The organism is Eubacterium sp. (assembly GCF_057858645.1).
In genome coordinates, this window is sequence record NZ_DBLZZO010000006.1 from 1 (window position 1) to 57,671 (window position 57,671).

Sequence of the window (57,671 nt, forward strand, 5' to 3'; positions counted from 1 at the left end):
TACATAGTGTTACAAGGGTAGTGGAAAAATATAATGGTACAATAGAATTTTTGGATCTAGGTGACTCCTTTGAAGTAAGTGCTGTTCTTTATGGTATTTTAAGTGAAGTTGAATTATAACCGTTTTAAATGAATATATCAACTTAGTAATATGAAGACATAAATAGGAGAATTTATAGATGCAAAATATTTTTCCAGAACATAAATCTGAAATTGTATTAGGAAATGGTAAATTTCAACTTGATCCCATGTCATATACTGTTATTTATGAAGAAAAAGAAATCAGCTTAGCTCCCAGGGAATTTGAAGTTCTGTATCTTTTAGCACAAAGACCAAATTGGGTTATTCCAAAGAAGAATATCTATTGTTCGGTCTGGGAGAGTAATTATTATGATGATCAGATTCCGTACAAAACAGTGGAACACGTAGTATGGAAGATACGAAAAAAGATGGGGCATGATATTATAGAAACATTGATCAATGTAGGGTATAGACTAAAAAAGATGTAAAGGCAGGATAGTGTGAGTAAAAGTTTGTATATTCTGATTGAATTTTTGGGAGATACGCCATATAATATTGGCAACTATAAGAAGGCGCGTACATACGTCATTTGACTAAATATCACGTTGTAACTAGAAATTGAGATAAACTCTTACAGAGCTTTTGTGGACTATCCAAAGAAAAAGGAGGCTGACTATGAACGTATATGAAGAAATAGATCAGGAAACAATGATGTTGCTTTTAGATTTCTTGTGTAAACGGACAGTGGAAGGAAAACAGATATGGGAAAATATGGAGTATAATCCTATTTCCTTTTTACAAAAAGATATTTATGAAAAAGAAGGTACCTGTATATCACAAATGTTTGAAGCAACGACAGTATTCAATGGTATTGAATATGAATTAGAGCTTTCAGAGTCAATCGAACTTCCGTCTGGCAAGGGAGATATTTTTGGAACCATTTCTTATGAAACAGAAGACGGAAAAGAGAATACGTATGATTTCTCTTTATTTTTTGATGTAGAGAAATATGATGATGCGAATGCGGAAGAATTGCAGGGTATTTTTGGAAACTCAATCATTGTACAGTTTACAGATGCAATGGTGGGAGTATTTGAAAATTCAGATGCGGTAGCGGAGGGATTTGCTTATGCAAGATACTTTCATCAAACAGGAATTAATCCGGAATGGGAAACCAATCCTCTTGTGAAATTGGGTGAGAAACTGATGCAAGAGCACGCAATGTTGGATTTTCATAAAATAGTATTGGATACAGATTATAGAAAAAGTTTATGGAAACGACCATGAACCTTCTATAACAGGATACAAATTTTGGGGAAACCATTGATATTTCTTAGGATATCACATATAATATAGTTAAGCCAAAAGGTTTCGTGTAGCGGCACGTAAAAGCTGTACTGCGTCTAGGCAGGGTAAATATTGGGACTATTTTATACTCGAAAGAGTATTACGCCCACACCAGGGAGATACGGTGAGTCCGCACCGGGGACTGAATGATACCGGCGACATTTCAGACATTCGGAAGGGTGTCGCGGCTGACAGCCAGCATAAAACCGCTTTTTAGAACAAAGAGAATGATAAGAGAAGAGGAGGTGCTTTTATATGGCTACATCAAGTATTCTTACCAATGTTGTAATTGAAGATCCGAAAAAAGCAGAAGCATTTGTAGATGCACTTGAAAAGTCCAGTCAAGATCCAGTATGGAAACCTTCTGCACCGTCTATTCCAATATTAGATAGTGTAGAAGAATTACGCAGATTCCTGGGTAGGAAAAGGAACTAAGAGAGATGTATTATGCAGTTGTAAATATTTTAGATTATATAGAACTTATAGGAGAGGAGTCAGTAGTTGATGTCCTCTCCGGTTTTTCGTGTCCGAAGAATAAAGAAATAGAAAATTTTGTCCGGAATAATGCGGTAGAGTTCGCAAAACGGAAGATGTCCATTACTTATCTTTTGTTAGATGAGTATAGCAGGGTTTTGGCAATTTTTGCAATCACACATAAAGCAGTGCAAATCTGGGGAAAAAATCTTTCTTCTACGTTGCAAAAAAAGATACAGCGGTATGCACAAAAAAATGAGAAGACAGATGAATATGCTCTTTCTGCTTTTCTGATCGGTCAGTTTGGAAAAAATTATCAGCATAAAGACGCACCCGTTCCAGATGGCGGAAAGATGATGGAAGCGGTATTGACCATTCTTAAACATGTACAGCGTGAAATTGGCGGTGGCGTTGTGTACTTAGAGTGTGAGGAAAAGCCGGAGCTATTGAATTTCTATCAGAACGAGAAAAACAGATTCCGGAAATTCGGAGAACGTTTATCAGAAAAAGAAAATGTGAATTATATTCAGATGCTACGAATTTTATAAAAAAAGAATAAGGATACATAAGGTGCAGGTGATTCTAAAATAGAGGAGTCACCTGTATTTTTTATGCCTAAATGAAGAGATAATGCAGTGCTTTTTCGTAAATAGTGCAAAAATCGTTTTCAAGGCGTTCAGATATAATAAATCTCTAAAACAAAAAAAGGAAAGAAATGGTAATGAAACAGGGAAATCTTGCCTCCATAGTCCATTACCAGGGAAAGGATTTGTAATTATAATAGAGCCTGTAATCAACGAGGAGATAAAAGAATGCAGAATGAACTTTATATTGTAGCAGATGCCATAAAAGCCTTGCGGGAAGCCAGAGGACTGACTCAGGAGCAGCTTGCAGAGAAAGCGGATATTTCTGTATCACATCTGGCAAAGATTGAAACACATGCCAGACTTATGGGGATGAAAACCTATATCCGTCTGCTGGAAGCTATGGACATTCCCATAAAAGAACACTTCATACACATGGGGACAGCAAAAAAAGATATGATGTTGAAGGAGAAGATCTGGTATCTGGTACAGGATTGTAATGAATGGGAAACCAGCCTTTTGATTTATTCCATAGAGGGAATTAAGAAGGGGCTAAAGGAATATCAGCAAGACAGCAGGAAGTGAGAATACAAACGGGGAGGAAAAGGGAAATGTTATCAAGAGAAAAGGTGGAAGCAGTATTATTTAAAATGGGAATGCCAGCCAATGTAAAAGGATTTGGTTATATCGTAGACTGTGTTCTGATCCTGGAGAAAGACAGCAAGATCAAAACGACATATCTGTACTTTAAGGTAGCTCAGCAAAATGGTACGACAGGGCAGCGGGTAGAACGGGCAATCCGTCATGCGTTTGATATTGTCCGAAGCTGCAGAGGTGATTATGATGTGGTGAACCATTATATCGGTTTTATTAACTGTGCCAATTCCCCTTCCTTATCCATGCTTACGATGAAAATACGGGAAGAAGCACTGGAAGTACAGGAACCAAAACCGGAAAAGAAAGAAGAAAATGTAATTACAGGAATTACCGAAGCCCGGCTTCTGGAGTTAATGCGGCAGGCATACACAGAATTCTGGGCAGATATGATTATCCGGTTAAAGAAATAAAGAGAAATGCAGACAGAAAACAGTCTGCCAAAACACATCAGGGTTATGGTGTCTTTTGGCAGGCTGATGTTTTCAGCCGGAGAGAACCTTGAAAACTGAATATCGGTATGGTGATATTTTTTTGAAACAAACGTGTCATTTCTGACGCTAAAATATAGAAATATCTTAAAGGACACAAAACATTTCGGCACATTCTATTTTGTGTGATGCAGGGTCATGAGCTGTGCGAAGATACATTTGTCCGCAGTGGCAGCAGGTAAGGCAGAAAAGAAGCGGATCAAACAAGGAATCGTAGAAGATGAAGGAAAAGTGTGAGCAGCGCCCAGACATAGGCTGTTGGTGGCAGGCAGCCTGAAAGCCGGATGATAATGATACCTTTGCATAAAAACACTGCAACCAGGGTAGCGTCTGGGACATGCTGCAGCGGGAAAGGGGGCTGCAGGGTGTCAGGCGGCCAGCCGGGCCGGTTCTACATGCTCCCGTTCACACCGGGGTGAGAAAATAAAAAAATCATGCTGGCAGGGAAAGCCCTGCCGGTATGGTGTGTGAAACAGGTTCATTTTAGGGCTATGGGGAAACAACAGGTTTCCTCATAGTCCTGGAATGAAAACAGGAGCAAAAGAAAGAGGAGGCAGAGCAATGAAGAGAGAGAGGTTACAGAAACTGTTTTCAGAAGATAAAGAGATCTTTCATGGAGGAATGCTGTTTCCTACATGGATCTGCAAAGGAAAAGAAGAGATAGAAAATAGGAATATTCCCCAGCGTGCAGCAGTGTATCTGGATATTCCCATTCCCTGTGCCGGGCTTTTGTATTATGAAAAAGAAAAAAGCCTGCATTACTGTGAACAGCAGACATACCATGTAGTTACGATCCTGGAAGGTGTAGGGTGTGGTAATTCCATAGAAAAAGAAAACTGGCAGAGGCTGGCAGTGCTTGCAGGAAAAGGCATGATTGACGTGATTGTGGTATCCGGGCTTAGCAGGTTATCCTATTGTCCGGAGGAAATTTTACAGACTATGGAACTGCTCCAGGCTTTCCAGGTGCAGATAGACTGTATCGGTTATGGGATTTTAGATTATGCCAGACTGAAACAATATTTAATGCACACCTGGGAGAAACAGGAACAATTTGAGCAGGACTTAGATGCGTATCTGTGCAGTTGCTGTACCAGGGAAGGGATATAATGTTCTCGCGGGAAGAACTGCTGAAGATGCGGGAAATGACGTTTGAGGACATTGACCCGAAAGAGATACAAGATGTAGAGAAACTGAAGATTGATGTAAAAAAAAGCAAACCGGAGAAGGTCCGGGAAATCCTGGAGTCCGGAAAGAACCCTTATTTTCTGAAATATAAAGGGATCACCATAAAGATTGGGTTTGCTTCTACCAACCGTACCATAGAGGAAGCCATGCAAAGCCTTGTGCAGATGAAATGGTAAAGCTACGACAGGGATAGGGAAGAAAGCGGATTGTTGGCAGATTACAGGGTGGACAAACCTTCTGGACTATGGTAGGATGATGGCAAGGACCCAGTAGCCTCTATCATTTAGGGAATCGGCTGACGAATCTAAATGATAGGAGCGAATACAATGAAGAATCAAATACTTAAAAAAATCTATCGTGCGGTTGTTTACCTACGCCTTTCTGACGAAGATGGTGATAACAGGGAAAGCGACAGCATATCAAACCAGAGGATACTAATCCATAGCTTCTTAAAGAGCCACCCTGAAATTCAGGTGGTAAAAGAATGTGTAGATGATGGATATACCGGCACAAACTTTAACCGCCCCGGTTTTCAGGAAATGCTGCGTATGCTGGAAGAGGGGGAAGCAGACTGTATTATTGTCAAAGACCTTTCCCGTTATGGAAGGGACTTTTCCGGTGTTTTACAGTATGTGGAACGTATCCTGCCGAAAATGGGTGTGCGCCTGATCCTTGTCAATGACAATTATGACAGCCTCACGCCAAATCGTGATTTCCTTACCCTGAGATTTAAAAGTTTAATCAATGACCTTTATCCTGCGGATACTTCCAAAAGTGTGCGTTCTCATTTGTATGTCAAAATGACAGCCGGGCAGTGTGTAGCGCCTTTTGCTTTTTATGGTTATCTGAAATCCGAAGAGGATAAACATAAGCTAGTTATGGACGAAGTGGCAGCTTCGGTTGTACGGGATATTTACCACATGAAAATGCAGGGCTGCAGCCTAACGGATATATCCGAAGAATTAAACCGGCGTGGGATCTTGACGCCCCTTCGGTATAAGCAGGTATATTTAAAACAGAAATTAAAGACAGGGTTCCGTCTGACGGAAAAACCGATCTGGATGCCAACTATGGTGCGCCGTATCCTTCTTGATGAACGCTACACCGGAGTGTTGATACAGGGAAAAACCACAACGCCAAACCATAAAGTAAAGGTTGTGATCCACAAAGAGGAAGCTGAGTGGATACGGTATGAAAATGCCTTTGAGCCGGTTATCAACAGACACCAATATGAAGTGGTAGGTAACCTGATGAAAATGGATACCATGAGGGGTGCAAAGGGGCTGGCGCTTCTTTCAGGCCTGGTAAAATGTGGGGACTGTAAAGAAAGCATGGTACTGAAAAGCCCAGATAAAGTCCACCACTATTATGTATGTTCGACGTCCCTTTATGAAAAGCAGTGCAGTTCCCATAGTATCAGTGAGAAAAAACTGGTAGGGGCTGTGACAGAAGCAATCCTGCATTATATTTCTGTTCTGGTGGAGTTGAAGGAGATACTGGCGTATGTAAAAACTGCCTCAATCCCAAGACAGCGGCTTTTGGAAGAAGACAAAAAACTGGAGATGCTGGAAAAGGAGAGCCAGAGAATTTTAAACATTAAAGTAAAACTGTATGACAGTTTTGCAGAAGAAATCCTGGACCGGACAGAATTTGAAACCTTCAAAGCAAAGTATGACCAGTCTTTAGAGGAAATCCGGCAGGCAATGGAGTGCCAGCAAAGGGAAATCCGAAACTTGCAGGAAACCCTTGAAAAACAGCAGGAGTGGCTGGAATATTTTCTGGAATACCGGGACCGGACGGAAGTGGACCGCTTAATGCTGGTAAATCTGGTCAAACGGATTGAGGTATATGAGCAGAAGCGCATTATCATTCATTTTTGGTTTGAAGATGAATTTGAAAAGGTATTGGGACTGCTGGAAACAGTAAACAGGACAAAGCCGGATCAGCGTGTGGAAGCCTTCCTGAAAGGAAAGGGGGCGGAAGCAAGTGCCTAAGGTAAGCAAAAGAGGACAGAAAAGACAAAACAGTAAGCCGGAAGTTAAGTATCTGAGAACCTATATTTATGTAAGGCTTTCCGAAAAGGACGGAGGGCATGGCAGAAGAGATTCCATTTATATCCAAAAACAGATCTGTGAAGACTACGCAAAGAAACACCCGGAAATGCTGGTGGTAAAAGTCTATGCGGATAATGGTGTGACAGGTACAACGTTCCAAAGGGACGCATTTGAAGAGTTGATGGAAGATGTGGCAAATAAAAAGGTTGACTGCATCATTGTAAAGGATTTTGCCCGGTTTGGAAGGGACGCCTTAGATGCTGTAGATTTGATTGATGTGATTTTCCCAACCTTAAATATCCGGTTTATTTCCGTTATGGACGAATATGACAGCGCAAACCCAGCTTGTGTAGAAAACAGGACCACCAATATTTTGAAACACTTTATGAATGATTATTATGCCAGGGAAGTTTCAGAGAAACTGGTACAGGCGCACCGGCTGTCCAGGGAACGGGGAGAGTTTTGGGGTTCCAGACCTCCTTATGGATACCAAAGAGCAGAGGAAAACAGTAAGAAGCTGGTGCCGGAACCAGAGGAAGCAGAAATAATCCGGCAGATTTTTTACTGGTATGTGTTTGAAGAAATGTCAAGCTATGATATAGCAAGGGAACTGAATGGTAAAAAGGTATTAGGACCGGAGGACAGCTACCAGAAAAGGAAACAGGGAAAGGAGCCGGAAAAAAGGCGGTTATGGAGATCAGACGGTATCAGGAAGATTTTACAGAACCCCGTTTATATAGGTGCTGCTGTTTATGGGAAAACAAAACAGATGCTTGCGCAGAATATTCCCCTTCAGATGATACCAAAAGAGCAGTGGGAAGTGTGTGAAAATGCCTGGGAAGCAGTTGTGGAACGGGCGATTTATGAGAAAGCACAGGAAATTGCAAAGGAACGCTGGAAAGATACGTTGGATAACTGGGCTGCAAACCCAAAAGAAAAACAGGGGGCAGATGGCCCTTTTAAGGGAAGGATTTTCTGCGGGCATTGCGGAAGACGTCTTGGAAGAAGCAGGAGCGGAGGTAATGAGAAACACAAATATATGGTTTATAAATGCCCTTCCTTTTCCCTTACAGATCATACGGAATGTTTCCGGACGGTGAATGAAATTTACATCAATCAGGCAGTCAAGGCAGCACTCCGCTACCAGATCCAGCTTGCTGTAGAAAGTAAGAAAACCTATGGTGCAGAGTTTTATCAAAAGCTGGAGCAGGAGGTAGCAGAAAAAATAAAAAATGCCAGACAGAAGTATGAGAAATATGGAAGAAAACTGGAAACCTTGTTTGAGCATTATGCTACCGGGCTGTTGGACTGCAAGGAATATCAGGAGATTAAATCAATCTATCAGGAAGAACAGCAAGCAGCCAGGCAGAATATGAAGCAGATACAGCTTCGTGGACAGCACCTGTTAGATCAGGTGAAGGCAAGAATGGATTGGACAGAGGAACTTCTAAAGTACCAAAGATTTCAGAAGATAGAGAAAGGAATTGCGGACCGCTTTATTGAAAAGATTACGGTATATTCCAAAGACTATGTGGAAATCGTGTTCTGGTTTGGGGATTTATTTGAAAAGGAGCTGGAAAAAGAACTAGACAATATGGAAGGAGGTCTTCCGTATGCAGTGTGATTTTGTTTTTGCTTATCTGCGTCTTTCCAGAGATGATAAAGAAAAAATGGAGGAAAGCAACAGCATTAAAAATCAAAGGCTTTTAATTCAGCACTTTGTAGAAAACCAGCCGGAGTTTGCAGGGGCAAAGTTTTTCTTCTTTGTAGATGACGGTTACAGCGGTACAACGTTTGACCGCCCGGAATTTAAGCGCATGATGGGGCTGATTACCAGGAGAAAACGAATCTGTATCATTGTCAAAGATTTGAGCCGCCTGGGAAGGGATACCATAGAAACACAAAACTATATCGAAAAAATATTTCCGTTCCTTGGGGTGCGTTTCATTTCAATCAATGATTTTTATGACAGCAGCCAGAAACCTTCCGAAAGAAAGGATACGGAGATTAAATTTAAGAACCTGATCAATGGGATTTATCCCCAGATTTGTTCCAACAATATCAAAAAAGTTATGAGGAAACAGGCTGAAATGGGACAATATCATGGTTCAATCCCAACATACGGATATTGCTTCCATGACGGTGTTCATACAAAACTTCATCTGGATATGGAGGCAGCTTCCGTTGTAAGGGGGATTTTCGACCAAAGGTTGGAAGGAAAGACCTATGCAGACATTGCCAGGGACCTGAATAAAAAAGAAGTTGAAACACCTACCGTATACCTTCAAAGGAAAGGCTGGGCGCCGGAAGCAAAGAAATCTGTGAAATTCTGGGACGGAAATTTAGTAAAGCTGATTTTGTTTAATCCGGTTTATGCAGGACTGACGGTAAGAGGGAAAACAGAAACCAGGGTTCCGTCAAAAAGAGAGTACCGATATATTTCAAGAGAGGATTGGATTTGCGTAAAAGGAGGACACGAAGCGATTGTAACGGAGCAGGAGCTTCAGAAGATCCAGGACATGGTACAGAAGGACAGAAAATATTATGGGCGGACACCGTCTTCTGAGAATATTTTTTCAGGTTTGATCCGTTGCGGACATTGTGGTCGGAAAATGCGGATACGGACAGAATACAAAGAAAAGCCGATTTATTGTAAAAGTGTTACGACAGCCCCCAATGCTTCCTGTTATCCAAAGAAATATAAGCAGAAAGAGTTGGAAGAACTGGTGCTAATTATGATAAGACAGCAGGTAACCCTTGCAGAGGATACCATAAAGCAGTTAAAGAAAGCCAATCAGACTTTGAATATTCCGAAACTCCGATATCGAAAAAAGCAATATGAAAAGAAGCTGGCGCTTCGTAAACAGGAGAAAATGGAACTGTATGAACAATATGCAGAAGAACAGATTTCTTTGAAAGATTACCTGGCACGAAAACAAACCTGTATGGAGAAGACAGCAGTTTATCAGCAAAAGATACAGGAGATAGAAGCAAGAATTTTAAAAGGGGAGGAGAAAAAACAAAAGGAGAAATCAGAGGGACTGCAACTTTTTGTAAAATATAAGGGATTGGAAGAGCTGTCTTATGAAGTTCTGCATGAGCTGATTGAAGTCATAAATTTTTATGATCCGGAACATATTGAAATTGTATGGAAATACAGGGACGAATTTCTGGAAGCAATAGGATAAGAAAGAACCGGGAGAGCTTATTGTCTTGGATTCCAGTAGAGAAGAAGATTTCATAAAAGAGGAGGAAAACGCTACGGTGTCTTCCTCTTCTTTGTATTAGGAGAAAATTTGGCAAAGAAGATGGGGGAAGAGCCATGTATCTTGAAACATATTCTATGGAAGAACTGATGGAACTGATAGAAGAGAAAGGATATTGTTCTGTGGAAGCAGTAGAAATTCTGAAAGAAATGGAACAGGCAAAAAAAGAGTATGATTTTTTACTCCGGGATTGTAAGGAAAAAGCGTGGAAAACAGACCAGGTGGTAGTTGATTATTACAGGTATCTCTTGGAAGAATTGCGGAAAGCGTTGCCCTATGATGCTATGGGAGGTCAGCACACGATTCCGATTCTGGTATTGCAAGAGTTCCGGAAACAGGATATTGTAGAAAAAATCAGGAATTTTATAGGCTGTCAGGCTGGGTTTTCTGATCATGATCTGTTACAGGAAATACAGAAATTTATTACCGTACATCTGGACCCGCAGGGAATTATCCTCTATATGGATGTACTGGGGAATCAGCCAGTGGCAAGGAATGCTTACAAACAGGGAGGACAAATGTGGTAAAAGAAAGAGTATTGGCGGTTCCGGATACAAGCATTTTTATTGCAGAACTGCCGGAAGCGACCAGAAACATCATAAGAAAAGACTTAGAAGAACACGCAAGAGAACATCATTACCGGCTGGAGTGGGATTTGAAAAATAAAGACTATGTAGCAATGAGCCGGAGATTTTGCGATATGGAAGACATTTATATGGATACCCATCTGCATTTTTGTGAGGCAGGGGAGGATATAGAGCCCTATGAAAAAAGCCTGCAGCGGACCATTTCTATCAGGTTATATCAAGACGAAGTAGAAGAACTCTGTAGGAAGTCTGGAAAAGTTGGGCTGTCAATCGGTGAACTGTTTGAAAACTTTGTTGCAGATTTGATTTGTGGTACACATACCAATGGTTCTGATGAACGCATGTATATTGAGCAATGGTTTGACCGGTGCTATTTCAGTATTATGCCAGAGGAAACATTTTTATCTTATCTGCTTGAAATGCGGGAGATAGACAGTGTTTTGGAATGCTGGGAAATCTTGCAGGAGTTGAAGGATCTGGAAGAGCCGGATTGTTATGATAAAGAGGAACTGGAGATACAGCAGAACACCTTGGAAGAATATTTTCAGGAATATAGAACCTATACAAGAGAACCGACAGAAGACCAATTGGAAGCTGCTATGGAAAAGGTGCTGGAATGGAATAAAGAAAGAGAGTATTTGTTGGAGGGAAATGTTCCAGAGAAGTCTTTGGGACGGTAGCCGGATTGGAGAAAGGAAGAAAACAGTGATAAGTAATGCGGAAAGAATTGTGTTAAGAAATATGTACCCACCGGGGTGTCGGGTAGAGTTGGAAGATATGGAAGCTGATCCGTATGTAAAACTGAGCCCCGGTGATTTAGGAACTGTACAGTTTGTAGATGATGGCGGACAGATACATGTATCCTGGGATTGTGGATACAGCCTTGCTATGGTGTTTGGTGTAGATCATTGCAAATGTGTTATGAGAGAGGAACGTTTGCAGGAGATATTACAAAGGATACAGGCTATGCCATTTGAGAGCTTGGAAAAAATGGAACGGTATGTTATGGAAAAATTATCAGGGGTTTTTCCTAAAATCAGTTTTCAGAAGAAAGAAGGGCAGGAGGTTTTTGTAGATATGGGAGTTGCCGCATTTATGAAGAAGGGTCTTGGTGTGGCAATTCAATATGAAACTGACAGCCAGCAGCACATCTTTATAAAAAAGATGGAAATGCAGGGACAGGATATTAAAGGAAAATTTGTCTTTCAAATGCAACAGAAACAGCGGTAGATTGAGAACAAGGATAGTAGAAATAAATAAGATTGTGATGATTAGTAATATTTGATAAGATATAAATAAAATTTATAAGAATATCGGGGGAACGATATGAGGTATTGCTGTGAAAAATGTTTTTCTAATAAGTATTTAAAAGAATATATCTTATCGGAGAGGAATGTAGGAAAATGTGATTATTGTAATTCCAATGGAGTAAATATTATTTCTACAGGAGAAATAGGAGCCTATATCCGAGAGTGTTTAAAAAAAGCGTATGAAGATATAGAAAATGGTACAGGGGCGTATTGGGACTCAGAAGAGAAACAATATTGCAATCGGACAGGAAGGAGTGTAGCTCCTTATTCAATCAGAGATATTTTAGTAGAAGAAGAAAATGTTTTAAACGAGGCTGTTATAGATACGACTATATTGGAAGATATATTTTCAGATTCAGGGTTAAGTTTTGAAGAAAAAAAGCAAGGGGAATCAGATGTATTTGAAGATATAGATAATTGTAATTTGGTACTTAAAGATGATTTATATGGCCTTGAGGCAACAAAAATGTATTATACATGGGAATTTTTCAAGTATATTACAAAATACTATAATAGATTCTTTGATATAGATAAGGATTGCCAGAGAAGAGATTATTTAAAAGAATTAGTACCATATATTTTAGAATATGATACTGTTATAAAAGCAGGAACGATTTATTATCGAGCAAGGAAATTGAACGATGAGAAATTACATGATCTGGATTATGCAGGGGTTTACAAAGAAATGGCTCCTGCACCCCCTAAATATGCAACAACAAATAGAATGAGTCCAGCAGGTATTTCATATCTATATGTTGCATCAGATAGAGAAACGGCATATAAAGAATGTCGATATAAAGATGCAACAGTAATGGTTGCTGAATATGTATTAAAAGAAGAATTGACAATTATTGATTTTTCTCAAGTTGCTTTTGTTACTACCAAAAGTATATTCAGCGAAGAATATGATCATGATTTACGTTGGATAAATAATTTTCTTGATGCATTTATTAAAGAGATAACCTCTCCAGTGGATGATAAAAAAGAGGATCATTCCTATGAATATGTAGCAACTCAGGTTATAGCAGAATATATAAGAAGCCTAGGATATGACGGAATATGTTTTAATAGCAGTGTAGGGAGAGGAAAAAGTTATGTATTTTTTTGTGGGCCAAACATGGAGTACAGTTCTGATGGATATGATTATATAGATGAATATTTATGGGATACTTATCCTAAATTGACATATTTTACGGACTGGTTTGATATTCAGAAGCTGGAATACAATTATGTTTTTCAAGATGGAGTTAAATATCGAGTGGAGAAGAAAATTGTTTTAAAAGACGAGTAATTCTGATTAACTCAAACTATTATGAAAGATTGCTGAAATAGGCAGTCTTTCTTTTTGTGTAAATTCAATATTTTTTTTGGATATTACTTGACAGGATAGGGAAAAACAACTTTGCTTAATTGTATCTCAACAATTGATAAAGTAACAGCAGGTCATATTTATGTTGCAGGTCAGGACATAACAGCCTTAAAGTCAAAGGAGTTAAATAAGTTTAGAAGAGAGGAACTTGGTTTTATTTTTCAGGACTTTAATTTGCTTGATACTTTAACAGCTTATGAGAACATTGCATTAGCATTGTCCATTCAAAATGAAAAGTATAAGGAAATCAATTTAAAAGTAAAAAAAGTAGCTTACGACTTAGGAATTGAAGATATTTTAAATAAATATCCTTATGAAATGTCAGGAGGACAGAAACAGAGAGTAGCCAGTGCAAGGGCAATTATTAATGATCCAAAACTTATTTTGGCAGATGAACCAACAGGGGCTCTAGATTCTAAATCTTCAAGAATGTTATTAGAAAGATTTGAGTATTTGAATAATTTATTGCAGGCAACAATATTAATGGTTACGCATGATGCTTTTTCAGCAAGCTACAGTTCAAGAGTTATTTTCATTAAGGATGGCAAAATTTTTAACGAAATTGTAAAAGGAGATAGAAGTAGAAAAGAATTTTTTAATGAAATAATCAATGTAGTTACAATGTTAGGGGGAGATTTAAATGATGCTCTTTAAACTCTCGGCGAAAAACATAGCAAAGAGTATAAAAGATTATGCCATCTATTTTTTTACTCTTATATTAGGTGTGGCTATATTTTACGTGTTTAATGCCATTGATTCACAAACAGTAATGCTGGATGTTTCTAAAAACACATCTGATATTATAAAATTAATGACAGGCATGCTTTCAGGTGTAAGTGTTTTTGTGTCAATTATATTAGGCTGTTTAATAATATACGCTTCTATTTTTTTAATAAAAAGAAGAAATAAGGAGTTTGGAGTTTATTTGACTTTAGGTATGGGAAAAAGAAAAATATCTCTTGTACTTTTCTTTGAAACACTGATAATTGGTATAATATCCCTTATAGTTGGGTTGGTTATTGGCACAGCATTTTCTCAATTAATGAGCATAGTTGTGGCAAATATGTTTGAGGCAGACATGCGCAAGTTTGAATTTGTATTTTCAAGAAGTGCTTGTATAAAAACACTAATATATTTTGGCATAATGTATGTTTTTGTAATGGTATTTAATACATGGACAATTGGTAAATGCAAACTTATAGATTTGCTAAATGGAAGAAAAAGAAATGAAAAAATAAAAAACAAAAATTCTATTGTATGTATAATGGTTTTCATTATTTCATGCGTAGTTTTAGGTAGAGCATATTATTTAGTAACCGTTGGCGTTAATGAATTAGAAAGTTCAATGGATATTTTAATTCCAATAATGCTTGGAATTGTTGGCACATTGCTGTTTTTCTGGTCAGTATCGGGACTAATACTTAAAATTGTAATGGCGAAAAAAAGCACATATTACAAAGGTTTAAATAGTTTTGTTTTACGACAGATAAGTAGCAAAATAAATACAACAGTTGTTCAGATGACTATTATATGCATTATGCTTTTTGTAACAATTTGCGTTTTATCAAGTGCATTTTCAATTAAAAATTCTTTATCAGAAAATATTCAGAAAATGTGCCCGGCGGATGTTCAAATTACTGTTGGAAAAGAAGTAAAAAATGATGTTATAAATAATAAGCAGGTGAAGGTAAAGAGCATATTGGAAAGCGCTGGCTGTAAGATAGAAGATGAGTTTAGGGAATATGTGGAATATGATACTTATAAGACACAGAAGCTTACTTTAAGAGATGTTGTTGGAAACAGCTATAATGAAATAGCAAAAACATATAAGGGAATAACTTTAAATAGTCAGGAAGATATAATGAAAATAAGTGACTATAACAAGGTGGCAAAACTTTATGGACAAAAGACTTTTAAACTAAAAGAAAATCAATATCTTGTTGTAGCAAACTTTCAGGGAATGGTTCAATTAAGAAACATTGCGTTGAAAAATGGTGAGAAAATTAAATTAGGTGGAAAGGAATATTCTCCCCTATATAGAGAGTGCAAATATGGATTTGTTAATTTATCAGGTAATGAAGAAAATTCGGGTATCATTGTATTGCCTGACATTGCACTTAAAAATGCAGAAGTATATGACAGTACTTTAGTAGGAAAGTACAATACAGCACCAAAGGATGAAATAATAAAAAACAATGACCGGATAACCAAAATAATGGGTAAGAAAACTTACAATATGATTTCGATAAATACAAAAATGGATGTAGCAGAAGCATGTATCGGGATTGGAGCCATAGTTACATTTATTGGCATGTATTTAGGAAGTATTTTTCTGATTTCATCAGCAGCAATACTTGCATTAAAGGAATTATCTGAGTCAACAGACAATAAAGAGCGTTATTTAATGCTAAGAAAATTAGGTACAGATGACAAAATGATTAACAGGGCATTATTTAAACAGATTGGAATATATTTTATGTTTCCACTAATTATTGCCATTATTCATTCTGTTGTAGGCTTGAAATTTGCTACAACAATTTTAGCAACCTTTGGAAAAGTTGGTTTGCTTGGTTCAATTATATTAACTGCAGTTGTTTTAGTTTTAATTTACGGCGGGTATTTCTTAATAACATATTTCTGTAGCAGAAATATTATTAAGGAAAGATAAAGTAGGCAATACAAAGTTCAGTTAAAAAACAGGATAATAATGAAAAGAAGACAGAAAATAATAGTAAAAGAAATATCAGACAATAAAATTTATAAATGATAAACCAATGGTAAAAAATAAGTAGTAAATAAAATGGCTGATAAATGCATATTATATTAAAAGATTTAGTGTAATATACATTTAATCAGCTATTATTATGTCTAGTAAATCATCAAAAGGAATTTTGGTGTTTACAATTTGTATGATTCTGCTGTCGTAATTGATTTTAGCAATCATACCTGTAAGTTTGATATATTCCTCTTTGCAGTAGTAGACAACTGTTATAATAGAACCTGCTTTTAAACTTTTAAGTTTAAGATTAAGTTCTTCGGCATAGTCCTGTGTAAGTTCTTTTTTTGGAACGATGATTTTCTCTTTGGAAGCTAAGGCTTCCTCAAGACCTTTTAAAGCTGAAAAAGGCATAAACTGTTTGGCACGTTCCTCTATTGGCATTTTTTGTTTGGGTTTAGATGGCATGACTCTCTCCTTAATTTTCACCGCTTTTATGACCGCCAATTTGTCGGTTTCTCTCAATAGCAGTGGCATTTTTTTGTAAATCCATTCCCTTAAGAACGGCATTCTTTCCAAATTTTGACTTGATTTCAATCATTGCTTTTTGAATTTTCTTATTCCGTTCCAAAGCTTCAATGTCCATAAAGAAAGTATACTGAGTGTAACCTTCAGGCATAACATTATTAAATGTAATGTTAATTCTTCTTATGCCAATGTTAGGTCTTACGATTTCCCTGTATAGGTTGGTAACGGCTGGAATAATAATTAAGTCTGAATTAGTGTTGATATCAAGTCTTGCTGTACCATGAGCAGGTTTCATGTTAAGGGCATTAGAGTAACCTACATGCAAAGTTACCGAGCCTGTAACAAGTTCCTGATCAACCAAATCAAGACAAAGAGCATCAACCATTTCCTTAACTACAAGAAGACCATCATCAAAATTGTAATCACACATAAGAACCTGACCACTTGTTAAACAGTTACTTTGTGGCTTGTAATGCTTGATTTGGTACATGGTAGTTGACTCAATGCCAAAAGCATGGTCTATTAAAAGCTCCGCGTCAACACCAAAAGCATTGTAAAGTACGTCCTCGTTAGCTTCTGCAATATCTTTCATGGTATAAATACCCATTGTGGCAAGACGTCTTACAGTCCCCGGACCTACACGCCAAAAGTCAGTTAGTGGAGTGTAATCCCAAAGAGTTTCTTTGTATAAATCTTCATCCAAAAAGCCGATGAAATCAGGCGAATGTTTTGCTGTGATATCCAAAGCAATTTTGGCTAAGTACAGATTAGTGCCAACTCCACAGGTTGCCCGTAAGCCAAAAGTGTTGTAAATATCTTCCATTATTGTACGCCCAAGTGTAATTGCATCCATTTGATAAAGGGCAAGATAATTGGTAACGTCCATAAACGCCTCATCAATTGAGTAAACGTGGATATCATCTTTTGAAATATATTTAAGATAAATACTGTAAATATCTGCGGAGTAATCAATGTATCTTTTCATACGGGGAACAGCAGTAATATATTCAACATTCTTAGGAATTTCAAACAATCGGCAACGGTTTTTTATGCCGAGAGCTTTCATTGCAGGTGTAATTGCCAGACAAATGGTTTTATCTGTTCGCTCTTTATCTGCAACAACTAAATTAGTTGTCATGGGATCAAGCCCTAATTCAATGCACTCAACTGATGCATAGAATGATTTCAAATCAATACATAAATAATATTTCTCTGACAAAACAATATCTCCTAAAATTAATAATTCTCTAAAATTAATATCTTCTAAAAGTAATAATCGTCTAAAGCTAATAGCTTCTAAAGTTGATAGCTTCTAAAGCTTTTGAAGTTCGTGGTACAACTTACTAATTGGAAGCCCCACAACATTATTATAATCTCCACTGATTTCCTTAACATATACTGCAAAATTACTCTGTATACCATATCCTCCGGCTTTGTCATAACAGTCACCTGTGTTGATATAGTCGTTAATTTCCTGAGATGACATTGGATACAAATGCACCTGAGTACAATCGTTGAAAGTTATATGTCTCCTTGCCTGTGTGTCAAAATCGTACACAATAGCAGTAACACCTGTATATACCTGATGGGTATTTCCCTGAATGGAATCAATCATATTATATGCTTCATTATGATTCTTAGGCTTGCCGAGAATATTGCCGTTACTGCAAACAATTGTATCGGCTCCAATAACCATAAGGGATAAACCACCAAAAGCCATAAGAGACAAATCTACAGATTTCAAAATCATGTTAAGAACATTGTCAGCTTTTTGAAATGACAGTTCTTCCACAACTGCCTCCGGTTCAGTTTTTGTTATAACTTCTTCCATGTTAGACGCAATTATTTCAAATTCATAACCTGCCTGCTTCATAAGCTCGCTGCGTCTTGGCGACTGAGAAGCAAGTATAATCTTGGTTTTTTCTAAATTAATCATAAAAAGAGTATAACATAAATCGAATGAATGTTCACCCTTAAAAATAAAAAATAAAAATTTTATGAAAACTGTTGAATATATTAGAAAACGTTATTATATTAGTAGATAGTGATTAATAGTATGGATAAAATAACGGATTTTTATAATAAATCTAAAAAAGATGATGGCAATAGAGTTAATTAACATAGGTCGTTTTCACCCATTTAAAAATAGAGGTGAAAATTGATCTTTTTGTGCTGAAATTATATAAAAAATGGGAAGTAGAAATAAAGAGAATGAATTTTATAAAAGAAAAAATAAATAAATTAAGTTTTGATAAGAAAACTGTAATAAAAGCAGTTGGTATTTTGGTGGTGTTTGCAGTTGCGATTGGAACAATTACATTAATTGGGCATAATGGAAAAACAACGTCAAGTAAGGAAGTTCAAACAACAACTGTGCAGGAAACAACAACACAGGCAGAAGTAGCTAAAACAAAAAAAGTGACTAAGACTAAGAAAACTAAAACAAAAAAGAAACAACCGCTATATGGCAAAAAATATAAAAAATTAAAAATTGTTAAAGTTTACGATGATAAATCTTTCGAAGAGATAGATGATATTGATGACGATATAGCAGAAGTTTACAAGGACAAATCCATGGCAAGCGATGAGGCAGGAGTTGCTCTTGAAGGATGCGTTGTAAAGGTCGTAGAATCAGGTAAAGAGTGGACTAAAATCAGGTCAGGTAAAGTAGAAGGCTACATTGAGAGCAAGTATGTTGTAAAGGGAAAAGAAGCTAAAAAAGTGCTACTTAGAACAGAGCATGTAATTGCAAAAATAAAGTCAGAAAACGTAGCTATAAGAAAAGACGGCAACAAGAAGGCAGCATCAATAGGTGTGGCATACAAAAAGACAGAATATCCTATTGTTGAAATTAGCAAAAATGAAAAATGGGTAAAAATAAAAAGGTCTGAAGCAGTAACAGGGTGGATTCCGGCAAAACAAATGACTTTGAAGGTACAAAAAGAAAAAGTATATACTTCTGAGGAGTATGATGAGATGGTAGACACCCAGTGGACTGGTGGTATTGTTGGTTATAGTCTGGCCGAAAAAGATTTGCCTAAAAAAGGTGAAGCAAGGGACTTGATAAAGTATGCTTCAAAATTCCTTGGAAACAGATACGTTTGGGGTGGTACAAGCTTAACAAGAGGCGCTGACTGTTCAGGATTTGTACAGTCTGTTTTTAGAAAGTTCGGTCATTATCTTAACAGAACAGCAGCAGAACAGGCAAAAAACGGAAGCGCAGTCTCATTAAACAAATTAAAGCCTGGAGATTTGGTTTTTTATCACACAGACAAAAGAGATAAAAACAGAATCAGTCATGTGGCAATTTATATTGGAAATGGAAAAGTAATACATTCCGCCAATAGAAAAGTCGGTATGGTAATTAGTACGGTAGGAAGTCCATGTGCAGCAAGAAGAATTTTAACAGCGGAGAATATAAAGTTAAAATCAAAAAAAGAAGTGGAGACAAAAAAAGCTAAAAAGAAAAAAGAAACTAAACATAAAAGTAAGGATAAGACAAAGGAAGAGCAAACCACAAAAGTTCAACCTGAAACAAAAAATCCTGAAACGGAAACAAAGAATACAGAGTCTGAAACAACAAAAGAAACTGAGACAACAATAGAAGAAGACAGTAGTGAAATTTAACTCACTACTGTCTTTTTAAACGCTCTTTTAATCTGTCTAAAAATTCTTTTGAGGCACCGCTAAACATTTGATATCTTTTCCATATAATTGAAAGATTAAGTGTGGTTTCCGGTTCCAGTGGGACAAAACAAAGATTATTATCTCCTGTTACATTAATAAGTTTATCTATTGTAAGAGCATATCCCATTCCCTGTTCAACTAAGAGAGCAGCATTATATATAAGATTGAACGTAGCTCGAATATCCAGTTGTTCAGGTGAAATGCCAAAAATTTCAGAAAAATAATTGTTATCAATGATTCTTTTGGCAACTAAAATAGGTATGTCTTTTAACATTGAAATTGGAATTGTATCCATAGATGCCAAAGGATCATCTTTTTTCATGATAAGCCCATAATGGTCTGTGTATGGCAGACGCATGGCTTCATATTTTCTAATATCAGCAGGCTCAATAACCACACCAAATTCCAAAAGCCCTTTGTCAATTCTGTCCATAACATTGTCAGCATTACCACTGTAAAGATGAAAACGCACATCCGGATATTCTTCACTCATATCAGTCATTACTTCAGCTAAAATTTTCATGGCAAGGGTTTCGCCACCACCAATGTAAACATCCCCGCTTATTAAATTATCTAAATTGCTAAATTCAGCTTCAGTTTTATCCATAAGGGAAGTAATTTCTTCAGCTCTTTTTCTAAGAAGCATTCCCTCATCTGTTAATGTTATGTTTCTTTTGCCTCTGGTAAATAAAGAAACATTTAATTCATCTTCTAACTCTTTTAACTGTCGTGAAAGAGTCGGCTGGGTTATATGTAAATATTCCGCTGCCTTGGAAATATTTTCTTCCCTGGCAACAGCTAAAAAATATCGCAAAACTCTAATGTCCATATTTCTCTCCTTTAACAACAATACGGTTAAATTATAACATGCCTGTAAAGCATAGTGCGACATTTAGCATAGGTATTATACAAAAAAAGAAAAGGATTTATAATATAAAGTATAGTGAAAACGGAGGTAATGCATGGATAATAATAACCAGTGTACAATCTGGTGCTTAAAGGAACTTGGTTGTAGGGAAGATGAACAGGATTTGCACAGTATTTTGTTGGGGATTCTTTTTTGAATCCATTAACAAATCCGGAAGAGACAGCAGTATTTTTAGCAAATGTTACATTTGAACCGGGCTGTCGAAACAACTGGCATATTCATCATGCAGACAAAGGTGGTGGCCAGTTATTAATTTGTACTGCCGGTGAAGGCTGGTATCAGGAAGAAGGAAAAGAAGCTGTAAGTCTGGTTCCCGGAACAGTAATTACAATTCCACCTGAAGTTAAACATTGGCATGGAGCAAAGAAAGACAGTTGGTTCTCACATATTGCAGTGGAAGTACCGGGCGAAAACACAAGTAATGAATGGTGCGAAGCTGTAAGTGACGAAGATTATAGTAAACTAGATTAGCGAAAGTATTAGGTTGTTCAGTGGAAGATTTAATCGCGTAGTCTCATAATATTAATCTTTATTTTTTACTTGATATATGGTATTCTAATTCTAGGTTTTGACTAAAATCGGTTATAAATAAAGAAAGGAATGTAAATGCAAAATTTATTTTGTGTTTACGTCTTTTATTTGTGTAAATACTAATAAAGGACTAGGTGAGAAGAATGAATAGAGTTTTACTTAAATTAAGTGGTGAAGCTTTGGCAGGAGATAAGAAGACAGGTTTTGATGAAGAAACCTGTGTGGCTGTTGCAAAGCAGGTAAAGGCTATAGTAGATAAAGGGGTTCAGGTTGCAATTGTTATCGGTGGTGGTAACTTTTGGAGAGGACGCACAAGCAATAAGATTGACAGACCAAAGGCAGACGGGATTGGTATGTTGGCAACAATTATGAATTGCATGTATGTTTCTGAAATATTTAGAACAGAAGGTATGGATACTAATGTATATACACCCTTCTTATGTGGAACTTGGACAAAACTTTTCTCAAAAGATGAAGCTGTTGCAGATTTAAATGCAGGTAAGGTTGTATTTTTTGCAGGTGGTACAGGACATCCATATTTTTCAACAGATATGACTATGGTTCTTCGTGCAATTGAAATTGAAGCAGATTGTATTTTAGGAGCTAAGGCAATTGACGGGGTTTATGACAGTGATCCTGCAGTTAATCCTAATGCAAAGAAATATGATGAATTACCTATTTCAAAGATTGTTGACGACAGACTTGGTGTAATTGATTTAGCTGCAAGTGTTCTTGCAATGGAAAACAAAATGCCAATGTTATTGTTTGGTCTCAACGAAGAAGACAGTATTAATAAAGCAGTTTCAGGCGAAAAGATTGGTACAAAAATTACAGTAGAATAAGAATATTGCAGATTAAGATATTTAAGAAAAAACTTTTAAGGAGATTATTTATTATGGAAGAATTATTAATGACTTACGAAGAAAAAATGGAGAAGTCTTTAAAAAATTTGGATGACGAATTTGGAGCAATTAGAGCAGGTAGAGCTAATCCAAGAGTGTTAGACAGAATTACAGTTGATTACTACGGAGCACCTACACCACTTCAGCAGGTAGGTAACATATCCGTACCGGAAGCAAGAGTAATTGCCATTAAGCCATTTGATCCTTCAATTTTAGGTGATATTGAACACGCACTTATGGCATCAGACATTGGTATTACACCAACTAATGATGGAACAGTTATCAGACTTGTATATCCTGAATTAACAGAAGAGAGAAGAAAAGAACTTGCAAAGGATATTAAGAAAAAAGGCGAAAATGCAAAAGTTGCAATCAGAAATATAAGAAGAGATGCAATTGATGCAATTAAGAAAAAAGGAAAAGAAGATTCAATTTCAGAAGATGAAATTAAGGGATATGAAGATGATGTTCAAAAGAGCACAGATGCATATGTAAAGAAGATTGATGATGCAATTGATGCTAAGTCAAAAGAAATCATGACAGTTTAATTTTGAATTAATGACAAAGAGGAAACGGTGGGTTTCCTCTATTTTCAGTTATTGAAAGAACTTATAAATGAGTAAGGAGACCGGGATGGCAGAGGAAATTGATTTAACAGGAATGAACATTCCAAATCATGTTGCCATTATTCTTGATGGAAATGGCAGATGGGCAAAAAAGAGATTTTTACCTAGAAAAGCAGGACATGCCGCAGGTGCAAGAACAGTAGAAAAAATACTCGAAGATGCACATGATATTGGTATTAAATATATAACAATGTATGCTTTTTCAACAGAGAATTGGAACAGACCACAGGATGAAGTGGATGCACTTATGAAACTTCTTAGAAAGTATTTATCGGACTGTATAGAAAGAGCAAATAAGAATAATATGCGTTGTATGGTTATCGGCGATAAAACAAGATTAGATGATGATATTGTTGCCAAAATCAATGAATTAGAAGAGTGTTCAAAAGATAATGATGGCATAACATTTATTATTGCACTTAATTATGGTAGCAGAGACGAAATAAGAAGAGCTACAACAAAGATGGCAATGGACTGTAAGGAAGGAAAGTTAAATCCTGAGGATATAACAGAAGATACAATTAGCAGTTATTTAGACACAAGAGGAATTCCTGATCCTGATTTGTTGATTAGAACAAGTGGAGAAATCAGATTATCTAATTATTTATTGTGGCAGTTAGCATATACAGAATTTTATTTTACAGATGTATTATGGCCTGATTTCAACAAAGAAGAACTAAAGAAAGCAATAGTAAAATACAATCAGCGTGACAGACGTTTTGGAGGAGTTAAGTAAAATGGTTTTAAGTAAATTTGCAAATAAATCTTTTTTTACAAGATTAATTAGTGGCATTATCTTAGTTGCACTTATTCTTGTGACAATTATACCGGGAGGAAACATTTTATTTTTCTTTAATATGTTTTTGTCAGTTGCAGCTTTGTATGAATTGTATAAAGTGTTAGGCTTGGAAAATAAACTACCGGGTATTACAGGATATATTGCGTTAATAGTTTATTATGCGTTGATTTACATAGGAAAAGAAGATTATGTAATTACATTACTTGTTGTATTTTTAATTTGCTTATTGGCAGAATATGTATTTATGTTTCCTAAATATAAAACAGAGGAAATTTCAAATGCAATAATGTGTATGTTATATGGCGGAATACTATTGTCATATATTTATTTAGTGAGAAATGGAGAAAACGGAACTTATTTAGTTTGGTTGATTTTCTTATGCTCATGGGCAAGTGACACATGTGCGTATGTTGCAGGCGTAGCTTTTGGAAAACATAAGATGGCACCGGTTTTAAGCCCTAAAAAGTCAGTTGAGGGTGCTGTTGGCGGTGTAGTTGGAGCAGCGGCGTTAGGTGCAATTTATGCAGCAGTATTTTCAGATAAAATTAACTTAAGTATTAATCCTGTAATTGCGTGTGCAATTATATGTGCCATAGGTGCATTAATTTCTATGATTGGCGATTTGGCAGCGTCAGCAATTAAGCGTAATCATGATATCAAGGATTACGGAAAATTAATTCCGGGACATGGTGGAATTATGGATAGATTTGACAGTGTTATTTATGTGGCACCAATTATTTGGATATTAATACAATTGTTTTAAATTTTTAGAGGAAAGATAAATGAAGAATATTTCAATTTTAGGCTCTACAGGTTCAATAGGAACACAGACTTTAGATATAGTTAGAGCAAATGATGATTTAAACGTTGTGGCAATTGCTGCAGGCTCAAATATTAAAGCGTTAGAAGAGCAGGTTAGGGAATTCAATCCTGAATTGGTTTGCGTCTATAACGAGGAAGCAGCGAAGAATTTAAAAACAGCCATAAATGATACTAATACAAAAGTAGTAACAGGCATGGATGGCTTGATAGAGGCGGCTACAATAAAAAGTGCCGAAATAGTAGTAACGGCATTTGTTGGCATGATTGGAATAAGACCAACATTAGAGGCAATTAAGGCAAAGAAGGATATTGCACTAGCTAACAAGGAAACTCTTGTTACAGCAGGTCATTTGGTAATGAAGGCTGCAAAAGATAATGGTGTTAAAATATTGCCGGTTGACAGTGAACACAGTGCAATTTTTCAGTCATTAAACGGAGAAAATCCAAAGGAAATTGATAAGATTTTATTAACAGCATCAGGTGGACCATTTAGAGGCTACACAAGAGAACAGATGAAAAATGTTAAAGTTGAGGATGCCTTAAAACATCCAAATTGGTCTATGGGACAAAAAATAACCATCGACTCTGCTACAATGGTTAATAAAGGACTTGAAGTAATTGAGGCAAAATGGTTATTTAACGTGGACATTGACAATGTAAAACCAATAGTTCAACCACAGAGTATTATACACTCCATGGTGCAGTTTAAGGATGGGGCAGTTATAGCGCAATTAGGAACTCCTGATATGAGGCTTCCAATTCAGTATGCATTATATTATCCTGAGAGAAGATATTTATCAGGTGACAGACTGGACTTTGCAAAAATTGGTCAGATAACTTTTGAGGAACCTGACTTAAATAATTTTGTTGGTCTAAAAATGGCTTTTGAAGCAGGTAGAATCGGTGGCTCAATGCCAACAGTATTTAATGCAGCAAATGAAAAGGCAGTTGCAAAGTTTTTAAACAGGGAAATTAGTTTTCTGGAAATAACAGACATAATACAATACTGTATGGAAAATCACAAAGCACTTGAGAATCCGACAGTAGAACAAATATTAGAAATAGAGGGGTGGGCTTATGAGCTCATTGAGAAAAGGTGGTAATTAATGGAGACAGCAATCAGTATAATTATAGCATTAATAATTTTTGGCTTATTAGTTTTAATACACGAATTTGGTCATTTTATTGTGGCAAAGAAAAACGGTGTATTTGTAAATGAATTTTCAGTAGGTATGGGACCTAGAATTTTAAGTAAAGTTGCAAAAAGCGGCACAAGATATTCCTTAAAGATTTTACCTTTAGGTGGTTCCTGTGCAATGCTTGGAGAAGATGAAGATAACGAAGAGGAAGGCTCTTTTAATTCAAAATCAATCTGGGCGAGAATGGCAATAGTATTTGCAGGTCCGTTTTTTAATTTCATATTAGCTCTTTTGCTTGCGTTTATTGTAATAGGAGCAAAGGGTGCTGATGTATCATATGTTACAAATGTTGACAAGGCATCACCGGCGTATGAAGCAGGACTTAGACAGGGAGACAGAATCGTTAAGTATAATGGCGCTCATGCAACACTTGGAAGAGAAATATACTTAGAAGATTATGTTAATCCATTAAACGGTGACGACATAACAGTATCTTTTGTTAGAAATGGTGAGACAAAGACAATTAAGTATTCACCTGAAATTGAAAAAAGATATATAGTAGGTATGCAGTATGCACCAAGCGATACAGAAGCTGAAATAACTCAGGTAACAAGAGGTTCAGCGTTCTTTAAGGCGGGCGTTCAGGCAGGAGACGTAGTTACTGAAATTGACGGCACTGCAATCAAAACAGGCAATGACATGAACGATTATTTAACAGAGCATCCTTTTGGTGAAAATGAAGTTAAGATTACTTTGGACAGAAAAGGAAAAACTGTAAATGTAACTGTTAAACCTATAATGACAAAGATTGCAAGCAGGGGATTTGATTACAACATTGGAAGAGAAAAACAGTCTATAGGCGGCGTAATCAAGTACAGCTTTACAGATGTAAGATACGAAATAGCAACAGTTTTAAAGAGCTTAAAAATGTTAGTTACAGGAAAGGTATCAGCAAACGAAATTGCCGGTCCTGTTGGTATTGTTAATGTAATAGGCAATACTTATTCAACAGCTAAGTCTCAGGGAACAACTGTAACTATTTTATCATTAATTAATTTAGCCATAATGTTAAGTGCCAACTTAGGTGTAATGAATTTATTACCATTACCTGCATTAGACGGTGGAAGATTATTCTTGTACATTATTGAAATTATTACAAGAAAAAAGATTCCAAAGGATAAGGAAGGTATGATACATTTCATTGGATTTATTTTATTAATGGCATTAATGGTATTTTTATTATTTAATGATATTAGAAAATTAATTTAAAATTATGATTTTGACGGATAGGTGAAGATTATGTATAGAGATAATACGAAAGTAATTAGAATTGGAAATAAAGTTATTGGTGGAGGAAATCCAATAATGATTCAGTCAATGACTAACACAAAGACTGAAGATGTGGAAGCTACAGTAGCTCAAATAAAAGAATTAGAGGCTAGTGGATGTGATATTATCAGATGTGCGGTTCCCACAATGGAAGCTGCTAAGGCAATTGCAGAAATTAAGAAGCAGATTTCAATACCACTTGTAGCAGATATACATTTTGATTACAGACTTGCCATTGCTGCCATGGAAAATGGAGCTGACAAGATTCGTATTAATCCAGGAAACATTGGCTCTGTAGACAAGGTTAAGGCTGTAGTGGAAGTAGCTAAGGCGAAAAATATTCCTATTAGAGTTGGTGTAAACAGTGGCTCGTTAGAAAAAGATATTTTAGAAAAATATGGTAAGGTTACAGCGGAAGGTTTAGTTGAAAGTGCCTTAGACAAAGTAAAAATAATCGAAGATTTAGGTTATGATAATCTTGTTATCAGTATTAAATCTTCTGATGTAATGATGTGTGTTAAAGCCTATGAATTAATAGCTACAAAGACTAATTATCCACTACATGTTGGAATTACAGAATCAGGAACAGTTACATCAGGAAATATTAAGTCAGCCATAGGACTGGGCCTTATTTTAAATCAGGGAATTGGCGATACAATCAGAGTATCCCTTACTGATAATCCAGTTGAGGAAATTGCCAGTGCCAAACTTATTTTAAAAACATTAGGTTTAAGAAAAGGTGGCATATCAGTTGTTTCATGTCCTACTTGTGGTAGAACTCAAATCGATTTAATTGGTTTGGCAAAGCAAGTGGAAAAAATGGTGTCAAAGTATGACTTAGACATTAAAGTTGCTGTAATGGGATGTGTGGTTAATGGACCCGGTGAGGCAAAAGAAGCTGATCTTGGAATAGCAGGAGGAAAAGGAGAAGGTCTTTTGATTAAAAAGGGCGAAATAGTAAAGAGAGTTCCTGAAAACGAATTATTAAACACACTGGAAGAGGAATTAAAAAACTGGAGGAATTAAATTGGCAAAAAAGAACTTTTTAGAAGTTTTTGATAATCTTCAGTTAAATGATGAATTACGAGGTATTTTAGAATTAGTAGATATAACGAGAATTGTTACTAATACAGAACATACCAAAATAAGAATCTATATTGAAAGCAGCAGACTTATTGAAAAGTCTGCTATTTTCAAAATTAGGGAAGAATTAGCAAGAACTTTAAGAACAGGCAAAAAGATAGGTATAGAAATTATAGAGAAATATTATTTGTCTGCTCAGTATACAACGGAAAACTTATTTGAAATATATAAGGATAGTATTGTGCTTGAATTAAATGAACATAGTCCCATAATTGCTACTATGTTAAAGAAGGCACCAACATCCTTTGATGAGAAAGGCAGACTGGTTATTAATCTGGAATCAAGTATTATTTCGGAGGCCAGAATGAAAACTTTAAAGGATACAATTGAGAGAATTTTTAGAGACAGATTTAGTATGCCTTTAGAAGTTAAAATCAAAAAGCATGCCATTGACGGAAATAGATACGCTAAACGAAACGCTAAACGTTTGAAAAATGAAGTGGATGTTCTTTTAAGCAAAAATGAAGAGAAGCAACCGGAGGAAGCAAAGAAGGTAGAAGAGAGACCTAAAAGACTTAAAAAGGCTACATATTCAGATAATCCTGAAGTGGCATACGGAAGAGATTTTAAATTTGATTCAGACACAGCCTTATGTGATGTGTTTGAGGGAACAGGCGAGTGTGTGGTTAAAGGTCAGGTTATGACCATGGATGACAGAGAATTAAGATCAGGAAAATACCTTGTTAGCTTAGAGATAACAGATTTCACAGATAGTATTGCAGTAAAGATTTTCTTAGGAGATGAAAATGCCAAGAAGGAATTTACTTCAAAGGTAAAAAAGAATACTTTTGTAAGAATCAAAGGTGTTGCGATGTATGACACCTATGACAGACAGGTGGAAATCAGCCGTGTGGATGGTATGAAGGTTATACAGCCGTTTTCAACTGAAAAGAGAAAAGATACTGCAGTGGAAAAAAGAGTGGAACTTCATTGTCATACCAAAATGAGTGATATGGACGGTGTAAGTAACTGTAGCGATTTAGTAAGACGTGCTTATGAATGGGGACATAGAGCGATTGCCATAACAGACCATGGCGTAGTACAGGCATTCCCCGACGCCTGGCATGAGTATTGTGACATTAAGAAGGAATGTTCAAAGGTAGGAAAAGATTGTGACTTTAAGGTAATATATGGTGTTGAAGCTTATCTGGTAGATGACTTGAAAGATATGATTGTTAATCCCAGAGGTCAGAGCTTAGATGACACATACGTTGTATTCGACTTGGAAACAACAGGATTTAGTGCAAAAAGTGACAGGATTATTGAAATTGGAGCTGTAAAGGTACAAAATGGAAAAATAATTGACCGTTTTAGTACATTTGTTAATCCTGAAATACCTATACCTCTTAGAATTGAACAATTAACAAGTATTAATGACAATATGGTTATTGATGCTCCTAAGATAGAAGAAATTTTACCTTCATTTATGGAATTTTGCGAAGGCTCAGTAATGGTTGCCCACAATGCAGACTTTGACATGAGTTTTATTGCAGCTAATTGCGAGAGAATTGGCTTGCCATGTGATTTTACAATCGTTGATACAGTTGCAATGTCAAGATATTTGATTATAGGACTTGGAAAATACAAATTAGACAGAGTTGCCAAGGCATTGGGAATTGTTCTTGAAAATCACCATAGAGCTGTAGATGATGCAGAGTGTACAGCTCTTATTTTCCTAAAACTTTGTAAGATGTTAAAGGATAAAGGAATTAATAATCTTGATGAAGTAAACAAAGAAGGAAAGAAGTCAGACAATCTTATAAATAAGCTTCCTGCACATCACGCAATTATTTTGGTTAAAAACCAGACAGGAAGAGTTAATTTATATAAGTTAGTATCTATTTCCCATATAGATACTTTTGCCAACAAAAGACCACGTATATTAAAAAGTGATTATTTAAAATACAGCGAAGGTCTGATGATTGGAAGTGCCTGTGAGGCAGGTGAATTATATCAGGCTATATTACATGGAAGAACTCAGCAGGAAATTGCAAGGTTAGCAGAATTCTATGATTATTTTGAAATTCAACCTTTAGGCAACAATGAGTTTATGTTAAAAACAGGTAATCCTGATATAGATAATAAGAAAAAATTCTTAGTTGATTCAAGGGAAGAACTAAGAGAGATTAACAGGAAGATAATTGAACTGGGAAGAAAATTTAATAAAATAACAGTTGCTACATGTGATGTTCATTTTATGGATCCGGAAGATGAAATTTATCGTAGAATCATACAGTATGGTAACGGATTTAAGGATGCAGATAATCAGGCACCTTTATATTTGAGAACAACAGATGAGATGCTTGGCGAGTTTGATTATTTGGGTAGTGATTTAGCAGAAGAAGTTGTAATTACAAATCCAAACAAGATTGCAGATATGGTAGAAAATATTTCACCAATTCATCCTGATAAATGCCCACCGGTTCTTGATAATTCGGAAGAAAACCTGAGAAATATCTGTTTCCAAAAAGCTCATGAAATTTACGGCGAAGATTTACCGAAAATTGTTGAAGATAGATTGGAAATTGAACTGGATTCTATTATTGGTAACGGTTATGCGGTTATGTACATTATGGCTCAGCGATTAGTTTGGAAATCAAATGAAGATGGATATTTGGTAGGTTCAAGAGGATCTGTTGGTTCATCTTTTGCAGCTACAATGTCAGGTATTACAGAATGTAATCCTTTAGCCCCACACTATTATTGTGAGAAGTGCAAAAGTTCATTTTTTGAGGATGAGTACAGAGCACCTGAAGGGACACCTATAGATGAAATTAAAAAGATTCAGGCAACAATTAAAGAGGAAAGAGCAGAGGGTGGTCTTGGATTTGACTTGCCTGATGCAGTATGTCCACACTGTGGAGAAAAACTTCATAAGGATGGCTTGGAAATTCCTTTTGAAACATTCCTTGGATTTGGTGGTACAAAGGAACCGGATATCGACCTTAACTTCTCTGGTGAATACCAGGGAAATGCACATGCGTATACAGAAGTTATGTTTGGTAAGGGCCATACATTTAGAGCGGGAACATACGCAGGTGTAGCCGAGAAAACTGCATTTGGTTATGTGAAAAATTATTACGATGACCATAATGAGATTAAGCGTACTGCGGAAATTGACAGAATAGCAAGAGGCTGTACAGGAATCCGTAGAAGTACAGGTCAGCATCCTGGTGGAATTGTTATTGTTCCAAGGGATAAGGAAATATATGAATTTACGCCAATACAGAAACCAGCTAACGATATGACGGTAGATACAATAACTACTCATTTTGAATACCATGCAATTGATGCAAACCTGTTAAAGTTAGATATTCTCGGACATGATGATCCAACAATGATTCGTCGACTTGAAAAACTAACAAACACTAATGTTCAAACGGATGTGCCTTTTGATGACAAAAATGTAATGTCATTATTCCTTGGTCCTGAGGCTTTAGGAATTACAAGCGATGACATTGACGGCTGTCCAACAGGTTCCCTTGGTTTACCTGAACTGGGAACAGATTTCGTTATTCAAATGTTAGTAGATACTAAACCTACAAAAATTGCCGATTTAGTTAGACTTGCAGGTTTGTCTCATGGTACTGACGTGTGGCTGGGTAATGCACAGACACTTATTCAGGAAGGCAAGTGTACAATTTCTACTGCTATATGTACTAGAGATGATATTATGGTTTACCTAATGGATAAAGGTATAGAGCCACAGGTAAGTTTTGATATTATGGAGCATGTTAGAAAGGGTAGAGGTCTTCTTACTTTTACAGACAAGGAAACAGGAGAAGACAGGAAGGAAGAAGATGTAATGCGTGAACATAATGTACCTGAATGGTATATTTGGTCATGTAAAAAGATTAAGTACATGTTCCCTAAGGCACATGCGGCTGCTTACATTATGATGGCTTTACGTGTTGCCTGGTACAAGGTGTATCACCCATTGGCATATTATGCAGCATATTTTGGAATTCGAGCAAAAGCTTTTGACTATGAAACAATGTGTCAGGGAAAAGAAAAACTTGAATACTTTATGGCAGATTTAAAACGTAAGAAGAATAATCATGAAGCATCTAAGAAAGATGAAGATTCTTTAGGTGACATGAAGATTGTTCAGGAAATGTATGCAAGAGGATTTGAGTTCTTACCGTTGGATATTTATACTGCAAAGGCTCATGAGTTCCAGATAATAGATGGTAAGTTAATGCCTAGCTTGGATTCTATTGAAGGACTTGGAGAAAAAGCGGCAGATGCTTTAGTAGAAGCAGTTGCAAATCAGAATGGACCATTTGTTTCTAAAAATGATTTAAGACAGAAAAGTAAGTTAAGTAAAACAGTAATAGATACAATGTCAGATTTGGGATTGTTAGAAGGAATGCCTGAAGACAGTCAGTTGTCTATTTTTGATTTTTAATTTTATGAGTTTCAAATTTCAAATTTAATTTTGAATTATGAATTTAATTTTAATTTTAAGTTTGAAATTTGAAATTTTGAATTTTTATAAAATAAAAGGCAAAGAAAAAGCACTGCATACCGAATGTTCGGTAGCAGTGCTAACTAAAAGGAAAATACATCTTTTAAAAAAGATGTAAAATGAAAAAAATAAAAATAATAATAAAACAAAAATAACTCCTATGGGAATCGAACCCAATTATTAACTAAGACCACTCGAGCTAACAATAAGTATTATATCACAAAATCGTTATAAGTAAAGAAAAAATTACAAAAATATTGCCAAATTTTACAATTATTGCAAGTGTTATAACATTTGTATAAAAATTGAAAAAATCGTGTTGCTTTATACATTACAAAATGCAACGGAAAATGCAACACGAAATACAATACGAAAAATATCACACGAAATATCACATGAGTAGCTTCAGGCATGAAAAAAGCCCTTAAAATAAGGGCATAAAAAACAGCTCGTACGGGAATTGAACCCGTGATTCCGCCTTGAGAGGGCGGCGTCTTAACCACTTGACCAACGAGCCTGAAAAATGTTACTGTATTATTATAAACAGCAAAAGAAATTTTTGCAAGTTATTTTTGAAAGGATTTAATTTATGGACTGGATATACGGAAAAACAATTCTTATAACAGGGGCATCCTCAGGATTAGGAAGAGCTATGACGCTACAGCTAATCAGAGAGCATGGATGTATGGTTTTAGGAATTGGACAATCTGAAGAAAAAATGAAAAGTTTAATAGAAGAACTGTCTTATTTAAGAGATCAGTTTAAATATTGGATTTTTGATGTGAGCCAGGAAGAAAATTGGAATACATTTAGAGAAGAACTTACTTATAATAATATAAGCGTTGATTTGCTAATTAATAATGCAGGTATGTTATTACCTTTTGAGAAGTCAGTTAATTATACGGAAGAGCAGGTTAAGAGATGCATGGACGTTAATTTTAACAGTTGCAGATATTCCATTAACGCAATGCTATCTATATTAAGAAAGTCCACTATGGCAGGGATTGTTAATGTATCAAGTTCAGGAGCGCTTGCACCTTTAGTTGGAACAGGTGTCTATAGTGCAAGCAAAGCCGCAGTTAAAGCTTATACAGAAACTTTAATAGGGGAGCTTGGAAGAGAAATGTACATAGGATATGTGTGTCCGGGATTTATAATGACAGACATATTTAGAAGTCAGTATTACAAGACAGAAAGCAAGCTGATGAAATTTATTGCAAATAATGTTGATAAAGTTGCTGCAAAGATTATAAAAAAGATAATAAAACAGAAAAATAGAATAATAGTAGGAAAAGATGCAAAGTTTATGAACTTTACTTCAAAATTCTTTCCGGTATTAGGGTTAAAATTTTATGAGCAGTTTATCAAACATACAAAAATAGATATTTTTGAAAATGTAAGATAGTAGTCAGACAAGATTGCATAATATTAAAGTTAAGAATAAATATTACAATTTTGACAGATATAAAAGTTGGAATCAATGAAGGCAGCTGAAAGTTGCAGATGAATTTTACAATGAAAGTTACGATTTTTACAGGGGTTGACAGGAAAATAATAACGTCGTATACTATGTAATGAATATTGACTAGCGTAGAAGGAGCGAACCGCAAAGGTTCGCTCTTTGTTATGTAGTTAAATTTTTCAAAGAACATTAGAAAATGTTCTTTATAATAAAAGATACTAACAAATACAGCAAAGTCAAATAAGGAGGTTAAGGTGTCTAGAAAAGAAGAATACGAAGCGAAGACAGAAGCACTACTGTTACCCATTGTTGAAGAAAAAGGGTATGAAATGGTAGATGTGGAATATGTTAAAGAAGGAAGCAATTGGTATTTAAGAGCTTTTATTGATAAGCCAGGTGGAATCACAATTAATGATTTAGAAGGCGTAAGCCGTAAGTTAAGTGATTTACTTGACGAAGAAGACTTTATTAGCGATGCTTACATATTAGAAGTAAGCTCACCAGGACTTGGTCGCCCACTGAAAAAAGACAGAGATTTTGACAGAAGTATTGGCGAGGAAATTGAAGTACATTTATATAGAAGCCTTAACGGAAACAAACAGTATGTAGGTTTATTGAAATCTTATGACAAGGATACAATTACTATAGAAGATGAAGATGGAAGTGAGATTGCTCTTGATAGAGTGAATGTTTCACTTGTTAGATTAACTATTGATTTTTAGGAGGATATTGGAAAGATGAACAATGAATTAATTGCAGCATTAGACGTGTTGGAAAAGGAAAAAGGTATTAGCAAGGAGTCTTTATTTGAAGCTATTGAAAGTAACTTGGTAGTTGCTTACAAGAACAACTTTAATAAAGCAGATAACGTAGCAGTAACAATGGATAGAGAAACAGGTGATTTCCATATTTATTCTCAGAAAGAAGTAGTTGAAGAAGTTATGGATCCTGTATGTGAAATCTCATTGGAAGATGCAAGAAATATTAAGGCATCATACGACATTGGAGATTCAGTTAATGTAGAAATTCAGTCAAAGGATTTTGGTCGTATTGCTACACAGAGTGCTAAGAATGGTATTTTACAGAAGATTAGAGAAGAAGAAAGAAAGAGTCTCTATGAAGAATATTATGAAAAGCAGGATGATATTATTACAGGTACAGTTCAGAGAATTAACGGAAAGAACATTAGCGTAAACATTGGAAAAATCGATACTGTATTAATGGAAAAAGAACAGTCTAAGGGAGAATACTTTAGACCAAATGATAAAATTAAATTATATATTACTGAAGTAAAAGATAATGGTAGAGGACCTAGAATTAATGTTTCAAGAACTCATCCGGGACTTGTTAAGAGATTATTCGAACAGGAAGTAACAGAAATTCAGGACGGAACAGTTGAAATTAAGAGCATTGCAAGAGAAGCAGGCTCAAGAACAAAGATGGCTGTTTGGTCAAATAATGAAGCAGTTGATCCTGTTGGAGCTTGTGTAGGTATTAACGGCGCAAGAGTAAATGCAGTAGTTGAAGAATTACAGGATGAAAAAATCGATATCATTAACTGGAGTGAAAACCCAGCTATCTTAATTGAAAATGCATTAAGCCCATCAAAAGTTATTGCAGTTTTAGCAGATCCTGATAATAAGGAAGCTTTAGTTGTAGTTCCTGATTTACAGTTATCATTAGCAATTGGTAAAGAAGGACAGAATGCAAGACTTGCAGCTAAGCTTACAGGTTTTAAGATTGATATTAAGAGTGAGTCACAGGCAAAAGAAGAAGGCATTCAGTATGTTTTCGATGAAGATGATTATTATGATGATGACGAATATTATGATGGAGAGTATTACGATGACGAATACTACGACGGAGAATATTACGATGATGAATATGATGAAGAAAGCGAAGAAGCTGATTCAGTAGAAGAAGCATCAGAGGAATCAACAGAAGAATAGTAACTGATGGATTCAATTAGAACATAGGAGATTATGGCATGGGGCAGAATAGAAAAATACCAATGCGAACATGTATTGGTTGCAGACAGTCAAAGGAAAAAAAAGAGCTAATAAGAATTGTTAGAGACAAGGAAAACAACGTTTTTGTTGACTTAACAGGAAAACAAAACGGTAGAGGTGCATATATATGTGAAGATGTGCATTGTTTGGAAAAAGCCATGAAAACAAAAGCTTTGGAAAAAACATTAAAGGTATCCGTTGACAGTGAAATTTTTGAAAAATTAAAAGAACAGTTAGGAGATACAAATGAATAAAGTTTTTTCAATGATAGGCTTGGCAACCAGGGCTGGAAAAACTGTTGCAGGTGAGTTTTCTGTAGAAAAAGCGGTAAAACAAAAGAAGGCATGGTTGGTTATTGTCTCAGAGGAAGCTTCAGATAATACAAAGAAACTGTTTTTTAACAAGTGCAAATATTATAAGATTCCATGTTTTGTTTACGGAAGTAAGCAGGAATTAGGCGAGGCAACTGGAAATGACAGTCGTGCGTCAATAGCCATAACGGACAGAGGATTTAGTGAAACCATCAACAGATTGTTAGAAAGTTAGACGGAGGTAGTATATGTCAAAGATGAGAGTACATGAATTGGCCAAAGAATTAGATATAAAAAGTTCAGACATTATAGAAGTGCTTGGAGAAAAAGGAATTGATGTAAAAGCTCAAAGTTCAATTGACGAAGCTTCAATTGAAATTGTGAAAAAGAAGTTCCCTTCAGCAAAATCTGAAAATAAAAAAGAAGAAAAGGCAAAACCTAGAGTTTTAATTACAAGCAAAGGTGTTGTTAAGACAGGTGAAAGAAGAAGACGTAGACATAGTAGTGATGGAGAGCATAAACATCGTTCGAAACATTCTTCTGAAGTAAAAGAAGAAGTAAAGGAAAATGTTAAGCCTAACGAAACAGTTGAAAAGGCAGTTGAAGAAAAGACAGCTCCAAAAGATACAACTGTTCAGGCTAAAGAAACTACTCCTAAGGCAGAAGAAAAGAAACCTGTAGAAGTAAAAGAAGTGGCAAAAGAAGTGGTAAAGGAACCTGTAAAGGAACCTGTAAAAGAGGTGGAAAACAAAGAAAATAAAATTCAAGAGGAAAATACTACGGAAAAAATGGCACAGAGAGAAACAAAACCGGCTGATAATAAACAACAGCCTAAAGAAAACAATAATAACAGACAGGTAAACAACAACAGACAGCAGAGAGATAATCGTTCAAACGACAATAGAAATAACGATAGAAACGATAATAGAAACAACAACAGAAACGATAACAGAAACAACAATAGAAATAACAACAGAAATAACGGAAGATATAACAACGATAGAAACAATGACAGAAATAACGACAGAAACAATGGAAATCGTAAAGACAACCGTAATTTCAACAAAGACCGTAACGGAAATGGCAGAAATGACAACAGAAACAACAACGGAAACAGAAACAATGAAAGAGGCAATTTCAGAAACGGAAATAATGGCAACAGACCAAACAATGATAGAGGCGGCTTTAGAAGAAATGACAGAAATGATGCCCCATCAGAACCAATTCAGGATAAGAACAGAAAGAATAGAGAAAATAAAATCCGCCAGGATAGACAGGAACGTAATAAGAAAAATTACGAAGATGGCAGAAGAGGTAAGAATGGCAAGAAGGGTGATTTCTCTAAACCTACATTAGAAAAGCCAAAGAAGAAGGAAGAAAAGAAAGAAGAAATTAAGATTATTCAGGTTCCTGAAGCTATTACAATTGGCGAGTTAGCAGAAAAGATGAAGATGACAGCATCAACACTTATTAAGAAGTTATTCTTAGAAGGAAAGATGGTTACTGTTAACACAGAAATTGATTTTGACAGTGCAGAAGAAATCGCTTTAGGATATGACATCATGTGCGAAAAAGAAGAAAAAGTAGACATGATTGAAGAACTTCTTAAAGAAGATGAAGAAGATGAATCACTTATGGTTAAACGTCCACCTGTAGTTTGTGTTATGGGACACGTAGACCATGGTAAAACATCACTTCTTGATGCAATTAGAGAAACAAATGTAATTTCAGGTGAAGCAGGTGGTATTACACAGCATATTGGTGCTTCAGTTGTAAAAATTAATGACCAGACAATTACATTCCTTGATACACCGGGACATGAAGCATTTACATCAATGCGTATGCGTGGCGCACAGTCTACAGATATTGCAATCTTAGTTGTAGCTGCTGATGATGGTGTTATGCCACAGACTGTAGAAGCTATTAACCATGCTAAGGCTGCAGGAATTGAAATAATTGTTGCAATTAACAAGATTGATAAGCCGGGTGCAAATATCGAGAGAGTTAAGCAGGGACTTGCTGAACATGGATTATTAGCATCTGACTGGGGCGGAGACGTGGAAATGGTTCCTGTTTCAGCTCACACAAGAGAAGGTATTGACGATCTTCTTGAAATGGTACTTTTACAGGCTGACGTATTAGAATTAAAGGCTAATCCAAACCGTCAGGCAAGAGGTATCGTTATTGAAGCAAAACTTGACAAAGGTAAAGGTCCTGTAGCTACAGTTTTAGTACAGAAAGGTACTTTAAAAGTAGGTGCACATATTGCAGCAGGAGCTAACCATGGTAAAGTTAGAGCCATGACAGATGATAAGGGAAATAGAATTAAGACTGCCGGTCCTTCAACACCTGTTGAAATTTTAGGTCTTAGCGGAGTTCCAAACGCAGGTGAAGTTTTCGTTTCAACAGAAACAGCTTCAGAAGCAAAAGACTTTGCTAACACATTCGTTGAAGACAGCAAGGCAAAACTTATGGAATCTAATAAATTTAGAATTTCTCTTGATGATCTTAACTCACAGATTGAAGCCGGTGAATTAAAAGAACTTAACATTATCGTTAAGGCTGACGTTCAGGGTTCAGTTGAAGCAGTTAAGCAGAGCTTACTTAAACTTTCAAATGATGAAGTTGAAGTTAAGATTATCCATGGTGGTGTTGGTGCAATTAACGAATCAGACGTTATTTTAGCATCTACATCAAACGCAATTATTTTAGGATTTAACGTAAAACCTGATACACAGGCTGAAATTACAGCAAATAATGAAAAGGTTGATTTAAGACTTTACTCTGTAATTTACAATGCTATTGAAGACATTGAAAGAGCCATGAAGGGTATGCTTGAGCCAATTTATGAAGAAAAAGTTATTGGTCATGCAGAAATCCGTCAGATATTTAAGGCATCTGGTGTTGGTAACATCGGTGGTTCTTACGTATTAGACGGCTTTATGCAGAGAGGCTGTTCAGCTAGAATTACAAGAGACGGAAAGCAGATTTTCGAAGGCCCTGTTGCATCACTTAAGAGATACAAAGATGATGTTAAGGAAGTAAAAGCAGGTTACGAATGCGGTCTTGTATTTGAAGGCTTTAACGAAATTGCTGAATTAGATCAGGTAGAAGCTTACATTATGGTAGAAGTTCCAAGATAGGTTTTAATATCAGGCATAAAATAGGTCTAAACAAAATTAATATGACTTGTTTTATGAAAAATGGATATTTTATATAATGTATGACAATCTTTTGTATAAAGAAAGTTGGAATGATTATGAGAAAAAATAGTATTAAGAATACAAGAATAAATGGTGAAGTTCAAAGAGAACTTAGTAATATCATACGTGAGTTGAAAGACCCACGTGTTGGTATTATGACTACCGTTACAGGAGTTGAAGTTGCCCCTGACTTAAAAACATGCAAGGCATATATTAGCGTGTTAGGAGATGAGCAGGCAAAAGCCGACACAATGGCTGGTTTAAAAAGTGCAGCAGGTTTTATTAGAAGAGAACTTGCGAGAACTGTAAATTTAAGAAACACTCCTGAAATTAGATTTATTATGGATGAATCTATTGAGTACGGTATGAAAATGTCAAAAATTATTGATGACATGAAAGCTAAGGAACAGTCAGAAGAATAGGATTTAATGAAAGTGTTTCGGAAGTCCATATTTGAATGACTTGTAATGGAGAATTAAATGAAAAAAATTAATGAAATTATTGGTGATGCTAAAACAATTGGTATTGCCGGTCATATAAGACCTGACGGCGATTGCGTTGGGTCTTGTATGGCGTTATATAACTATTTAAAGAAAAACAGACCTGATTTAACAGTTCAGATTTATCTTGAAAGTGTTGATGATAAATTTAAAATAATCAAAAATACACAGGATATTTCAACAGAAGGCTATGATGGAACAGTCTATGATTTGTTTATATCATTAGATACAGCAAGTCTTGACAGATTAGGACAAAATCAGGGCTTTTTTGATAATGCAAAAAGAACAGCCTGTATCGACCATCATAAAAGTAATCCGGCTTATGGTGACTACAACTATATTTTGCCTGATGCAAGTTCTGCCAGCGAAGTGTTATATGATTTGTTAGATAATGAATTGTTTGACAAAGACATTGCAGAGCCAATGTATATGGGAATCGCCCATGATTCAGGTGTTTTCAGATTTCAGTCTACATCACCTAAGACTATGAGAATAGCCGCAAACATGATTGAACATGGTGTTGAAGTAAATGAAATTTTAGAAGAAACTTTCTTCAGAAAAACATATAAACAGATGATGGTTACTGCAAAAATCCAAAGTGAAGCAGTTTTAACCATGGATGGCAAATGCATTTATGGTTTCTGTACAAATGAAACTATGGAAGAATACGGCGTAACAAAAAGTGATTTAGATGCTGTAATTGGAGCAATACGAAATGTAGACGGCGTAGAAGTTGCTTTGTTTGTATATCAGCTTGATGAAAATAAGTTTAAAGCAAGTCTTCGTTCAAAAAGATATGTAGATGTAAGTGAAATTGCTGTATCCTTTGGCGGCGGCGGTCACGTTAGAGCTGCCGGATTTGATATTGAAGGAAGCTTGGAAGATGTTATTGAAAAAGTGTTAAAGAAAATCAATAACGTTATTTAATAAAAAGTAGAGAGTGAAGTTATGATTAGTGGAGTTATAAATGTATACAAAGAGCCTGGGTTTACATCCCACGATGTAGTTGCCAAGCTCAGAGGTATATTAAAGCAAAAAAAGATAGGACATATGGGAACTCTCGATCCTAATGCAGTTGGAGTTTTACCGGTGTGTTTAGGCAAGGCAACCAAGTTGTGCGATATTTTATCAGAAAAAGATAAAACTTACGAAGCAACATTGTTACTTGGAACAGAAACAAACACACAGGATACAACAGGAGAAGTTTTAAGTCAGGCAAGTGAAGAGGACTTAAAAAAATTAACTGAGGATCAGGTATTTAAAACCGTAAAAGGCTATATTGGAGAATATGACCAGATTCCACCGATGTTTTCAGCTATAAAAATTGGTGGGGAAAAGCTATATAATCTGGCAAGAAGAGGCGAAGTAATTGAACGCCCACCAAGACATTGTAAAATTATTGACATTACAGTAACAAGTATGGAATTGCCAAGAGTTAATATGCATGTTACCTGTTCAAAAGGAACATACATAAGAACACTGTGTCATGACATAGGTAAGGAGTTAGGTGTTGGCGGTTGCATGGAGCATTTGGTAAGAAGCAGAGTAGATAGATTTAAAGTAGAGGACTCAATTACTCTTTCTCAAATTGAAGAATTTAGAGATAATGGAACCTTGAAAGAGTACATTGTACCTGCAGACGAAATGCTTGATATGTATTCAAAGTGCATAGTATCAGAGAGTGCGGAAAAATTAGTATACAATGGAAACATATTTACATCAGGAAATACTCTTCTTAAAATGAACCATAAAGAAGGTCAGACTGTAAGAGTATATACACATGATGGAAAATTTATAGGCTTATACATGTTTATTGCAGATAAGCAGATTTATAAACCAATAAAGATGTTTTTGTAAATTCGAAAATAGGAGAAGATATGCAGTGTATATCTATTGATGATAATATTAAATTAAAAAATACAATAGTTACAATTGGAAAATTTGATGGTATACATAAAGGCCATGAAAAGCTATTAGATGAGATAACAAAAAATGCTAATGGCAGACAGAAAGTTGTGTTGACTTTTGAGACATCACCAAAAGCATTTTTGGATAATAATGCCAACAAAACAATTGTAACAGACAGCGAAAAGCAAATGCTTTGTCACAGCCATGGAATTGATGTATACATGAAAATGCCAATGAAAAAGGAATTTTTAGCATTGACTCCTGACCAATTTGTAAAAGAAATTTTAAAGGACAAAATAGGTGCTACAACAATAGTATGTGGGCCTGATTTTACATTTGGCACAAAAGCATTAGGAAATGTACAATTTCTGAAAGATAATCAGAAAAAATATGGCTACAATCTGATAGTTGTAGAAAAAGAGCAATATCATAACAAAGACATAAGCAGTACAGCCATTCGAGAAAAAATAGTGGAAGGCAAAATGCAGGAAGTTAATGATATGCTAAACCATCCATACACAATTATTGGAAAAGTTGAAGAAGGGAAAAAACTGGGAAGGCAAATAGGACTTCCAACAGCAAACATAATTCCAGAAAAAACAAAACTTTTACCACCAAAAGGAGTGTACAAAACAGTTGTAAATGTAGAAGGAAAACGCTTTGCATCAATAACAAACATCGGAGTAAATCCAACAGTGGAAAGTGGAAACCAAATAAAAGTAGAAACACACATTCTAGACTACAAAGAATACATTTACAATGAAATCGTCCAGGTAGAGTTTTACGAGTTCGTCCGTCCGGAAAGAATATTTCCAAACTTAGAAGAACTAAAAACTCAAATCGAAAAAGACATAGAATATTGTAAAAGAATATAAAGCTTTTGAATAACCGCTCCACTAAGGGGCGTATAAAAATAGAGTGTTTTAAATGATAGGAAGCATTTCGTCTATCGAAGCGAGCATAGCTACAATCGCGAGAGATTGTCTGAAACCGCGAAGCGGTTGAGTTATCGGTAGCGATTGTTAATATGCGGCGCAGCGCAGATAGAAATGCGACATGTTTAAAACACTCTATTTTTATACGCCCCTGAGGGAGAAATTAAATAAAAAGATATATTCTATAGTATTATATTTTGCTAATCAAATTTTTTATATTCTTTTACAAGTTTAATGACTGTTCCTGAAAGGAGGAATAGCGCTATTAAGTTTGGAATTGACATAAGTCCGTTGAAGGTATCAGCAATGCCCCAAATTAAGCCTAAATCCATTGTGGCTCCAACTATTGCAACTAAAGCATAAACAACCATAAATGGTTTGATTACCTTTGGTGAGAATAAAAATTCGATACATCTTGCTCCGTATAAGCCCCAACCAAGTATAGTTGAAAAAGCAAAACAACACATGGCAATTGCAGAAAAAATTGAAATCCAGTTACCATAAGTAGAAGTAAATCCAAGTATTGTAAGTTCAGCTCCGGCGTTTGCACCGTAATTAATTGTTACACCACTACAAAGTATAACAAGAGCTGTTAATGTACAAATTACAATAGTATCTGTAAATACTTCAAATATTCCAAAAAATCCCTGTTTAACAGGCTTTTGTGTATCAGCACATGCATGTGCGATTGAACCGGTACCAAGACCTGCTTCGTTAGAAAAAATTCCTCTGGAAACACCACGCTTCATACAAATAAATATGCTACCTACAACACCACCTGTAACTGAACGAGGGTTAAAGGCACCTTCAAATATCGAAGCAAATACAGTTGGCAGGTTTCCGATATTTAATATAACTACGCCAATTGCAAGTGCAATATAAAATAAAGCCATAAAAGGAACTAATTTTTCTGTAACTTTTCCGATTCGTTTAACTCCGCCCAAAAGTACAAGTGCAACTAAAACTGCAATAATAATTCCTAATATTAAATTAATCTGAGGTATTGTTTTTGAAGTGCATATATTATAGTTAAGTAATGCAGAATCAATGGCAGTAGTAATTGTATTAACCTGTGTGGCGTTACCTGTACCAAAAACAGTCAGCACTCCGAAAAGAGAAAATAGAATAGCTAAAAACTGCCATTTCTTTCCAAGGCCGTTTTTTATGTAGTACATAGGACCACCAACTAAGTCCCCTTCCTGATTACGTTCTCTAAAATGTACAGCTAGAGTAACTTCAGCAAATTTGGTGCACATACCAAGTAATGCTGAAATCCACATCCAAAATACTGCTCCGGGACCACCTATGGCAATTGCCCCGGCAACGCCGGCAATATTTCCTGTACCAACAGTTGCGGCAAGAGCGGTACATACAGCCTGAAAAGGAGTAATTGAACCGTCACTGGCATCTCTTTTCTTGAAAATACGACCAATAGTTGTTTTCATGGCATATTTAAATTTTCGTATCTGAATAAATCCGGTACGAATGCTCAAATAAAGTCCAACGCCGATAATACAAACCATTGCAGGTACACCCCAAATGAAATTGTTTACGGCACTGTTAATTTCTTCAATAAGTTTTAACATAATAATAATTAACCTCACTATCTTTCGTGAATTCGCTTAAATTGCGCATACTTTGGTATTGTACCATATTAAAGTGCTGGTATCAATTTAATATATATAAAGAAAGAGTTTAAAAAATATTAGAAAATTACTAGACAATTTCTTTATTATATAGTAAACTAGCAAAGTATGTTTAATGAACCTACACTAAGTAACCGGATTCTCCGACCATTACTTAAGTGCATGGGGATATATCAAAAATATTTAAGGAGGAAATTATAATGATTTCAAAGGAAGTAAAAGCTCAGCTTACAGCAGAATACGGTAAGACACCTACAGACACAGGTTCACCAGCAGTTCAGGTTGCAATCTTAACTTACAGAATTAAAGATTTAACAGAACATTTAAAGGTAAACCAGAAGGATCATCATTCAAGAAGAGGTCTTCTTAAGATGGTAGGTAAGAGACGTGGTTTACTTGATTACATCAAGGAAAACGATGTAAACGAATACAGAGCTTTAATTGAAAAATTAGGAATTCGTAAATAATTTACTAATTATGAAGTAGAAGCAAGAGAGGATATGTTCCTCCCTTGCTTTTTTTTAATATATCAATTATAATTAAAAGGCTTATGGTTGTTTACCAAAGCTTGGCAGAAGAACCAAGCCGAAGCCACTGTAAAGGGCAGTAATTTTTACCGGTTTTTACAGTAGTTTCGGATTCTTCTGCAAATGAAAAATAAATATAAGGAGAAGTTACTATATAAATAAGTAACGAAAGAAGATTATGTACAAGAGTTTTAGTATGGAACTTGGTGGCAGAACTCTTACAGTAGATGTAGGAAGAGTTGCTGCTCAGGCAAATGGTGCGGCTTTTATGCACTATGGTGACACAACAGTATTGTCAACAGCTACAGCATCTGACAAACCTAGAGATGGTGTGGATTTCTTCCCATTATCAGTAGAGTTTGAAGAAAAGATGTATTCAGTAGGAAAAATCCCTGGTGGATTTAATAAAAGAGAAGGAAAGGCTTCAGAGAACTCAGTTCTTACGGCACGTGTTATTGACCGTCCTATGAGACCTTTATTCCAAAAGGATTACAGAAACGATGTTTCTCTTAACAACTTAGTAATGTCAGTTGATCCTGAATGCAGACCTGAATTAGTTGCAATGTTAGGTTCAGCTATTTCAACATGTATTTCAGATATTCCATTTGACGGACCATGTGCAATGACACAGATCGGTTTAGTTGATGGTGAATTTATTGTAAACCCAAGTCAGGCAGATTGGGATAACGGTGATTTACAGCTTACAGTTGCTTCAACAAGACAGAAAGTTATTATGATTGAAGCAGGCGCTAACATTATTCCGGAAGCTAAGATGATTGAAGCTATTTACATGGCTCATGACATTAACCAGACAATTATCGAATTTATCGATAAGATTGTTGCAGAAGTAGGTAAGGAAAAACACACATACGAAAGTTGTGCTATACCTGAAGAATTGTTTGCAGCAATTAAGGAAATTGTACCTCCTGAAGATATGGAAGTTGCAGTTTTCACAGATGACAAGCAGACAAGAGAAGAAAACATTCGTCAGATTACAGAAAAGTTAGAAGAAGCTTTTGCTGAAAATGAAGAGTGGCTTGCTGTATTAGGGGAAGCTATTTATCAGTATCAGAAGAAAACAGTTCGTAAGATGATTTTAAAAGATCACAAGCGACCTGATGGAAGAGCATTAAATCAGATTAGACCTCTTGCAGCAGAAACAGACATTGTGCCAAGAGTACATGGTTCAGCTATGTTTACAAGAGGACAAACTCAGATTTGTAACGTATGTACATTAGCTCCATTATCAGAAGCACAGAGAATTGACGGATTAGATGAAAATGTAAAAACTAAGAGATACATGCATCATTATAATTTCCCTTCATACTCAGTTGGTGAAACAAAACCATCAAGAGGACCTGGACGTAGAGAAATTGGACATGGTGCTTTAGCAGAAAAGGCTCTTATGCCTGTACTTCCAAGTGAAGAGGAATTTCCATATGCTATTAGAACTGTTTCAGAAACATTTGAGTCAAACGGTTCTACATCAATGGCTTCAACATGTTCATCATGTATGTCATTAATGGCAGCAGGTGTTCCAATTAAGGCTATGGTAGCAGGTATTTCATGTGGTCTTGTTACAGGTGATACAGATGATGATTATGTATTACTTACAGATATTCAGGGACTTGAAGATTTCTTCGGTGATATGGACTTTAAGGTAACAGGTACAACAGAAGGTATTACAGCTATTCAGATGGATATTAAGATCCATGGTCTTACAAGAGAAATCGTTGAAGGTGCTATTGCAAGAACAAGAGAAGCAAGATTATTCATTATGGATAATTGTATGAAACCAGCAATTGCTGAACCACGTAAGGAAGTTAATGCTTATGCTCCAAAGATTGAAACAATTCAGATTAACCCTGATAAGATTGGAGATGTAGTAGGTAAGAGTGGTAAAGTTATTAATGCCATTATTGAAGAAACAGGCGTTAAGATTGACATTACAGATGAAGGAATGGTTTCAGTTTGTGGTGTTGACAGAGACATGATTAATAAAGCATTAAAATACATTGAAACAATTGTAAGTGATTTTGAAGAAGGAATGATTCTTGAAGGAACAGTTGTAAGCATTAAAGAATTTGGTGCTTTCGTTGAATTTGCTCCAGGAAAAGAAGGTATGGTTCACATTTCAAAGATTGCAAAAGAAAGAGTTGAACATGTAGAAGATTACTTAACACTTGGTGACAAGGTAAAAGTTAAATGCCTTGGAAAAGACAAGATGGGAAGAATGAGTTTCTCAATCAAAGATGCTAAATAATATATTTTAGAGATAGAAAACCGGCTTCTAAGCTATAGGCTTAAAAGCTGGTTTTTTTATATTAAAAAATGTACAAAAACACTATGATTTGTGGGAATTATGATTTATAATATTTAAGTTACTAGAAATAAAAGTATTTAAATAAAGGATTCAATATGACAGAAGAGAAGAAAATTAAAATTGGAAAAATATTTAACAAGATAACAACAGTATTGTTTGTACTGTTTTTTATATCAGTTTTTGTAATACCTATTATGAATAAGACATTTTTTTTAGTGTCCACAATTGTAATAGCAGTATTATTTTGTATAAGCTGTATTATCAGTCATATTTGTTTAAAAGACTACAAACCACAATAAGAGAAAAGGAGTACATTTATTATGGAGAACAACAAAGGAACAATTTGTGTACAGGGGGGGTGGCAACCTAAAAAGGGAGAACCAAGAGTTTTACCTATTTATCAGAGTACAACATTTAAGTATGATACATCAGACCAGATGGGAAGATTATTCGATTTAGAGGATAGTGGATATTTTTACACAAGACTTCAGAATCCAACAAATGATGCAGTGGCACAGAAAATTTGTGATTTAGAAGGTGGTGTTGCAGCGATGCTTACATCCTCAGGACAGGCAGCAAATTTCTATGCAGTGTTTAATATTTGTGAGGCAGGAGACCATTTAATATGTTCATCTAATGTTTATGGCGGAACATTTAATTTATTTGGTGTTACAATGAAGAAGATGGGCATTGATGTAACTTTTGTGGATCCGGAAATTACACCTGAAGACTTGGATAAAGAATTTAAACCTAATACAAAGTGCGTGTTTGGTGAGTCAATTTCTAATCCGTCTTTAGTAGTTTTAGATTTTGAAAAGTTCAGTAAGGCAGCTCACAGCCATGGAGTTCCTCTTATTGTTGATAACACTTTCCCTACACCAATTAACTGTAGACCTTTTGAGTACGGAGTGGATATTGTTACTCATTCAACAACAAAATATATGGATGGTCATGCAATGGCAGTAGGTGGAGCAATTGTTGACAGTGGAAATTTTGACTGGCAGGCACATGGGGATAAATTTCCGGGAATGACACAGCCGGATGATTCTTACCATGGAATAGTTTATTCAGAAAAATTCGGAAAAGCCGGTTATATAACAAAAGCAACAGCTCAGGTTATGAGAGATTTAGGTTCAATACCTTCACCACAGAATTCGTTTTTATTAAATGTAGGACTTGAAACTTTACATTTAAGAATGCCTAAACATTGCGAGAATGCATATAAAGTTGCAAAATGGCTTAGTGAGAATGACAAGGTTGCCTGGGTAAATTATCCGGGACTTGAAGGTGATAAATATTATGAGAGAGCTAAGAAATACATGCCAAATGGAACTTGTGGTGTTTTAACATTTGGTATAAAAGGTGGTCGTGAAGCGTCTATTAAATTTATGGATAGCTTAAAGTTTATTGCAATTGTAACTCATGTGGCAGATGCAAGATCATGTGTACTTCATCCTGCAAGTCATACTCACAGACAGATGACAGATGAACAGTTAATTGAAGCAGGAGTACAGCCTGATTTGATTAGATTCTCAGTAGGAATTGAAGACGCAGAAGATATTATTGCAGACTTAGAACAGGCACTTAATCAGTAATATAATTAGAAAATATTGCAGAATAGATTAAAATAATGAATTAACTGAAAGAATAATATGCATAATTTAATGTAAAAACAAGCGAGGAGTAAAATGAAATTTAGACCATGCATTGACATTCATAATGGAAAAGTAAAACAGTTAGTAGGCGGTAGTCTTAAAGATAAAGGAAATCAGGCAGAAGAAAACTTTGTGTCTGAAAAAAACGCTGAAGATTTTGCACAATTATATAAGAAGGACAATTTAACAGGTGGCCATATTATTATTTTAAATGCAGGTGGTTCAGAGTTTTTTAAGGAATCTAAGAAACAGGCAATGTCTGCCCTTAAAGCTTACCCTAATGGAATGCAGATAGGGGGAGGAGTTACGGCAATTAACGCAGATGATTACATAAAAGCAGGTGCCACTCACGTAATTGTAACATCCTTTGTTTTTAAGGACGGAAAGGTTAATTATGGAAATCTCAAAAGCCTTGTAAAAGCTGTTGGAAAAGAACATATTGTTTTAGATCTTAGTTGTAGAAAAAAAGATGGACAATATTATATAGTTACTGACAGATGGCAGAAATTCACTGATGAAAAAGTGAATTTGGAAACTTTGAAAAAAATGTCAGAGTATTGTGATGAGTTCCTGATTCATGGCGTAGATGTAGAAGGAAAATCAGGTGGTATGGAAGAAGAGTTGGTGAGATTGCTGGCTGACTTTACAGAAATCCCAATAACATACGCAGGCGGAATTGGAACAATGGAACAAATCCAAAAGTTCAGAGAAATTTCTAACGGCAGAATGGATTTTACAATAGGCAGTGCAATTGATTTGTTTGGTGGTCCTTTGCCTTATGAACAAATTAAGAATATCCGTTAATACGATTATAATAAATAATAAAAGCATTATTAAGTAAGGTTAATAACAGTATTTGTTGTTAACCTTATATTTTTTTGAAAAAGTTGCACAATAATATAAGAAAAATATTGGAGGTGCAACAAATGGATGAAATAAAAGAATATGGACAGACCGATTTAGAAAATAATAACAGGGATAAAAAAATACATCTGTTATGTATTATAGGTGAAATTGAAGGCCATGAAAATGTGTCACAAAATACAAAGGCAACTAAATATGAACATGTTATACCGAAACTTGCCTGTATTGAAGATGACAAAGAAATAGACGGCTTGCTTGTTGTGTTAAACACAGTAGGCGGAGATGTGGAATGTGGACTTGCCATAGCAGAAATGATAGCAAGTTTAAGTAAACCTACAGTTTCTTTAGTTTTGGGTGGTAGTCATTCAATAGGCGTGCCTTTGGCTGTGGCGTCAGATTATTCTTATATAGTAGAAACAGGTACTATGGTCATTCATCCGGTTAGAATGAACGGCATGTTTATTGGCGTTCCACAGACTTATGAATATTTTAAGAAAATACAACAGCGTATTAATCATTTTGTAATTACTCACAGCAAAATAAAAGAAGAACGGTTTATGGAATTAATGACAGAAACTGAAGTTTTAACAAAAGATGTAGGAAGTATTCTTGTGGGAAAACAGGCTGTAGACGAAGGAATAATAAATGAAATCGGCGGTCTTAAAGATGCTATAGGCAAACTTTACCAACTTATAAGTGAAAAAGATAAAAATGTTTAGAAAAATAAGAAAATATGAAAGGTAATAAATAGGCATCTTGAATAAAAGTATGATTAATAGTAAAATATAAAGGATTATGTGTAAGTATAATTAGTTTTAGTATATAAAGAAGAGGTGCAAAGTGGCCAATACAAAAAGTAAAAGTGGAGGCAAAAAATCAAATACAAAGAAAAAGACTACTTCTACAACAAAAAGTAGAAGCAATGCCAAAAGCACATCAAGAGCCGGTAAGGCATCGGAAACAAGAAAGAGAAATGCACAAAAAGCAATAACTCACAAAAAAGTTGTAAAAGAAGTTGATTTGTGGATTGCGGTTGCAGTTGCGTTAGTTCTTTTCCTTAGCAATTTTGGTGTATGCGGAATTATAGGCGAGAGACTTAGTTCTGTTATGCTTGGAACTTTTGGATGGATGGGATATATTTTCCCCATCGTATTAGTTATATTTGTAGGTATCATCGTTTTTAACGAAATGAATTCAGGAATCGTAAGTAAGTTAATAACAGGTGCCATTGCATATATTGATTTTTGCTTATTATTTCATCTGATAAGTTACGGAGGCAGTAATCAGTCTAATATATCTATTTATCGTGAATCTGCTAATAATAATTTTAGCGGCGGAATTCTAGGTGGCATATTAGGTAAGGTTCTACATTCTTTATTAGGACTTACAGGTGCATATATTGTGTCTTTAGCAATTTTAATTATTTCAATTGTTATTTTAACGGAAAAATCTTTTATGGCAGCCATAAGAAACAGAGGTATGGATGTATATGAAAATGCTGCCAAAGATGCAGAGGTTAGACGTGAAATTGCTGCCACAAAGAAACAGCGAAAAAAAGAAGAAAAAGACAGACAGCGTGAGATAGAAAGACAGTATAGAAAACAAAGAGCAATAGGTGTAGATTTTGGAAATACAAGATTAGGTGATGAACCAATTGCTGATAGCAATATGGTAAGTAATCAGGCGGCAGCAGAAGCTGTTAATGAAAATGATTCTGCAACCTTTGGAGAAAGTCTGACTAATATTGATATTAATAATCAGGATGATTTAGTTCCAAAGGATAGAGTAGAAGCTGTAAAAGAACCATATAGAAGAACTTCTAAAAAGAAAAATGTAGCAAAAAATCCTAGTATTAAGAGTTCTTTACCTGATGGTTACGGTGATGGCTTTAGTGAACTGGCAGATAATTATAATAGTCAGGAAGTACATGAAATACATATAGAAGGAATTGATGATGTATTAGATGATGTTCCTGTTCAGGATGACACAGTTTACACTTACGAGGAAGAAGCAAAGAATACTCCTAAGAAGGCAGAAAACAGAGTTGTGGAAAATGATCCTCATGCAACAGACGGAGAATTTACACCAAAAGAAAGAATTATTGTAAGCGAGGAAGCCAAAAAAGCAATGAGTAGAAAACCTTTTGGTATGAATTCTACAGGAGGAGCGGCTGATACTGCTAACACAGCTAATGATAATGTAACAGCAGGCAGTGGCGCAGGTGAAAACGAAGTTGTGAACAGCGTAGATTCTTTAGAAACAGAAACGGTGGCAGATGAAAATAAGAAAATCCCTTCAGAAGGAAAAATTATTTCCCCTGTTAAGAAGAAATTGAAATACAAAAAGCCAAGTTACAATCTTTTAAAAGACAGTGAGAATGGTTCAAGCAAAGTAACAAGAGCATCCTTAATGGAAACAGCTAACAAACTGAAACAGGTTTTGGCTAATTTTGGAGTAAGAGTGGAAGTTACAAATGTTAGTAAGGGACCTTCTGTTACAAGATATGAGTTACAGCCTGAAATGGGTACAAAAGTCAGCAAGATTACAGGCTTAGCTGACGATATTAAATTAAACATGGCAGCGGCAGACATAAGAATTGAAGCACCAATTCCGGGAAAGGCTGCTGTAGGTATTGAGATTCCAAATGAAGGACGTGATTCGGTATGTTTAAAAGAACTTTTGATGTCAAAAGAGTTACAGAATCATAAGTCAAAACTTGCTTTCCCGGCAGGAAAAGACATTGCAGGAAAAGTAGTCGTGGCAGATATTGCAAAAATGCCACATATGCTGATTGCTGGAACAACAGGTTCGGGAAAATCAGTATTTACCAATTCAATATTAATGAGTATATTGTATAGAACAACGCCTGAGGAGGTAAGACTTATTGTGATAGATCCAAAGGTTGTTGAATTTCAGGTTTATAACAAGATACCTCATTTATTATATGATGTTGTTACAGATCCTAAGAAGGCGGCAGGTATTTTAAATTGGGCTGTTGCCGAAATGACAACAAGATACAATAAGTTTGCAAAAGCCGGAGCAAGAGATATTGGAAGTTACAACAAAAAAGTTGAAGAGGGCGATGTGGTAGATGACTTAGGCGAAAAGGCAGACAAGCTCCCACAGATTTTGATTGTTATTGACGAGTTGGCAGACCTTATGATGGTTGCGGCAAAAGAAGTGGAAGAAGCTATATGTAGATTGGCACAGCTTGCAAGAGCAGCAGGTATTCATATGGTTATTGCTACACAGAGACCTTCTGTTGATGTAATCACAGGTCTTATTAAGGCAAATATTCCATCGAGAGTTGCCCTTACAGTTGCATCGGGTACAGACTCAAGAACAATTATTGACATGAATGGAGCTGAAAAACTTTTGGGAAATGGTGATATGTTATTTTATCCCGCAGGTTATATTAAACCTGTCAGATTACAGGGGGCTTATGTTTCCGACCAGGAAATTTTTGATACAGTAGAATTTATTAAAAACAACAGTGGCGAGGCAGAATATGATGAATCAATTGATGCTAAATTAACCACAGATCAGGAAGTAATGAGCAATGGTAACAGTGGCAGAGATCCTTTATTTGCAGATGCCGGTAGGTTATGTATTGAAAAGAAAAAAGGTTCTACAAGTATGTTACAGAGACAATTTCGTGTTGGCTTTAACAGGGCAGCACGTATTATGGAACAGTTATATGATGCAGGCGTAGTTGGTCAGGAAGAAACTAACAAACCTAGAAAAGTCATAATGTCCATGGAAGAATTTGAAAATATTTTATAAGGAGAAGGAAGGCATATGAAAACAGACATTGAAATTGCACAGGAAGCAGAAATGCTACCAATTAAAGAGGTAGCTCAGAGGGTAGGATTACAGGAAGATGATTTAGAATTATATGGTAAATATAAAGCAAAAATCTCAAATGAATACTATGAAAGTATCAAAGATAACGAAGATGGAAAATTAATCCTTGTTACAGCTATTAACCCTACACCGGCAGGAGAAGGAAAGACAACAGTAACAGTAGGACTTGGGGAAGCTTTTGGTAGATTAAATAAAAAAGCTGTTATCGCATTAAGAGAGCCTTCACTTGGACCATGTTTTGGTATCAAGGGTGGTGCAGCAGGCGGCGGTTATGCACAGGTTGTACCAATGGAAGATTTAAACCTTCACTTTACAGGAGATTTTCATGCTATTACATCAGCAAATAACCTTTTAGCAGCAATGCTTGATAATTCAATTCAGCAGGGTAATGAATTAAACATTGATCCTAATCAGGTTGTTTGGAAGAGATGTGTGGACATTAACGACAGAGTATTAAGAAACATTGTTGTAGGTCTTGGACGTAAGGTTGATGGTGTTGTAAGAGAAGATCATTTTGTAATTACAGTAGCATCAGAAATTATGGCTATTTTATGCTTGGCAACAGATTATGCAGACTTAAAAGAAAGACTTGGAAAGATTATTGTTGCTTATACATATGACGGAGAACCTGTTACAGCAAAAGATGTTAAGGCTGTAGGTTCAATGGCAGTATTATTAAAGGATGCCATGAAACCAAACCTTATTCAGACTTTAGAACATACACCTGCATTAGTACATGGTGGTCCATTTGCAAACATTGCTCATGGATGTAACTCAGTTAAGGCAACAAAAACAGCTTTAAAGATGGCAGATTATGTTATTACAGAAGCAGGTTTTGGTGCTGACCTTGGAGCAGAAAAGTTCTTAGACATCAAATGTAGAAAAGCAGGTTTAAAACCTGATTGTGTAGTTTTAGTAGCAACAGTTAGAGCACTTAAATATAACGGTGGTGTTGCAAAAGAAGACTTGTCAGAAGAAAATCTCGATGCTTTAGAAAAAGGTATTGTAAACCTTGAAAAGCATATTGAAAACTTACAGAAATTCGGTGTGCCTGTAGTAGTAACATTAAACCAGTTTATTACAGATACAGAAGCAGAATATGAATACATTAAGAACTTCTGTGAAGAAAGAGGATGTGAATTCGCATTAGCAGAAGTTTGGGCAAAAGGTGGAGAAGGCGGAATCGCATTAGCAGAAAAGGTTATAGAAACAATAGAAACAAAACCTTCAAACTATGCACCTTTATATCCTGATGATATGCCAATTAAAGAAAAAATTGAAACAATTGCAAAAGAAATTTACGGCGCAGATGGAGTTACATACTCACCTGAAGCAGAAAAAGCAATTGCAAACGTAAACAAACTTGGATACAGCGATTATCCTGTATGTATGGCCAAAACTCAGTTCTCATTATCAGATGACAGAAGTAAGTTAGGAAGACCTACAGGATTCAAGATTAACATAAGAGACGTATATATTTCAGCAGGTGCAGGCTTTGTAGTTGCGCTTACAGGCAACGTAATGACAATGCCTGGATTATCAAAGAAACCGGCAGCATACGAAATCAACTTAACAGACGACGGAAAAATTCAAGGATTATTCTAGAATTACTCCAGAGTTGATTAAATAAATAAGAAAATGTATGTTTTGAAAATTTTGAGAATAAACAACATTATAAGAAAGTGCTTGGAAGCCGTCGGTTCATAAAGGTGACGAAGGCAGCTTTATAGAACCGCTACGAGCTGGAAGCAGCGGAAGGGTGCTTTCGTTAATTTATTGATTAAATAAATAAGAAAATGTATGTTTTGAAAATTTTGAGAATAAACAACATTATAAGAAAGTGCTTGGAAGCCGTCGGTTCATAAAGGTGACGAAGGCAGCTTTATAGAACCGCTACGAGCTGGAAGCAGCGGAAGCGTGCTTTCGTTAATTTGTTTATTCTCAAAATAATAAAACAGAACTAAAAAGGAGAAGAAATGGCAAAGATTATAGATGGAAAAGCTATTTCAGCAGAAATAAAAGAAGAACTAAAAGAAAAAGTAGCTGAATACAAAAAGCAGGGAGTTGAAATTACGTTAGCTGTAGTTAAAGTTGGAAATGACCCTGCATCAGCAGTTTATGTAAGAAATAAGGAAAAGGCATGTGAATATGTAGGCATTACATCAAGAACATTAGCACTTCCTGAAGAAACAACAGAAGAAGAACTTTTAAAAGTAGTTAATGACTTAAATGAAGACAAGGCAGTAAATGGTATTTTAGTACAGTTGCCACTTCCAAAGCACATTGACGAAAGCAAAGTTTTACTTGCAATTGACAGCAACAAGGATGTTGATGGATTCCATCCTGTAAATGTTGGTAAAATGGTTATTGGTGAAGAAACATTTCTTCCATGTACACCGGCAGGTATCATTGAAATGCTAAAAAGAACAGATGTTGAAATTTCAGGCAAGGAATGTGTTGTTATTGGCAGAAGTAACATTGTTGGTAAACCAATGTCAATGTTAATGTTAAAAGAAAATGCTACAGTTACAATTGCTCATTCTAGAACAAAAGACTTAAAAGAAGTAACAAAGAGAGCAGATATTTTAATAGCTGCAATTGGAAAAGCTAAGTTTGTTACAGCTGATTATGTAAAAGAAGGTGCTGTAATAATTGACGTTGGTATGGACAGAGATGAGAATGGCAAGTTATGTGGAGATGTGGATTTTGATTCGGTTTCACAGGTTGCAAGTGCAATTACTCCTGTTCCGGGAGGCGTTGGCCCTATGACAGTTACAATGTTATTAGTGAACTGCTTAAGAAGTGTAGAATTAAACAAATAAAGGCTAATTCACTTATTAGCCATAAAAAAGATGTTTATAATGAAAGGATGGTTGTATGTTTGCAAATATAATAGTTGATATTTCACATGAAAAATTAGACCGTCCTTTCGGATACATCATACCTAAAGAACTTGAAGATAAAATATCCGTAGGAACAGCCGTAATGATTCCTTTTGGAAGAGGAAACAGACTTATTTCAGGATATGTTATTGAAATAACAGATACCCCCGGCTTTGATGTAAGTAAAATGAAACCAATTCATTCTGTTGTAGAAAATGCTACATCAGTTGAGGGAGAGTTGATTAAACTTGCCTGGTGGATAAAGGAAAACTACGGTTCAACTATGAATCAGGCACTAAAAACAGTAATACCTGTAAAACAGACAGTACGAGGTATTGAGAAGAAAACCATTGTTCTTAATTTATCTAAGGAACAGTTAGAAGAAAAAATTCAGACATATACGAAGAAAAACGCAAAAGCAAGAGTCAGACTTTTAAATGAATTAAGTAACACAGACCGATTATCAAAGAATCTGGTTGTGGATAAATTAAATATATCAGCAGGCACATTAAAAGCAATGGAACAGCTTGGAGATATTATAATAGAAACTGACACAGGCTATAGAAATCCTGTTAAAAAAATTGAGCAAAAAGCATATGATATTATTTTAAATGAACAGCAAA

50 protein-coding genes, 1 tRNA gene and 1 pseudogene (1 of these 52 running past the window's edge) are annotated in these 57,671 nt (G+C 35.6%); 46 read left to right on the plus strand and 6 right to left on the minus strand.

The features are described 5' to 3' along the window. The first annotated feature begins 178 nt into the window (after positions 1-178). The 17 genes and pseudogenes from ACZM4J_RS03170 to ACZM4J_RS03250 all read left to right on the plus strand — a co-directional run bounded on the left by ACZM4J_RS03170 (position 179) and on the right by ACZM4J_RS03250 (position 16,009). Complete coding sequence (locus ACZM4J_RS03170; protein WP_117855217.1) at positions 179-508, plus strand: winged helix-turn-helix domain-containing protein; 330 nt, start codon at positions 179-181, stop codon at positions 506-508. Positions 509-695: 187 nt separating this feature from the next. Then, a complete protein-coding gene (locus ACZM4J_RS03175; RefSeq protein ID WP_117855214.1) occupies positions 696-1,307 on the plus strand; it encodes a hypothetical protein in 612 nt (203 codons plus the stop codon). A gap of 315 nt (positions 1,308-1,622) precedes the next feature. Further along, a complete protein-coding gene (locus ACZM4J_RS03180) occupies positions 1,623-1,802 on the plus strand; it encodes a hypothetical protein (RefSeq protein ID WP_055056077.1) in 180 nt (59 codons plus the stop codon). A gap of 5 nt (positions 1,803-1,807) precedes the next feature. After that, on the plus strand, positions 1,808-2,389 hold the full coding sequence (locus ACZM4J_RS03185) for a hypothetical protein (protein WP_055056076.1): 582 nt from the start codon (positions 1,808-1,810) through the stop codon (positions 2,387-2,389). A gap of 264 nt (positions 2,390-2,653) precedes the next feature. After that, positions 2,654-3,010: a helix-turn-helix domain-containing protein gene (locus tag ACZM4J_RS03190; RefSeq protein ID WP_055172436.1), complete on the plus strand. Its 357-nt coding sequence runs from the start codon at positions 2,654-2,656 to the stop codon at positions 3,008-3,010. Between the two features lie 26 nt (positions 3,011-3,036). After that, positions 3,037-3,492, plus strand: a complete 456-nt coding sequence (locus tag ACZM4J_RS03195; protein WP_195379929.1) for a sporulation initiation factor Spo0A C-terminal domain-containing protein — start codon at positions 3,037-3,039, stop codon at positions 3,490-3,492. Between the two features lie 639 nt (positions 3,493-4,131). Continuing rightward, positions 4,132-4,677 carry a recombinase family protein gene (locus ACZM4J_RS03200; protein ID WP_182439023.1) on the plus strand — a complete coding sequence of 182 codons (546 nt, stop codon included), beginning with the start codon at positions 4,132-4,134 and terminating at the stop codon, positions 4,675-4,677. After that, positions 4,677-4,931, plus strand: a complete 255-nt coding sequence (locus ACZM4J_RS03205; protein WP_055172445.1) for a DUF6870 family protein — start codon at positions 4,677-4,679, stop codon at positions 4,929-4,931. Before ACZM4J_RS03200 ends, ACZM4J_RS03205 begins: the two co-directional genes overlap by 1 nt. Before the next feature lie 150 nt (positions 4,932-5,081). Beyond that, positions 5,082-6,749 carry a recombinase family protein gene (locus tag ACZM4J_RS03210; protein ID WP_161234040.1) on the plus strand — a complete coding sequence of 556 codons (1,668 nt, stop codon included), beginning with the start codon at positions 5,082-5,084 and terminating at the stop codon, positions 6,747-6,749. Further along, on the plus strand, positions 6,742-8,433 hold the full coding sequence (locus ACZM4J_RS03215) for a recombinase family protein (RefSeq protein ID WP_117689896.1): 1,692 nt from the start codon (positions 6,742-6,744) through the stop codon (positions 8,431-8,433). The genes ACZM4J_RS03210 and ACZM4J_RS03215 overlap by 8 nt, the downstream gene beginning before the upstream one ends. Further along, entirely contained in the window at positions 8,423-9,997 is a 1,575-nt protein-coding gene (locus ACZM4J_RS03220) for a recombinase family protein (protein WP_117689897.1), read from the plus strand. The genes ACZM4J_RS03215 and ACZM4J_RS03220 overlap by 11 nt, the downstream gene beginning before the upstream one ends. 134 nt (positions 9,998-10,131) lie before the next feature. Then, positions 10,132-10,602 (plus strand): hypothetical protein, encoded by a 471-nt coding sequence (locus tag ACZM4J_RS03225; protein ID WP_117467675.1) that lies wholly within the window; start codon positions 10,132-10,134, stop codon positions 10,600-10,602. Further along, positions 10,596-11,342 (plus strand): hypothetical protein, encoded by a 747-nt coding sequence (locus tag ACZM4J_RS03230; RefSeq protein WP_118752714.1) that lies wholly within the window; start codon positions 10,596-10,598, stop codon positions 11,340-11,342. The genes ACZM4J_RS03225 and ACZM4J_RS03230 overlap by 7 nt, the downstream gene beginning before the upstream one ends. Beyond that, the gene (locus ACZM4J_RS03235) at positions 11,314-11,892 is read left to right on the plus strand and encodes a DUF4314 domain-containing protein (protein WP_117689899.1); all 579 of its coding nucleotides are present in this window, start codon (positions 11,314-11,316) and stop codon (positions 11,890-11,892) included. The genes ACZM4J_RS03230 and ACZM4J_RS03235 overlap by 29 nt, the downstream gene beginning before the upstream one ends. 96 nt (positions 11,893-11,988) lie before the next feature. Further along, on the plus strand, positions 11,989-13,263 hold the full coding sequence (locus tag ACZM4J_RS03240) for an RES family NAD+ phosphorylase (protein WP_055172460.1): 1,275 nt from the start codon (positions 11,989-11,991) through the stop codon (positions 13,261-13,263). Positions 13,264-13,362: 99 nt separating this feature from the next. Then, a pseudogene (locus tag ACZM4J_RS03245) lies at positions 13,363-13,995 on the plus strand (ABC transporter ATP-binding protein); the annotation flags it as partial. Beyond that, positions 13,982-16,009, plus strand: coding sequence for an FtsX-like permease family protein (locus ACZM4J_RS03250; RefSeq protein WP_489485594.1), 2,028 nt, complete (start codon positions 13,982-13,984; stop codon positions 16,007-16,009). The pseudogene ACZM4J_RS03245 and the gene ACZM4J_RS03250, both read left to right, overlap by 14 nt. Before the next feature lie 180 nt (positions 16,010-16,189). On the opposite strand, the gene ACZM4J_RS03255 is transcribed toward ACZM4J_RS03250, so the two are convergent. From ACZM4J_RS03255 to ACZM4J_RS03265, 3 genes are all read right to left on the minus strand, one after another. After that, the gene (locus ACZM4J_RS03255) at positions 16,190-16,525 is read right to left on the minus strand and encodes a YolD-like family protein (protein WP_117999137.1); all 336 of its coding nucleotides are present in this window, start codon (positions 16,523-16,525) and stop codon (positions 16,190-16,192) included. Between the two features lie 10 nt (positions 16,526-16,535). Next, on the minus strand, positions 16,536-17,804 hold the full coding sequence (locus ACZM4J_RS03260; protein WP_489485596.1) for a Y-family DNA polymerase: 1,269 nt from the start codon (positions 17,802-17,804) through the stop codon (positions 16,536-16,538). Between the two features lie 93 nt (positions 17,805-17,897). Continuing rightward, positions 17,898-18,521, minus strand: a complete 624-nt coding sequence (locus ACZM4J_RS03265; RefSeq protein ID WP_118436835.1) for a Maf family protein — start codon at positions 18,519-18,521, stop codon at positions 17,898-17,900. A 275-nt stretch (positions 18,522-18,796) separates the two neighbouring features. Between ACZM4J_RS03265 and ACZM4J_RS03270 the strand changes: the two genes are divergently transcribed. Then, entirely contained in the window at positions 18,797-20,212 is a 1,416-nt protein-coding gene (locus ACZM4J_RS03270) for a C40 family peptidase (protein ID WP_489485599.1), read from the plus strand. 4 nt (positions 20,213-20,216) lie between these two features. Here ACZM4J_RS03270 and ACZM4J_RS03275 read toward each other — a convergent pair whose 3' ends face one another. Then, positions 20,217-21,101 (minus strand): LysR family transcriptional regulator, encoded by an 885-nt coding sequence (locus ACZM4J_RS03275; protein WP_489485601.1) that lies wholly within the window; start codon positions 21,099-21,101, stop codon positions 20,217-20,219. 231 nt (positions 21,102-21,332) lie between these two features. On the opposite strand from ACZM4J_RS03275, the gene ACZM4J_RS03280 reads away from it, so the two are divergent. The 9 genes from ACZM4J_RS03280 (at position 21,333) to ACZM4J_RS03320 (ending at position 32,899) form a co-directional block, all read left to right on the plus strand. After that, the gene (locus ACZM4J_RS03280) at positions 21,333-21,671 is read left to right on the plus strand and encodes a cupin domain-containing protein (protein WP_412621878.1); all 339 of its coding nucleotides are present in this window, start codon (positions 21,333-21,335) and stop codon (positions 21,669-21,671) included. 203 nt (positions 21,672-21,874) lie between these two features. Further along, positions 21,875-22,573 (plus strand): UMP kinase, encoded by a 699-nt coding sequence (pyrH, locus tag ACZM4J_RS03285; protein WP_412335481.1) that lies wholly within the window; start codon positions 21,875-21,877, stop codon positions 22,571-22,573. Positions 22,574-22,626: 53 nt separating this feature from the next. Beyond that, a complete protein-coding gene (frr, locus tag ACZM4J_RS03290; RefSeq protein WP_022164961.1) occupies positions 22,627-23,181 on the plus strand; it encodes a ribosome recycling factor in 555 nt (184 codons plus the stop codon). A gap of 85 nt (positions 23,182-23,266) precedes the next feature. Then, positions 23,267-23,995: an undecaprenyl pyrophosphate synthase gene (gene uppS / locus ACZM4J_RS03295; protein WP_302689229.1), complete on the plus strand. Its 729-nt coding sequence runs from the start codon at positions 23,267-23,269 to the stop codon at positions 23,993-23,995. Between the two features lies 1 nt (position 23,996). After that, the gene (locus tag ACZM4J_RS03300; RefSeq protein ID WP_299053702.1) at positions 23,997-24,821 is read left to right on the plus strand and encodes a phosphatidate cytidylyltransferase; all 825 of its coding nucleotides are present in this window, start codon (positions 23,997-23,999) and stop codon (positions 24,819-24,821) included. Positions 24,822-24,840: 19 nt separating this feature from the next. Then, positions 24,841-25,983 (plus strand): 1-deoxy-D-xylulose-5-phosphate reductoisomerase, encoded by a 1,143-nt coding sequence (locus tag ACZM4J_RS03305; RefSeq protein ID WP_022164958.1) that lies wholly within the window; start codon positions 24,841-24,843, stop codon positions 25,981-25,983. Positions 25,984-25,986: 3 nt separating this feature from the next. Next, a complete protein-coding gene (locus ACZM4J_RS03310) occupies positions 25,987-27,288 on the plus strand; it encodes a site-2 protease family protein (protein ID WP_412621884.1) in 1,302 nt (433 codons plus the stop codon). Positions 27,289-27,318: 30 nt separating this feature from the next. Further along, complete coding sequence (gene ispG, locus ACZM4J_RS03315; RefSeq protein ID WP_412621886.1) at positions 27,319-28,374, plus strand: flavodoxin-dependent (E)-4-hydroxy-3-methylbut-2-enyl-diphosphate synthase; 1,056 nt, start codon at positions 27,319-27,321, stop codon at positions 28,372-28,374. A 1-nt stretch (position 28,375) separates the two neighbouring features. Continuing rightward, the gene (locus tag ACZM4J_RS03320) at positions 28,376-32,899 is read left to right on the plus strand and encodes a PolC-type DNA polymerase III (protein WP_489485606.1); all 4,524 of its coding nucleotides are present in this window, start codon (positions 28,376-28,378) and stop codon (positions 32,897-32,899) included. Positions 32,900-33,404: 505 nt separating this feature from the next. Here ACZM4J_RS03320 and ACZM4J_RS03325 read toward each other — a convergent pair. Then, positions 33,405-33,476, minus strand: a tRNA-Glu gene (locus ACZM4J_RS03325). 72 nt (positions 33,477-33,548) lie between these two features. On the opposite strand from ACZM4J_RS03325, the gene ACZM4J_RS03330 reads away from it, so the two are divergent. From ACZM4J_RS03330 to ACZM4J_RS03375, 10 genes are all read left to right on the plus strand, one after another. Continuing rightward, entirely contained in the window at positions 33,549-34,364 is an 816-nt protein-coding gene (locus tag ACZM4J_RS03330) for an SDR family NAD(P)-dependent oxidoreductase (protein WP_428244602.1), read from the plus strand. Between the two features lie 311 nt (positions 34,365-34,675). Beyond that, positions 34,676-35,143, plus strand: coding sequence for a ribosome maturation factor RimP (rimP, locus tag ACZM4J_RS03335; protein ID WP_022165183.1), 468 nt, complete (start codon positions 34,676-34,678; stop codon positions 35,141-35,143). 15 nt (positions 35,144-35,158) lie between these two features. Then, entirely contained in the window at positions 35,159-36,370 is a 1,212-nt protein-coding gene (gene nusA, locus ACZM4J_RS03340; protein ID WP_117999129.1) for a transcription termination factor NusA, read from the plus strand. A 38-nt stretch (positions 36,371-36,408) separates the two neighbouring features. Next, positions 36,409-36,684, plus strand: coding sequence for an RNase P modulator RnpM (gene rnpM / locus ACZM4J_RS03345; RefSeq protein ID WP_022165185.1), 276 nt, complete (start codon positions 36,409-36,411; stop codon positions 36,682-36,684). Further along, positions 36,677-36,976, plus strand: a complete 300-nt coding sequence (locus tag ACZM4J_RS03350) for a L7Ae/L30e/S12e/Gadd45 family ribosomal protein (protein ID WP_022165186.1) — start codon at positions 36,677-36,679, stop codon at positions 36,974-36,976. The genes rnpM and ACZM4J_RS03350 overlap by 8 nt, the downstream gene beginning before the upstream one ends. 13 nt (positions 36,977-36,989) lie before the next feature. After that, positions 36,990-39,884 carry a translation initiation factor IF-2 gene (gene infB, locus ACZM4J_RS03355; protein WP_428244603.1) on the plus strand — a complete coding sequence of 965 codons (2,895 nt, stop codon included), beginning with the start codon at positions 36,990-36,992 and terminating at the stop codon, positions 39,882-39,884. Between the two features lie 110 nt (positions 39,885-39,994). Then, positions 39,995-40,366 (plus strand): 30S ribosome-binding factor RbfA, encoded by a 372-nt coding sequence (rbfA, locus tag ACZM4J_RS03360; RefSeq protein WP_489485609.1) that lies wholly within the window; start codon positions 39,995-39,997, stop codon positions 40,364-40,366. A gap of 57 nt (positions 40,367-40,423) precedes the next feature. Then, the gene (locus ACZM4J_RS03365; protein WP_302689221.1) at positions 40,424-41,371 is read left to right on the plus strand and encodes a DHH family phosphoesterase; all 948 of its coding nucleotides are present in this window, start codon (positions 40,424-40,426) and stop codon (positions 41,369-41,371) included. Positions 41,372-41,392: 21 nt separating this feature from the next. Beyond that, complete coding sequence (truB, locus tag ACZM4J_RS03370) at positions 41,393-42,301, plus strand: tRNA pseudouridine(55) synthase TruB (protein ID WP_022165212.1); 909 nt, start codon at positions 41,393-41,395, stop codon at positions 42,299-42,301. 20 nt (positions 42,302-42,321) lie between these two features. Further along, positions 42,322-43,227 carry a bifunctional riboflavin kinase/FAD synthetase gene (locus tag ACZM4J_RS03375; protein ID WP_022165211.1) on the plus strand — a complete coding sequence of 302 codons (906 nt, stop codon included), beginning with the start codon at positions 42,322-42,324 and terminating at the stop codon, positions 43,225-43,227. Between the two features lie 260 nt (positions 43,228-43,487). Here ACZM4J_RS03375 and ACZM4J_RS03380 read toward each other — a convergent pair whose 3' ends face one another. Then, positions 43,488-44,873 carry an alanine/glycine:cation symporter family protein gene (locus tag ACZM4J_RS03380; RefSeq protein ID WP_022165210.1) on the minus strand — a complete coding sequence of 462 codons (1,386 nt, stop codon included), beginning with the start codon at positions 44,871-44,873 and terminating at the stop codon, positions 43,488-43,490. 260 nt (positions 44,874-45,133) lie between these two features. Between ACZM4J_RS03380 and rpsO the strand changes: the two genes are divergently transcribed. From rpsO to priA, 9 genes are all read left to right on the plus strand, one after another. Further along, complete coding sequence (rpsO, locus tag ACZM4J_RS03385) at positions 45,134-45,400, plus strand: 30S ribosomal protein S15 (protein ID WP_022165795.1); 267 nt, start codon at positions 45,134-45,136, stop codon at positions 45,398-45,400. A 238-nt stretch (positions 45,401-45,638) separates the two neighbouring features. Next, entirely contained in the window at positions 45,639-47,723 is a 2,085-nt protein-coding gene (locus tag ACZM4J_RS03390) for a polyribonucleotide nucleotidyltransferase (protein WP_489485612.1), read from the plus strand. A 380-nt stretch (positions 47,724-48,103) separates the two neighbouring features. Then, the gene (locus tag ACZM4J_RS03395) at positions 48,104-49,378 is read left to right on the plus strand and encodes an O-acetylhomoserine aminocarboxypropyltransferase/cysteine synthase family protein (RefSeq protein ID WP_412335470.1); all 1,275 of its coding nucleotides are present in this window, start codon (positions 48,104-48,106) and stop codon (positions 49,376-49,378) included. A gap of 93 nt (positions 49,379-49,471) precedes the next feature. Next, positions 49,472-50,242 (plus strand): phosphoribosylformimino-5-aminoimidazole carboxamide ribotide isomerase, encoded by a 771-nt coding sequence (gene hisA / locus ACZM4J_RS03400; protein WP_489485614.1) that lies wholly within the window; start codon positions 49,472-49,474, stop codon positions 50,240-50,242. A gap of 122 nt (positions 50,243-50,364) precedes the next feature. Further along, complete coding sequence (locus tag ACZM4J_RS03405; RefSeq protein WP_022165800.1) at positions 50,365-51,021, plus strand: ClpP family protease; 657 nt, start codon at positions 50,365-50,367, stop codon at positions 51,019-51,021. Between the two features lie 121 nt (positions 51,022-51,142). Beyond that, entirely contained in the window at positions 51,143-54,085 is a 2,943-nt protein-coding gene (locus ACZM4J_RS03410; RefSeq protein WP_412335469.1) for an FtsK/SpoIIIE family DNA translocase, read from the plus strand. Between the two features lie 15 nt (positions 54,086-54,100). Continuing rightward, a complete protein-coding gene (locus ACZM4J_RS03415; RefSeq protein ID WP_022165802.1) occupies positions 54,101-55,771 on the plus strand; it encodes a formate--tetrahydrofolate ligase in 1,671 nt (556 codons plus the stop codon). A 371-nt stretch (positions 55,772-56,142) separates the two neighbouring features. Next, positions 56,143-56,988, plus strand: coding sequence for a bifunctional methylenetetrahydrofolate dehydrogenase/methenyltetrahydrofolate cyclohydrolase FolD (gene folD, locus ACZM4J_RS03420; RefSeq protein ID WP_117999119.1), 846 nt, complete (start codon positions 56,143-56,145; stop codon positions 56,986-56,988). Between the two features lie 55 nt (positions 56,989-57,043). Continuing rightward, positions 57,044-57,671 carry the 5' portion of a replication restart helicase PriA gene (gene priA, locus ACZM4J_RS03425; protein WP_022165804.1) on the plus strand. Its footprint extends 1,601 nt past the window's final position, so only the first 628 of its 2,229 coding nucleotides appear in the window; the start codon lies at positions 57,044-57,046; its stop codon lies off the right edge, out of view.

Bases quoted from the DNA above. Each gene is read 5' to 3' on its own strand.
- ACZM4J_RS03170 (WP_117855217.1), top strand. From the start codon at position 179: ATGCAAAATATTTTTCCAGAACATAAATCTGAAATTGTATTAGGAAAT.
- ACZM4J_RS03175 (WP_117855214.1), top strand. From the start codon at position 696: ATGAACGTATATGAAGAAATAGATCAGGAAACAATGATGTTGCTTTTA.
- ACZM4J_RS03180 (WP_055056077.1), top strand. From the start codon at position 1,623: ATGGCTACATCAAGTATTCTTACCAATGTTGTAATTGAAGATCCGAAA.
- ACZM4J_RS03185 (WP_055056076.1), top strand. From the start codon at position 1,808: ATGTATTATGCAGTTGTAAATATTTTAGATTATATAGAACTTATAGGA.
- ACZM4J_RS03190 (WP_055172436.1), top strand. From the start codon at position 2,654: ATGCAGAATGAACTTTATATTGTAGCAGATGCCATAAAAGCCTTGCGG.
- ACZM4J_RS03195 (WP_195379929.1), top strand. From the start codon at position 3,037: ATGTTATCAAGAGAAAAGGTGGAAGCAGTATTATTTAAAATGGGAATG.
- ACZM4J_RS03200 (WP_182439023.1), top strand. From the start codon at position 4,132: ATGAAGAGAGAGAGGTTACAGAAACTGTTTTCAGAAGATAAAGAGATC.
- ACZM4J_RS03205 (WP_055172445.1), top strand. From the start codon at position 4,677: ATGTTCTCGCGGGAAGAACTGCTGAAGATGCGGGAAATGACGTTTGAG.
- ACZM4J_RS03210 (WP_161234040.1), top strand. From the start codon at position 5,082: ATGAAGAATCAAATACTTAAAAAAATCTATCGTGCGGTTGTTTACCTA.
- ACZM4J_RS03220 (WP_117689897.1), top strand. From the start codon at position 8,423: ATGCAGTGTGATTTTGTTTTTGCTTATCTGCGTCTTTCCAGAGATGAT.
- ACZM4J_RS03225 (WP_117467675.1), top strand. From the start codon at position 10,132: ATGTATCTTGAAACATATTCTATGGAAGAACTGATGGAACTGATAGAA.
- ACZM4J_RS03235 (WP_117689899.1), top strand. From the start codon at position 11,314: ATGTTCCAGAGAAGTCTTTGGGACGGTAGCCGGATTGGAGAAAGGAAG.
- ACZM4J_RS03240 (WP_055172460.1), top strand. From the start codon at position 11,989: ATGAGGTATTGCTGTGAAAAATGTTTTTCTAATAAGTATTTAAAAGAA.
- ACZM4J_RS03250 (WP_489485594.1), top strand. From the start codon at position 13,982: ATGATGCTCTTTAAACTCTCGGCGAAAAACATAGCAAAGAGTATAAAA.
- ACZM4J_RS03255 (WP_117999137.1), bottom strand. From the start codon at position 16,525: ATGCCATCTAAACCCAAACAAAAAATGCCAATAGAGGAACGTGCCAAA.
- ACZM4J_RS03265 (WP_118436835.1), bottom strand. From the start codon at position 18,521: ATGATTAATTTAGAAAAAACCAAGATTATACTTGCTTCTCAGTCGCCA.
- ACZM4J_RS03270 (WP_489485599.1), top strand. From the start codon at position 18,797: ATGAATTTTATAAAAGAAAAAATAAATAAATTAAGTTTTGATAAGAAA.
- ACZM4J_RS03275 (WP_489485601.1), bottom strand. From the start codon at position 21,101: ATGGACATTAGAGTTTTGCGATATTTTTTAGCTGTTGCCAGGGAAGAA.
- pyrH (WP_412335481.1), top strand. From the start codon at position 21,875: ATGAATAGAGTTTTACTTAAATTAAGTGGTGAAGCTTTGGCAGGAGAT.
- frr (WP_022164961.1), top strand. From the start codon at position 22,627: ATGGAAGAATTATTAATGACTTACGAAGAAAAAATGGAGAAGTCTTTA.
- uppS (WP_302689229.1), top strand. From the start codon at position 23,267: ATGGCAGAGGAAATTGATTTAACAGGAATGAACATTCCAAATCATGTT.
- ACZM4J_RS03300 (WP_299053702.1), top strand. From the start codon at position 23,997: ATGGTTTTAAGTAAATTTGCAAATAAATCTTTTTTTACAAGATTAATT.
- ACZM4J_RS03305 (WP_022164958.1), top strand. From the start codon at position 24,841: ATGAAGAATATTTCAATTTTAGGCTCTACAGGTTCAATAGGAACACAG.
- ACZM4J_RS03310 (WP_412621884.1), top strand. From the start codon at position 25,987: ATGGAGACAGCAATCAGTATAATTATAGCATTAATAATTTTTGGCTTA.
- ispG (WP_412621886.1), top strand. From the start codon at position 27,319: ATGTATAGAGATAATACGAAAGTAATTAGAATTGGAAATAAAGTTATT.
- ACZM4J_RS03330 (WP_428244602.1), top strand. From the start codon at position 33,549: ATGGACTGGATATACGGAAAAACAATTCTTATAACAGGGGCATCCTCA.
- nusA (WP_117999129.1), top strand. From the start codon at position 35,159: ATGAACAATGAATTAATTGCAGCATTAGACGTGTTGGAAAAGGAAAAA.
- rnpM (WP_022165185.1), top strand. From the start codon at position 36,409: ATGGGGCAGAATAGAAAAATACCAATGCGAACATGTATTGGTTGCAGA.
- ACZM4J_RS03350 (WP_022165186.1), top strand. From the start codon at position 36,677: ATGAATAAAGTTTTTTCAATGATAGGCTTGGCAACCAGGGCTGGAAAA.
- infB (WP_428244603.1), top strand. From the start codon at position 36,990: ATGTCAAAGATGAGAGTACATGAATTGGCCAAAGAATTAGATATAAAA.
- rbfA (WP_489485609.1), top strand. From the start codon at position 39,995: ATGATTATGAGAAAAAATAGTATTAAGAATACAAGAATAAATGGTGAA.
- ACZM4J_RS03365 (WP_302689221.1), top strand. From the start codon at position 40,424: ATGAAAAAAATTAATGAAATTATTGGTGATGCTAAAACAATTGGTATT.
- truB (WP_022165212.1), top strand. From the start codon at position 41,393: ATGATTAGTGGAGTTATAAATGTATACAAAGAGCCTGGGTTTACATCC.
- ACZM4J_RS03375 (WP_022165211.1), top strand. From the start codon at position 42,322: ATGCAGTGTATATCTATTGATGATAATATTAAATTAAAAAATACAATA.
- ACZM4J_RS03380 (WP_022165210.1), bottom strand. From the start codon at position 44,873: ATGTTAAAACTTATTGAAGAAATTAACAGTGCCGTAAACAATTTCATT.
- rpsO (WP_022165795.1), top strand. From the start codon at position 45,134: ATGATTTCAAAGGAAGTAAAAGCTCAGCTTACAGCAGAATACGGTAAG.
- ACZM4J_RS03390 (WP_489485612.1), top strand. From the start codon at position 45,639: ATGTACAAGAGTTTTAGTATGGAACTTGGTGGCAGAACTCTTACAGTA.
- ACZM4J_RS03395 (WP_412335470.1), top strand. From the start codon at position 48,104: ATGGAGAACAACAAAGGAACAATTTGTGTACAGGGGGGGTGGCAACCT.
- hisA (WP_489485614.1), top strand. From the start codon at position 49,472: ATGAAATTTAGACCATGCATTGACATTCATAATGGAAAAGTAAAACAG.
- ACZM4J_RS03405 (WP_022165800.1), top strand. From the start codon at position 50,365: ATGGATGAAATAAAAGAATATGGACAGACCGATTTAGAAAATAATAAC.
- ACZM4J_RS03415 (WP_022165802.1), top strand. From the start codon at position 54,101: ATGAAAACAGACATTGAAATTGCACAGGAAGCAGAAATGCTACCAATT.
- folD (WP_117999119.1), top strand. From the start codon at position 56,143: ATGGCAAAGATTATAGATGGAAAAGCTATTTCAGCAGAAATAAAAGAA.